The 57225-nt window shown below is 50.6% G+C and carries 57 protein-coding genes, 1 tRNA gene and 1 pseudogene (2 of these 59 only partly in view); 36 read left to right on the forward strand and 23 right to left on the reverse strand.

Annotated features, from left to right (window positions below; all coding sequences use genetic code 11):
* The 6 genes from ACR0DT_RS09780 to ACR0DT_RS09805 all read left to right on the forward strand — a co-directional run.
* Positions 1-209, forward strand: the 3' end of a protein-coding gene (locus ACR0DT_RS09780) for a TRAP transporter substrate-binding protein (RefSeq protein WP_480710545.1). The gene continues 811 nt to the left of window position 1, outside the view; only the last 209 of its 1020 coding nucleotides appear in the window; its start codon lies beyond the left edge, outside the window; the stop codon is at positions 207-209.
* A gap of 73 nt (positions 210-282) precedes the next feature.
* Positions 283-843 (forward strand): TRAP transporter small permease subunit, encoded by a 561-nt coding sequence (locus ACR0DT_RS09785; protein WP_480710546.1) that lies wholly within the window; start codon positions 283-285, stop codon positions 841-843.
* Between the two features lie 3 nt (positions 844-846).
* A complete protein-coding gene (locus ACR0DT_RS09790; RefSeq protein ID WP_480710547.1) occupies positions 847-2175 on the forward strand; it encodes a TRAP transporter large permease in 1329 nt (442 codons plus the stop codon).
* An 8-nt stretch (positions 2176-2183) separates the two neighbouring features.
* Positions 2184-3971, forward strand: a complete 1788-nt coding sequence (locus ACR0DT_RS09795) for an IlvD/Edd family dehydratase (RefSeq protein ID WP_480710548.1) — start codon at positions 2184-2186, stop codon at positions 3969-3971.
* Between the two features lie 8 nt (positions 3972-3979).
* Positions 3980-4909: a sugar kinase gene (locus ACR0DT_RS09800; RefSeq protein WP_480710549.1), complete on the forward strand. Its 930-nt coding sequence runs from the start codon at positions 3980-3982 to the stop codon at positions 4907-4909.
* Positions 4906-5169, forward strand: a complete 264-nt coding sequence (locus tag ACR0DT_RS09805) for a hypothetical protein (protein WP_480710550.1) — start codon at positions 4906-4908, stop codon at positions 5167-5169. Before ACR0DT_RS09800 ends, ACR0DT_RS09805 begins: the two co-directional genes overlap by 4 nt.
* 594 nt (positions 5170-5763) lie before the next feature.
* Here ACR0DT_RS09805 and ACR0DT_RS09810 read toward each other — a convergent pair.
* Positions 5764-8736 (reverse strand): AfsR/SARP family transcriptional regulator, encoded by a 2973-nt coding sequence (locus ACR0DT_RS09810; RefSeq protein WP_480710551.1) that lies wholly within the window; start codon positions 8734-8736, stop codon positions 5764-5766.
* A gap of 514 nt (positions 8737-9250) precedes the next feature.
* Here ACR0DT_RS09810 and ACR0DT_RS09815 point away from each other — a divergent pair.
* The 5 genes from ACR0DT_RS09815 (at position 9251) to ACR0DT_RS09835 (ending at position 16394) form a co-directional block, all read left to right on the forward strand.
* Entirely contained in the window at positions 9251-10492 is a 1242-nt protein-coding gene (locus tag ACR0DT_RS09815) for a hypothetical protein (RefSeq protein ID WP_480710552.1), read from the forward strand.
* A 389-nt stretch (positions 10493-10881) separates the two neighbouring features.
* Complete coding sequence (locus ACR0DT_RS09820) at positions 10882-11928, forward strand: hypothetical protein (RefSeq protein ID WP_480710553.1); 1047 nt, start codon at positions 10882-10884, stop codon at positions 11926-11928.
* 382 nt (positions 11929-12310) lie between these two features.
* Entirely contained in the window at positions 12311-13312 is a 1002-nt protein-coding gene (locus ACR0DT_RS09825; protein WP_480710554.1) for an endonuclease/exonuclease/phosphatase family protein, read from the forward strand.
* Between the two features lie 114 nt (positions 13313-13426).
* Positions 13427-15940: an endonuclease gene (locus tag ACR0DT_RS09830; protein WP_480710555.1), complete on the forward strand. Its 2514-nt coding sequence runs from the start codon at positions 13427-13429 to the stop codon at positions 15938-15940.
* Between the two features lie 100 nt (positions 15941-16040).
* Positions 16041-16394 carry an ankyrin repeat domain-containing protein gene (locus ACR0DT_RS09835; RefSeq protein ID WP_480710556.1) on the forward strand — a complete coding sequence of 118 codons (354 nt, stop codon included), beginning with the start codon at positions 16041-16043 and terminating at the stop codon, positions 16392-16394.
* A gap of 209 nt (positions 16395-16603) precedes the next feature.
* Here the strand turns inward: ACR0DT_RS09835 and ACR0DT_RS09840 are convergent, their stop codons facing one another.
* The 8 genes from ACR0DT_RS09840 to ACR0DT_RS09875 form a co-directional block, all read right to left on the reverse strand.
* Positions 16604-16780, reverse strand: a complete 177-nt coding sequence (locus ACR0DT_RS09840) for a hypothetical protein (RefSeq protein ID WP_480710557.1) — start codon at positions 16778-16780, stop codon at positions 16604-16606.
* A 194-nt stretch (positions 16781-16974) separates the two neighbouring features.
* A complete protein-coding gene (locus tag ACR0DT_RS09845) occupies positions 16975-17268 on the reverse strand; it encodes a hypothetical protein (RefSeq protein ID WP_480710558.1) in 294 nt (97 codons plus the stop codon).
* Positions 17269-17321: 53 nt separating this feature from the next.
* Positions 17322-18611, reverse strand: coding sequence for an AAA family ATPase (locus tag ACR0DT_RS09850; protein ID WP_480710559.1), 1290 nt, complete (start codon positions 18609-18611; stop codon positions 17322-17324).
* Positions 18612-18615: 4 nt separating this feature from the next.
* The gene (locus ACR0DT_RS09855) at positions 18616-19113 is read right to left on the reverse strand and encodes a hypothetical protein (protein ID WP_480710560.1); all 498 of its coding nucleotides are present in this window, start codon (positions 19111-19113) and stop codon (positions 18616-18618) included.
* Positions 19106-19528 carry a hypothetical protein gene (locus ACR0DT_RS09860; protein ID WP_480710561.1) on the reverse strand — a complete coding sequence of 141 codons (423 nt, stop codon included), beginning with the start codon at positions 19526-19528 and terminating at the stop codon, positions 19106-19108. The genes ACR0DT_RS09855 and ACR0DT_RS09860 overlap by 8 nt, the downstream gene beginning before the upstream one ends.
* Positions 19529-19545: 17 nt before the next feature.
* Positions 19546-19640, reverse strand: a tRNA-OTHER gene (locus tag ACR0DT_RS09865).
* A 391-nt stretch (positions 19641-20031) separates the two neighbouring features.
* Positions 20032-20547, reverse strand: a complete 516-nt coding sequence (locus tag ACR0DT_RS09870) for a hypothetical protein (protein ID WP_480710562.1) — start codon at positions 20545-20547, stop codon at positions 20032-20034.
* Between the two features lie 212 nt (positions 20548-20759).
* Positions 20760-20990 (reverse strand): DUF1192 family protein, encoded by a 231-nt coding sequence (locus ACR0DT_RS09875; protein WP_480710563.1) that lies wholly within the window; start codon positions 20988-20990, stop codon positions 20760-20762.
* Positions 20991-21071: 81 nt separating this feature from the next.
* On the opposite strand from ACR0DT_RS09875, the pseudogene ACR0DT_RS09880 reads away from it, so the two are divergent.
* Positions 21072-21598 (forward strand): annotated as a pseudogene (locus tag ACR0DT_RS09880) (transposase); the annotation flags it as partial.
* A gap of 25 nt (positions 21599-21623) precedes the next feature.
* On the opposite strand, the gene ACR0DT_RS09885 reads toward ACR0DT_RS09880, so the two are convergent.
* A complete protein-coding gene (locus tag ACR0DT_RS09885; RefSeq protein WP_480710564.1) occupies positions 21624-21947 on the reverse strand; it encodes a DUF5983 family protein in 324 nt (107 codons plus the stop codon).
* Between the two features lie 921 nt (positions 21948-22868).
* On the opposite strand from ACR0DT_RS09885, the gene ACR0DT_RS09890 reads away from it, so the two are divergent.
* Complete coding sequence (locus ACR0DT_RS09890; protein ID WP_480710565.1) at positions 22869-23609, forward strand: hypothetical protein; 741 nt, start codon at positions 22869-22871, stop codon at positions 23607-23609.
* Positions 23610-23716: 107 nt separating this feature from the next.
* The gene (locus tag ACR0DT_RS09895; protein ID WP_480710566.1) at positions 23717-24721 is read left to right on the forward strand and encodes a catalase; all 1005 of its coding nucleotides are present in this window, start codon (positions 23717-23719) and stop codon (positions 24719-24721) included.
* A 139-nt stretch (positions 24722-24860) separates the two neighbouring features.
* On the opposite strand, the gene ACR0DT_RS09900 is transcribed toward ACR0DT_RS09895, so the two are convergent.
* From ACR0DT_RS09900 to ACR0DT_RS09915, 4 genes are all read right to left on the reverse strand, one after another.
* Entirely contained in the window at positions 24861-25799 is a 939-nt protein-coding gene (locus ACR0DT_RS09900) for a PDR/VanB family oxidoreductase (protein WP_480710567.1), read from the reverse strand.
* A gap of 4 nt (positions 25800-25803) precedes the next feature.
* On the reverse strand, positions 25804-26214 hold the full coding sequence (locus ACR0DT_RS09905) for an MOSC domain-containing protein (RefSeq protein ID WP_480710568.1): 411 nt from the start codon (positions 26212-26214) through the stop codon (positions 25804-25806).
* Between the two features lie 141 nt (positions 26215-26355).
* Entirely contained in the window at positions 26356-26913 is a 558-nt protein-coding gene (locus ACR0DT_RS09910; protein WP_480710569.1) for a helix-turn-helix domain-containing protein, read from the reverse strand.
* 400 nt (positions 26914-27313) lie between these two features.
* Positions 27314-27760: an ester cyclase gene (locus ACR0DT_RS09915; RefSeq protein WP_480710570.1), complete on the reverse strand. Its 447-nt coding sequence runs from the start codon at positions 27758-27760 to the stop codon at positions 27314-27316.
* Positions 27761-28363: 603 nt separating this feature from the next.
* Here ACR0DT_RS09915 and ACR0DT_RS09920 point away from each other — a divergent pair.
* Both ACR0DT_RS09920 and ACR0DT_RS09925 read left to right on the forward strand, forming a co-directional pair.
* Positions 28364-28882, forward strand: coding sequence for a methylated-DNA--[protein]-cysteine S-methyltransferase (locus tag ACR0DT_RS09920; RefSeq protein WP_480710571.1), 519 nt, complete (start codon positions 28364-28366; stop codon positions 28880-28882).
* Positions 28872-29567 (forward strand): 2OG-Fe(II) oxygenase, encoded by a 696-nt coding sequence (locus ACR0DT_RS09925; protein WP_480710572.1) that lies wholly within the window; start codon positions 28872-28874, stop codon positions 29565-29567. The genes ACR0DT_RS09920 and ACR0DT_RS09925 overlap by 11 nt, the downstream gene beginning before the upstream one ends.
* 295 nt (positions 29568-29862) lie before the next feature.
* Here ACR0DT_RS09925 and ACR0DT_RS09930 read toward each other — a convergent pair whose 3' ends face one another.
* A complete protein-coding gene (locus ACR0DT_RS09930; RefSeq protein WP_480710573.1) occupies positions 29863-30561 on the reverse strand; it encodes an MOSC domain-containing protein in 699 nt (232 codons plus the stop codon).
* On the reverse strand, positions 30551-31102 hold the full coding sequence (locus tag ACR0DT_RS09935) for a MarR family winged helix-turn-helix transcriptional regulator (protein ID WP_480710574.1): 552 nt from the start codon (positions 31100-31102) through the stop codon (positions 30551-30553). The genes ACR0DT_RS09930 and ACR0DT_RS09935 overlap by 11 nt, the downstream gene beginning before the upstream one ends.
* A gap of 88 nt (positions 31103-31190) precedes the next feature.
* Here ACR0DT_RS09935 and ACR0DT_RS09940 point away from each other — a divergent pair, with 88 nt between their 5' ends.
* The 7 genes from ACR0DT_RS09940 (at position 31191) to ACR0DT_RS09970 (ending at position 40311) form a co-directional block, all read left to right on the forward strand.
* A complete protein-coding gene (locus ACR0DT_RS09940; protein WP_480710575.1) occupies positions 31191-31952 on the forward strand; it encodes a hypothetical protein in 762 nt (253 codons plus the stop codon).
* Between the two features lie 73 nt (positions 31953-32025).
* On the forward strand, positions 32026-32541 hold the full coding sequence (locus ACR0DT_RS09945; protein WP_480710576.1) for a peroxiredoxin family protein: 516 nt from the start codon (positions 32026-32028) through the stop codon (positions 32539-32541).
* A 490-nt stretch (positions 32542-33031) separates the two neighbouring features.
* Positions 33032-33262 carry a hexameric tyrosine-coordinated heme protein gene (locus ACR0DT_RS09950; protein WP_480710577.1) on the forward strand — a complete coding sequence of 77 codons (231 nt, stop codon included), beginning with the start codon at positions 33032-33034 and terminating at the stop codon, positions 33260-33262.
* 1027 nt (positions 33263-34289) lie between these two features.
* Positions 34290-35618, forward strand: a complete 1329-nt coding sequence (locus ACR0DT_RS09955; RefSeq protein WP_480710578.1) for a hypothetical protein — start codon at positions 34290-34292, stop codon at positions 35616-35618.
* A gap of 1 nt (position 35619) precedes the next feature.
* Positions 35620-37815, forward strand: a complete 2196-nt coding sequence (locus tag ACR0DT_RS09960) for a hypothetical protein (protein WP_480710579.1) — start codon at positions 35620-35622, stop codon at positions 37813-37815.
* Complete coding sequence (locus ACR0DT_RS09965; protein ID WP_480710580.1) at positions 37815-39815, forward strand: site-specific integrase; 2001 nt, start codon at positions 37815-37817, stop codon at positions 39813-39815. Before ACR0DT_RS09960 ends, ACR0DT_RS09965 begins: the two co-directional genes overlap by 1 nt.
* A 19-nt stretch (positions 39816-39834) precedes the next feature.
* Positions 39835-40311: a hypothetical protein gene (locus tag ACR0DT_RS09970; RefSeq protein ID WP_480710581.1), complete on the forward strand. Its 477-nt coding sequence runs from the start codon at positions 39835-39837 to the stop codon at positions 40309-40311.
* A 310-nt stretch (positions 40312-40621) separates the two neighbouring features.
* Here ACR0DT_RS09970 and ACR0DT_RS09975 read toward each other — a convergent pair whose 3' ends face one another.
* The 6 genes from ACR0DT_RS09975 to ACR0DT_RS10000 all read right to left on the reverse strand — a co-directional run bounded on the left by ACR0DT_RS09975 (position 40622) and on the right by ACR0DT_RS10000 (position 46213).
* Entirely contained in the window at positions 40622-41533 is a 912-nt protein-coding gene (locus ACR0DT_RS09975) for a pirin family protein (RefSeq protein ID WP_480710582.1), read from the reverse strand.
* Positions 41534-41761: 228 nt separating this feature from the next.
* Complete coding sequence (locus ACR0DT_RS09980) at positions 41762-42190, reverse strand: hypothetical protein (protein ID WP_480710583.1); 429 nt, start codon at positions 42188-42190, stop codon at positions 41762-41764.
* Positions 42191-42289: 99 nt separating this feature from the next.
* Positions 42290-42886: a LysE family translocator gene (locus ACR0DT_RS09985; RefSeq protein WP_480710584.1), complete on the reverse strand. Its 597-nt coding sequence runs from the start codon at positions 42884-42886 to the stop codon at positions 42290-42292.
* A 195-nt stretch (positions 42887-43081) separates the two neighbouring features.
* Positions 43082-43708, reverse strand: coding sequence for an NAD(P)H:quinone oxidoreductase (gene wrbA / locus ACR0DT_RS09990; protein ID WP_480710585.1), 627 nt, complete (start codon positions 43706-43708; stop codon positions 43082-43084).
* Positions 43709-44160: 452 nt separating this feature from the next.
* The gene (locus tag ACR0DT_RS09995; protein WP_480710586.1) at positions 44161-45063 is read right to left on the reverse strand and encodes a LysR family transcriptional regulator; all 903 of its coding nucleotides are present in this window, start codon (positions 45061-45063) and stop codon (positions 44161-44163) included.
* A gap of 274 nt (positions 45064-45337) precedes the next feature.
* A complete protein-coding gene (locus ACR0DT_RS10000; RefSeq protein ID WP_480710587.1) occupies positions 45338-46213 on the reverse strand; it encodes a LysR substrate-binding domain-containing protein in 876 nt (291 codons plus the stop codon).
* A 103-nt stretch (positions 46214-46316) separates the two neighbouring features.
* Here ACR0DT_RS10000 and ACR0DT_RS10005 point away from each other — a divergent pair, with 103 nt between their 5' ends.
* The 4 genes from ACR0DT_RS10005 to ACR0DT_RS10020 are packed head-to-tail and all read left to right on the forward strand — an operon-like array spanning position 46317 to position 49166.
* Entirely contained in the window at positions 46317-47243 is a 927-nt protein-coding gene (locus ACR0DT_RS10005; RefSeq protein ID WP_480710588.1) for an NAD(P)-dependent oxidoreductase, read from the forward strand.
* Positions 47237-48004, forward strand: coding sequence for an SDR family NAD(P)-dependent oxidoreductase (locus ACR0DT_RS10010; protein ID WP_480710589.1), 768 nt, complete (start codon positions 47237-47239; stop codon positions 48002-48004). Before ACR0DT_RS10005 ends, ACR0DT_RS10010 begins: the two co-directional genes overlap by 7 nt.
* A gap of 17 nt (positions 48005-48021) precedes the next feature.
* Positions 48022-48408, forward strand: coding sequence for a tautomerase family protein (locus ACR0DT_RS10015; protein ID WP_480710590.1), 387 nt, complete (start codon positions 48022-48024; stop codon positions 48406-48408).
* Positions 48409-48410: 2 nt separating this feature from the next.
* Positions 48411-49166, forward strand: coding sequence for an SDR family NAD(P)-dependent oxidoreductase (locus ACR0DT_RS10020; protein ID WP_480710591.1), 756 nt, complete (start codon positions 48411-48413; stop codon positions 49164-49166).
* A gap of 308 nt (positions 49167-49474) precedes the next feature.
* Here the strand turns inward: ACR0DT_RS10020 and ACR0DT_RS10025 are convergent, their stop codons facing one another.
* The gene (locus ACR0DT_RS10025) at positions 49475-50467 is read right to left on the reverse strand and encodes a helix-turn-helix transcriptional regulator (RefSeq protein WP_480710592.1); all 993 of its coding nucleotides are present in this window, start codon (positions 50465-50467) and stop codon (positions 49475-49477) included.
* A 388-nt stretch (positions 50468-50855) separates the two neighbouring features.
* Between ACR0DT_RS10025 and ACR0DT_RS10030 the strand changes: the two genes are divergently transcribed.
* The 9 genes from ACR0DT_RS10030 to ccoN form a co-directional block, all read left to right on the forward strand.
* Positions 50856-51569, forward strand: a complete 714-nt coding sequence (locus ACR0DT_RS10030; RefSeq protein ID WP_480710593.1) for a hypothetical protein — start codon at positions 50856-50858, stop codon at positions 51567-51569.
* A complete protein-coding gene (locus tag ACR0DT_RS10035; protein ID WP_480710594.1) occupies positions 51566-52420 on the forward strand; it encodes a hexameric tyrosine-coordinated heme protein in 855 nt (284 codons plus the stop codon). Before ACR0DT_RS10030 ends, ACR0DT_RS10035 begins: the two co-directional genes overlap by 4 nt.
* A gap of 14 nt (positions 52421-52434) precedes the next feature.
* Positions 52435-52734 carry a DUF1330 domain-containing protein gene (locus tag ACR0DT_RS10040; RefSeq protein WP_480645652.1) on the forward strand — a complete coding sequence of 100 codons (300 nt, stop codon included), beginning with the start codon at positions 52435-52437 and terminating at the stop codon, positions 52732-52734.
* A 93-nt stretch (positions 52735-52827) separates the two neighbouring features.
* On the forward strand, positions 52828-53307 hold the full coding sequence (locus tag ACR0DT_RS10045; protein ID WP_480710595.1) for a Dps family protein: 480 nt from the start codon (positions 52828-52830) through the stop codon (positions 53305-53307).
* Positions 53308-53591: 284 nt separating this feature from the next.
* Entirely contained in the window at positions 53592-53948 is a 357-nt protein-coding gene (locus ACR0DT_RS10050; protein WP_480645650.1) for a DUF3088 family protein, read from the forward strand.
* A 103-nt stretch (positions 53949-54051) separates the two neighbouring features.
* Positions 54052-54549, forward strand: a complete 498-nt coding sequence (locus ACR0DT_RS10055; protein WP_480710596.1) for a hypothetical protein — start codon at positions 54052-54054, stop codon at positions 54547-54549.
* Positions 54546-54953: a group III truncated hemoglobin gene (locus tag ACR0DT_RS10060; protein WP_480645648.1), complete on the forward strand. Its 408-nt coding sequence runs from the start codon at positions 54546-54548 to the stop codon at positions 54951-54953. The genes ACR0DT_RS10055 and ACR0DT_RS10060 overlap by 4 nt, the downstream gene beginning before the upstream one ends.
* Before the next feature lies 1 nt (position 54954).
* Entirely contained in the window at positions 54955-55731 is a 777-nt protein-coding gene (locus ACR0DT_RS10065) for a DUF2189 domain-containing protein (protein WP_480710597.1), read from the forward strand.
* A 105-nt stretch (positions 55732-55836) separates the two neighbouring features.
* On the forward strand, positions 55837-57225 hold the 5' portion of the coding sequence (ccoN, locus tag ACR0DT_RS10070; protein ID WP_480710598.1) for a cytochrome-c oxidase, cbb3-type subunit I. Its footprint extends 228 nt past the window's final position; 1389 of the gene's 1617 nt are visible here — the first part of the coding sequence; its start codon is at positions 55837-55839; its stop codon lies off the right edge, out of view.

A 57225-nucleotide genomic window follows, 5' to 3' on the forward strand; every position in this document is an offset into this window, starting at 1 on the left:
TCAGCACTCTGGCTGAGCGTGATGCAGTTGCAGTCGCTGAAGCCGCAGAGTCAGGTGTGACCGTTCACGACTGGTCGGCCGAGGAACGCGCACGCTTCCGGGCAATCGCAAAGGGCGAGTGGGAGGCGGCGGCTGGTTCTTCGGAAGCTTCTGCCCAGGTCTACGAAGCCCTGACCACCTACCTCAACGAGAACGGTTTGCTGAACTAAAAACCAAAATCGAGCATAACGTCCCCGATGGGTTTTGTCGGGGGCGTTTTTCCGTCTTGGGGGAGGGGTAGAGATGGCAAGTCAAAGTGATGAACACATGCCCAAAAGGGCAGGTTCAACCGGCGCGATTCCGGAAGCGGGGTTCCTCGGAAAAGCAGTAAACACGCTGGGAATTGTGTTTGGAGTCGCAATTCTGTCGTCCGCAGCAATTCTCTTTCTCGAAGTACTTCTTCGCTACGTCTTCAATAGCCCAACGATTTGGGCGCATGAGACGGTGATTTTCCTTACGGCAAGCTCCTTTATTTTTGGTGGTCTCTATGTAGCTGCGCGCAACGCGCACATTCGGGTTGTGCTGATCTATGACCTGATCAGCCCCAAGAAACGCAGGGTTTTCGACGTAGTAATTTCACTCGTTTGCAGTTTTGCGTGTGCATTCTTTGCATGGGCGTCGTGGCGGAGCGTGGTCCGGGCGGTCTGGACCCCCGCGGGCGATTTCCGACTCGAAACAACCGGCAGCGCCTGGGATCCGCCCACCGCCGGATTGGTGAAAGTATTTCTGTTCGTCGTTCTCATACTGCTTGCTGTCCAATTTGCGGTTCTCGCCTTCAACTACATCAGAAACCGGGACGGTTAAGCCATGGAAGTTTTGTCACTGTTCACAGACTTCAAGGCCATGGGCATTGAATGGGCGACGCTGGTTATGTTCGTCATGTTGCTGGGGCTGTTGCTGACGGGCATGCCGCTGGCGTTCGTGACCCTGCTCGTCGCCCTGATCTTCGCCCTTGGGTGGTTCGGCCCAATGGCAGTTCCCCTTATCACCTCGCGAATATTCAGCTTCGTAAACAGTTTTGTTTTCGTCTCGGTGCCAATGTTTGTGCTTATGGCGTCGATCCTGGATCGTTCAGGCATCGCAAAGGACCTCTTCGATGCGATGCGCGTCGTCGGTGGAAGGCTGCGAGGTGGTGTTGCCATCCAAACCTTACTAGTGGCTGTGGTTCTTGCTGCGATGTCTGGCATCATCGGTGGTGAAGTCGTCCTGCTGGGCCTTCTGGCGCTGCCGCAAATGCTGCGTTTGGGCTATGATCGAAGACTCGCTATCGGTGTGTGCTGCGCCGGTGGTGCGCTTGGCACGATGATCCCGCCGTCCATCGTGTTGATCATCTACGGTTTGACAGCGAGCGTCTCGATTGGCGACCTGTTTACGGCATCGTTTCTGCCGGGCCTCATGCTGGCATCCTTCTACATCACCTATGTATTGGTTCGGGCATATCTCAACCCCGAGGTCGCGCCCGTACCGGAACCGGATGAAATCTCGACCAAAGACAAGCTGCGCCTACTCAAGGGTCTGATACTCCCGATTATCGTGGTCATTGTGGTGCTTGGATCCATTTATGGAGGGATTGCATCAGTTACTGAAGCCTCGGCAATGGGCGTTTTCGGTGTTGCTCTGTCCACAGTGATCCGTGGAGAATTTTCGTGGGAATTGCTAAAGGGCGCTGCACTGCAAACCTTATCGACGGTTGGTATGATCGTCTGGATCGGTATTGGCGCGTCCGCCCTGGTTGGCGTGTTCAATCTGATGGGTGGCATCAACTTTGTTTCGGGACTTATCGTCGGCGTCTCGGAAAACCCGACAGTCATCGTGCTGCTGATGATGCTGATCCTCTTTGTGCTGGGCATGTTCCTCGACTGGGTTGGTATTGCATTGCTGACAATGCCGATCTTCGTCCCAATCGTGCGTGACCTCGGCCTGGACCCGGTTTGGTTCGGCGTGGTCTTTGCGATGAATATGCAGGTTAGCTTTTTGTCACCGCCGTTTGGCCCAGCCGCATTCTATCTGAAATCAGTCGCGCCCGAGGGAATATCGCTCGGAGAGATCTTCCGCTCCCTATTGCCATTCATTGCAATGCAGGTGCTGGCGCTTGCGATACTGATTGCGTTCCCCGGTGTAACCGGTCGCTGGTGAGGTTTAAAATGAGAAAAACAAAGCTGCGGTCCCAGGACTGGTTCAACAATCTCGATGATCCTGAGATGACGGCTCTCTATCTGGAGCGCTATCTGAACTACGGTTTAACAATCGAAGAACTAACATCTGATCGTCCCATCATCGCCATTGCGCAAACGGGCAGTGACCTGTCTCCCTGCAACCGACACCATTTGGAGTTGGCGAACCGAACGCGCGAAGCGATCCGTACTGCAGGCGGGATCGCGCTGGAGGTTCCGGTCCACCCGATTCAGGAAACGGGCAAGCGTCCGACGGCGATGCTGGACCGCAACCTTGCGTACTTGAGCTTAGTTGAGACGCTGTACGGCTATCCAATAGACGGCGTTGTGCTCACCATCGGTTGTGACAAAACAACTCCGGCTCTGCTGATGGCGGCGGCAACAGTCAACATCCCGGCTATCGCGCTTTCGGTGGGACCGATGCTGAATGGCTGGCATGAAGGCGAGCGCGCTGGATCGGGCACCGTCATCTGGAAGGCACGGCAGAAGTTCGCAGCAGGTGAAATCGACGCAAAAGGGTTCTTGCAACTCGCGGCAGCATCGGCCCCGTCCGTAGGGTATTGCAACACGATGGGTACGGCATCCACGATGAATTCTCTTGCCGAAGTGTTGGGGATGCAATTGCCTGGATCCGCAGCCATTCCAGCGCCCTATCGAGAACGTGGGCAGATGGCTTACGCCACTGGCTTGCGTATCGTCGAAATGGTCCATGAAGATATCCGTCCCAGTGATATCATGACACGTGAGGCCCTTGAAAACGCAATCGTGGTCGGGTCTGCGTTAGGTGGATCGACCAACGCCCCGATTCATCTGAACGCCATCGCGCGCCACTTGGGAATTGAGTTGAGCAACGATGATTGGGAGCAGTTCGGATTCGAAGTCCCATTGCTCGTCAACATGCAACCCGCCGGTGAATACCTGGGTGAGGACTTCTTTCGCGCTGGCGGGGTTCCTGCGGTCGTTTCAGAGTTGCTGGAAGCCGGATTACTGCCGCACCCAGATACTAAAGGCGCGAACGGAAAATCGATGGCCCAAAACTATACTGGGCAGACTGCCACCAACCGCGACGTCATCCGACCCGCAGATGACCCTCTGCTTTCCAATGCAGGCTTTCTGAACTTCAAAGGCAATCTGTTTGACAGTGCGCTGATGAAAACATCCGTTATCGACGCAGAGTTCCGCCAGCGATACCTATCAGATCCTGCAAACCCTGATGCTTTTGAAGGACGCGCAATCGTTTTTGACGGGCCTGAAGACTTTCACGCAAAGATCGACGACCCCGCTCTGAATATAGATGCAAACTGCATTCTGGTCATGCGGGGGGCCGGACCCAAAGGATATCCTGGCGGTGCCGAAGTGGTTAACATGCGGCCGCCGAGCTATCTGATAAAGCAGGGTATTCGCGCATTGCCTTGCATCGGAGATGGTCGGCAATCGGGCACTTCGGGATCAGCCTCAATCCTGAATGCGTCGCCGGAAGCCGCAGATGGCGGTGGCCTTGCATTTCTAAGAACCGGTGACCGAATTCGTGTGAACCTGCGCGAAAGAACGGTCAATGCGCTTCTTACCGCTCAGGAATTTGCCCAACGACGCGAGCAGCTTGATGCCGACGGCGGCTACCCTGTCCCGGAGAGCCAGTCACCTTGGCAGGATATTTTCCGATACACTGTTTCGCAGTTTTCGGAAGGCATGGTGATGAAAGGTGCTCCCGAGTACCAAGACATCGCGCGCAGGTACTCTTTGCGCAACAACCATTGAGCACTGGAATGGCTGAAATAGATCTCATTTGTGTCGGAGAACCCCTGTTCGAGCTGAGCAACGTCGGGCCGGGTCAATGGCAGTCTGGTTTTGGAGGTGACATCTCCAACGTGGCAGTTGCGGCCGCGCGGCAGGGTGTGCGTTCAGCAATCGTGTCTTTTCTTGGTGATGATCCATTCGGTACTGAGATTCGGAATTTCTGGAGCATGGAAAGCGTCAATGATGACTACGTTGAAACGCTGCCTGATGGCCAAACCGGTCTCTATCTCATCACTCACGACGAAGGCGAGCACCATTTTGAGTACCGCCGCGCCGGTTCGGCGGCATCACAGCTTGGGCCAGAGCACCTTCGCGACGCTATCTTTAAAAATGTGCCGATTGTCCATCTTTCGGGCATAACGCAGGCGATCAGCAAGACCGCCCGTGCGGCTACGGAAAAAGCCATTGAGAAAACAAAACTCAGCGGCGGACGCGTGTCTTATGATCCAAATCTACGATTAAAGCTCTGGCCGCTTCAGCAAGCACGTCGAGTCATTATGGAAACCATTACGAAGGTGGACATCCTGCTGCCGGGCCTCGATGACTCACGCGTTCTGACGGGTTTGGAACAGCCGGACGACATTATCCGATATTTTAGGGATCGTGGACCATCGATTATTGCGCTGACCATGGGCGAGCAGGGTGTTCTGGTGTCCTTTCAGGATGAGGTGCGGCATATTCCAGCGCCGAAGGTTGAAGCCGTCGATGCAAGCGGTGCCGGAGACTGTTTCGATGGCACATTTCTTTCGCAACTGATCGAGGGTCGTACAGTTTTCGAAGCAGCATTCTATGCTGCCTCAGCAGCTGCCTTGTCCGTTCAAGGCCATGGGGCCGCTAAGTCGATCCCAAAACGTGAGGCGGTGCTTGCATTGCTTCAGCAGTCCGGACTCAAGATATGAGCTATCCTTCCAGGATGAAAAGCGAGCAAGTGCTGGAAATCGGCGGTCTATGTCCAGTCATGCCTGTTTTGGAAGTTGAGCGCGCGGAAGATGCAGTCTCACTCGCGCAAGCCCCCTTGGCCGGTGGGCACAGAGTGCTTGAGGTAACTTTACGCACCGCTGACGCGCTAAAGGCGATCTCTGAGACGGCTTCAATCAAGGGCGCTGTGGTTGGTGCGGGAACGCTGCGAACGCCGGAGGATGTTCGAGCGGCAAAGTAAGACGGTGCGGTATTCGGAGTATCGCCGAGAGCGACAGACTCCCTGCTGGCCGCTTGCGAAACCGAGGATTTGCCGATCTTACCGGGTGCCACCACCTTAAGCGAGGTGATGGCGTTGTTGGAAAAGGCCTACACGGCACTTGATCGAGTTAGGTAGTCTTACACTTTAAGATGATTTTGGAACGCAAGTCGCCGAGCAGGAAAAACAAATTTTCGACGCGATCTATGTCGCGCCGTAGCAGACCGCCAAGATTGGTACATTGCATCGGTCGCAAGGTTCCGCCTCTGCGCTTGAAAGCCCTACCAAGCAGGCTAAAGCAGAGCGTTCGATATTGGTGCCGACCTTCGCAACCGGTTCGGCATCAAGCTCGCTTGCGGGCTTTTGTTTTGCTTCGGTGAGCTGCTTTGGCTTGGAACGCAGCCAATCAGGGAGTGAAAACAATGAACAAGACTTGGTTTTAGGACGCTTAGTCTAATAGTGATACTGCGGGCATCGTCCTTCAAGACATCACCGGAGGAAACATGCGTTTTTCTGCAACTGTCATACGCCTGAACTGGTCTAGGGTCGAGAGATTCGCTCGACATCTTCAACCGTTTACACGCGCTCGGTTTTTCCCTTCGACTGCTTAAAACTGCCGATCATTCCGATGCGATGATAACCCCGCTCCGCCTCCGATAGCATCTCTTGGCCAAGTTCATTGCTTCCACGATCTAAATAATAGTTTCCCTTCAATCTGATTAAATGAAGCCAGTCAGGGGTCATCTCTAGACGGCTTGCCATTGCTGTCGCTTCTTCCAGATACGGAAGGCTTTTTTCGTCCCAATTTGCTCGAAAAATATTGCGCCTAGCCCAAACTTCTACAGATTCTAAATTATAAATCATTGCAGTTTGGAGCGATTTTTCGGCCATGGATGACGCTTCCCCAATTTTCCCACAACCTAACAGCGCACTTGTTAATGCAGTCTCTGCATAACCCGCCAAAACACCAGTTTCACCAAGTGGAAGTGTCTCTTGCAACGCTTTCAATGTTCGTAGCCCAGACTCAGGATAGCCCAAAAGAACCAGAACAAAACCAAGATGTATCTGCAAAAGCGAGTGTACGAACTCCCCACTTCGGCCATGAAGCGAAAGTAGAGATCTTCTTAAGTTCGAAATGGCACCGGAGAACTCGCCCTGGTGTGTAAGAACGTACTGTCTGAAAAACTCCGCCAGATGCCGGTCTTCTTCACCACGGTCCTCTGTGACTAAGCTCAACATCTCACTAACTTCTTCGCGAGCATCTTTAAACCGCCCCAATTGAGCCAGCGCCATTGCTCGATATCCATGGATTTCAAGGCTGCTTTGAGATTCTGTCGAAATCAGAACTTTCTTAAACTTTCCGCGATAGAAAAAAGATGTGTACTCACTTTCGATACCAAACTTTGGAGTTGCACCAATGTAAGCACATGCCTGTGCGTATGGTTTCTTTAGTGAAGGCTCATGTTGATTGGGGTTCGGCGTATACTCTCGTGCAAATGATACATACCGCTGGGTGTTGTAAAGGCAACGCAAGTACAGATTCTCGCTTGCGGAGAAATAGGATGAGTTTCCTCTTGTTTCTTCAACCAACATGATAATTTCATGCCACATTTCGAATTCTGATAGTCGTGAAATGAGGTCTAGAAAGTCCGTATCGCTCATAGGTTCCAACCCAAAGTCCACCATGTAACGCACAATTGCGGACATCTCGTTTCTGTTCAAAGTGGGGATAGATTTGTAAAAATGATCGTTGAATACTGTATGCGGGCTGGGAATGGATTTTGATCTTTCCCCGATTAATTCATGAGAAATCGACAGGATATTGCGTGAAAGGATAAGATCTTTGTTAATCAACCGAAAGTCTAATAGAGAACTTTCTGCTGCTATCGGTGACCTGCCAAATACCTCCACAAAGCGGTCAAGTTTGATTTTTCCACCAAATGAAGAAATTCGCTTTAAAGAAGTTTTATCACCTGGCGGTAATGCCATGAGGACTTGATCAATAAAAACCGAGCTGGTCGGTTGAGCACGCAAACCGTTTGACTTTTCTTCGGTCAAAGCACGGTGCCGCTCATCTCCCAAAATTCTGGCGTGATCCAGTGCTCGTTGAATAAGCACCGGAAGGCCCAGCGACATAGCGACAATGCTCGAGACATATTCCGAACTCTGCGGACCATTGTGTTTAGAAGAAAGAAATTCGCGGACTTGGCTTCTGTTTAAAGCCGCGAGACGAAAACTAAGATGCTCTTCGTCTTTGAAGTAGCTGGGTTCGCTCTTGGTGGCGATGAAGATTAAACAATTCGATCTTTGGCAGACAGCAAGAATTTTCTCCATTGTGCGTACTTGATCGTTGGACATTAAGTGGGCGTCATCGAAAAAGAGAACTATGAACGGGCCCTCGACAGAATGCAAAATCAACTCATCCAGGCGGATGGAACCGGTGATAGAATCATGGTCACTCGAAGCTTCGGCGTGGCTCCAAATAAAGGCATTAGGAGAATGCTGTCTTTGAAGTTTTGAATTTGAAGTTTGGTCTAGCTCCTGAGCGAACTCGTTCGAAAGCCTATTTTCAATTCCCGACAGTAGCGCTGTAGTGGAACCTCCTACATAGTCCGGACCACCAAGTGAAACAATCTTCTGTTGACTGGTGGAGTGTCTTCTGAGGAATTTTTCGACGGTGTATGTTTTCCCTACCCCAGACGGGCCGGTAACAAAAACTACTTGACCCTGTAATGGTTCAACTCGCTTCATCACATCCCGAAAGTCTCTAATAATGTCTTCTCTGCACCATTCTGCGTCTTCAGAAATGAATTGCGGTTTCATAGCTTTGACTTTTTCGGCACTCGCAGATGCAATGAAATCTGAAATGTCAAATGTTGGTGCCACTTGGAGATCGTCTTCCAGCAGCTTTTTGTGTTTCAAAAATCTTTGAGCAGCATGCGCCGTGTTGCCCCGGTTAACTTCGTGTATGATGGATTTTGTTGCCGCCAAATCGCTGTATGGGTCCAACCTTCTAAGTAGTTCACATTGTACCAGTTGAGGTTTTCCAAGTACTTTATTTTTGTAGCTTCGCAATGCCTCCTCTAGAAGGCCTACGGTTTCGCTTCTTAGTTCCTGCCTAGTTTGATACAGCCACTCATCGAACTCTGGATCGAGGCCATCTAGGCCAAGTAAGAACTCTGGAGCTGCGGAGATCTTGGAGCGCAAAAACTCTGGGTCGTTTGAAACTTGAATGGCTTGTAAGTCGGAGCAAACTGCGTTTTTCGAAATAGTCAAAGAGTGCTTGCCTATGTTTTGAACATAGTCATTTGTTCCAAGAGCCCTCCTTAGTTCAGCCAAAGATTGTCGAAGACTGTTTCGGCGCTGGGATTCGTGTGACTTACTCCACAGTAATTCCGAAAGAGCCTGGCGTTCTGCATGACCATCACGTAGCAGCACGAGAAAAACCGCTAACGACTTACGGTTGTTTAATTTTATGAGCGAACCGCTGTTATCCCAAAGTGCAAATTGACCTAGGAAACTAACTCTAATGTTAGGTTGAGTACCCATGTACGATTATTATGCATTGCTGACTTATGTGGAAATCATGCACGCCACAGTTGCTAGAGTCACGGAAAAATAACGGAAAACATATACCGTGATTATGGGCTGGAAAGATGAATGCTGTGGACGAACTGGATCTGATGCCGATTCCCATGGAGCAACTGAGCTGGTGATGATGCAAGTGCGACTAAGGCTGGAGACATGTGTTAGGTTGCAAAATACCCTAGCGCCCAGAACACGACCTGCTGGATAAGAACCTCCTGGAGGACGCGTTCTGAGTTGCGGAATTGAACGTAGTTGGTTCTGGTAAATTCGATTGTGTCGGGGTGAGGGACTAAAACACCAAGCTCACATGCAAGACCCCAAAAGCGGCTACTTACTGAAATGCATTTTTTGTTGGTTATGAGGAGATTCTAACGTGCAAAATAGTTTCCATTACCTTGGGTTTGGTCTCCTGACTTTGCTTACATGCCAGTTTTGCTCACCCGCAGCGGCATGCGAAAATTTCAAAAGAAGTACAATGGCTTCCAAGGACACGCGCGCAAACTGGAGGTTAGATTACCCTGTGACCGGTTCGTCCCCCATGATTACACCTTGGGAAAAATACAATTTCACCCAAGAGCCTCGTCTCTATATGGATGCAATACTATCGACCGTGTCTGAAGATTTCCAGCGTGTTGGATCCGTCCTTACCGCAACCGAAAACCACAATTGGTGGATAGTACCATGGATGGACTATACGAAATACGGTCGTGAGCCGTTAATGGGGCTTACAAAGGAAAGAACCACTATGCCAGGCGACTTGTCACCTACTAGTACAGGTGGCCATCAGGTTTGGGCAGTGGGCTTTTACAATGCCATCGGCGCAGAGACAATCGGTGAAATCTTCGAGGACACCTGCGACCCCCAGTACCCGTCTTCTGTTCAGTTCAAAGAAGGGACAGTGTCAGTAAAATTCCTATTCACAGATGCGCCGACTTCGCAAGTTGAATACCTTGAGGGGGCTCCAGAATTCAGGGCCAAAATCGATTTGAGTGAAGGGAGTGGAAAAGTAACTGAGCGTGAAGAAAGGTCCGTTCGCCTTTTGCAAGTTGATATCGCTGTGAAAGATAAACGCGCACAACCGGTAGGTTGGGTGTTTGGTACTTTCGCTTGGGTTGGCCTTGCCCGTGGCGACCAGTTATTTGATAACTTGGAGCCCGTTTCATTGCAGTGGGGCGATGATCCGGAAAAATACGAACCTGAAGAAGTGAGTGAAACCTGGATCAATCCTTTGCTAAATGGCATTTTATTCGGATGGTCGGAAAGACCAACGTTGGGTTTTCATGGCCGCGCGAACGGGCCAGCTGATGACATAAAGTCTTCCTGTTTGTCGTGCCATGCAAGCGCCAAGTTGCCAAACACCGAGATGATACCTTGGAGAGCCGAATTCAACATGATCGTAGACTTGCCAGACTATGCGAAGGTACAGAAGTACGTTGATGAGTGGTTCATAAACCTTCCATCTGGTGATGTATTTAATCCTAACGAGCCGGCTGTTTCCGCGCTTGACTATTCACTGCAACTCTCTGAGGCGGCAAAAAGAATGTGCTCAGCTTGTGAGGACGGGGCACTGAATAGTCGAACACCTTCCATATGCATCCAAGCAGGATTGTTTACTGAAATGCACTGTTCCGCGTCTGCGCAGGTTGGTGTTATGGCAGCTGAGCCGGATCGCATCATTCGCAATTCCACGGATCCCAAAGTACCTCCCAGACAATAGTCGCGATCACGAGACTATCGAAAATTGCCTTATGTCGGGCATCTAGGGCCAACTCGTCAAATTGTACTTATGGCGCTCATCAAATTGGAGCGGCCGTGAGAGTGCGTAGTAAGCTTCCCATGACCCCAATTCCCAGATTAAACGCGAACTGAGAAGTCGTCGGGCAATACTAGAACTAGATATCGCCTCGGCTGAACGCTTCACCAGCGAAGCAGGTCTAACAGGCTATATTCAAACAATTTTTTAAGGAGAACATCATACGATAACAGGCTCTTAAAGGCCCAAATCGTGGATTTTAACGCTCGGATAACGCTCGACTTGCGGTGGGTTTATGGCCGGTTGGTTCAATCGCTTCGTCTGATTCTTAATTGAACTTGGAGGAACGAATTATGTTCAATCGTCGTGGTTTTATGGTGCCTAGCAACGCGGGCCGTTTAGCGAGTTTAGCAGTAGCGAGCTCTCTAGCAGCAAACTCTGTCGCTTATGCTGGAAGTCAATGCGCTGTGCACGAGGATGCACTAAATGAAATTGTCACAAAATACGAGCAGGAATTTAAACAAGTCGAAAATCAAGCCGGGCAACTATCAAACAAAGCTGACAAGTTGTCTAAAGACTCAGCAGAAAACGTTATTGATATCGACTTTGATTTCACAATGCGAGAGAAACGGATTGTATTTGACCTACCAACGGTCACGATGAAGGAGCGAAGGATAGTTTTTGGCCTACCCAAAACAACCTTCAAGCTACGGTCAATCAAATTTGACATTCCGAAAACTAGATTTGTTAATAAGAAAACAGGGCAATACCCTGAGACATTCTGCACGGATACATGGATAAAGTTGCCGTTCGGGGGCAAGACTAAAGGCGTCCCAAAGTGCACCGTAAGGTGGAGCGACATAATTACCAAAGTACCGGAAGTGTATGTTGAAACAACCGAGATCAAAACAAAGATCCCAGAGTTTACTTGGGGCAATACAGAGATAATCTTGGATATCCCAGAATTTTATATGGACCGGCAAGAGTGGTTCTTAAAGATTCCTGAGGTTACAAGTGTGCAGCCAAGTGTTCAACGCAGAGAAATTGAGAGTGAAGCCAATTCATTGACCGAACGTTCGTCGCGGTTGCAGCAGTCACAGAGTAGAGAAGTAGCTACGGCCACTTCGAACCTGTACTCCTGTTTTGAAGCTTCCTTAGAGAAAGAAAAAGAGCAGGCAGTCACTTCGATTGAGAACGCTGAAGCAGAGATCGAATCCGCGATCTTGGAAATGGAGCAACTTGGAATTGATCCTTCCAGAGTGCGCTCACAAGACGGTGAAGTAAATCTTCTTGCAGTTCGAGAAGACCTGAGAAAGCGAAAGGCAGAAGCAATTAATCAATTTAACGAGGCGCTTTCTCAGATCCTTCAAGAGAGAGCATCTGCATTGGAATTGATCTAAAGCAGTCTTGGTCACGCCTTTCGTCAATTCGGCGTGACCAAAGCCAATAGTGTGTTGGGTACGCTGCGCTCCACGGACGCTGTTAGATCTTCGTCGAAAGTGAGGCTGCTAACGACCACTGATTTCTCTTTTTCAATGCAGCCAGCGTCGATAGTCTTCAAAGTGAAACATTAATTTTACTAATAATCAGCCCCTTAGGTATGTTACTTTTAAACAGAAACAAAATCTATACCGAGGCTAACAGGAGGGGTTGATTGGCCGGAGGACCCGAAACGGATATTGTTGCCAACTATGATAGTTAAATCGCAATTCTGCAATCAATGTGGCTGCGGCCCCAATCGGATCATACTAGTTGAGGTGCAAAGCTACGGCGCAGATTTAGATGACCATTGATTTAGAAGGACCAGTTTCTATGAAAAAGACCTTAGGACGCTTAGCTACCTGTGCAGGCATTTCGATGATGGTTTCCACCCCAGCTTTGGCCGACACTCTGCGGATCGGCGCTTGGAACATTCAAAACTTGCATCACGAAGAGGGAGTGAAACTGTTTGATTGGGGTACTAGTCGAACTACCGAGGACTATGACCTCTTAACGAAATACCGGTCTAAATTTGGATCGGGTGAAGGCACAGACGCTGACGTAATTGGTTTGCAAGAGATAGGGACCAAAGCTGCGGCGGAACGGATCTTTCCCCCTTCGGAATACGATCTAGTGATGTCTTCTCGCCATCCAGGCGACAATGCGCCGGGTGCCAAGAACGACATCTACACGGCAATCGCGATCAGAAAAGACAGCGGTGTCACCTTTGTTGAGCAAGAAGACTTAACCGATCTTGTTGTCGTTGATGATGATGGCAATCCTACGCGAGCGGGCACTGCTGCACGCTTGTCGTTTGATGGCACCGATTTCTGGGTGATGTCAGTACACCTGAAATCAAGTTGCTCAGATGATGATAACCCATCCACCGACCCGTCCGAAGACTGCAAGTTGTTTTGGAAGCAAATGCAGCCCTTGGCGGATTGGATCCAAAGCAGAGCTGCATCAGAAGTACCGTTCTTCATCGTTGGTGATTTCAACCGTCGCTTTCGACAGTTCAAATTCGAAGGTGAAGCATGGCGAGCTTTGAACAACGGTGACCTGAACGAGCCGTTTTTGACAGCCCATCCTGCATCTGTGACTCGAAAGTGCCCTACGCGTGTGGGGCGCAGTGTTGAGCCAATCGATTGGATACTTATGGATATCCGGATTGCAGATTGGTTTGTGGATGGCTCGTTTTGGGAACGGAGGTTCACCAGAGCAGATGTTGAAAAATCCAAGGAAGCGGATAACCGCAACGGCTTAAGCGATCATTGCCCGATCAGTATTGATGTCACGATAGATTAAGCTCTTGGCTTCAATCTTCACAGAACACCCTCGGACTGAATGCCGATGGTCCTTCGGTCGCGAATAGTGCGCTCTCTTTCGAGTTTGAGATTCAACTAGTTTGGTGAGGAAACCATGAATAGGCAGAAAATTGGTGTTGTTGGTTCCATAGCATTAACGCTGACAACCGCTGCTGCAACGGCCCAAGAGATTACTGTCTTGCAAGGGGAGCAACACCGCTCAGCTTACGCGGACCAAACAGTGGAAACTGAAGGTCTCGTAACCGCAGTCGTTGGCAACGGTTTTTTTGTTCAAGGTGATCCAGATGGAAACTCGCTCACCAGCGATGGGTTGTTTGTTTTCACCAAGGATGCGCCGTCCGTAAAGGTTGGAAGCATGCTTAGAGTGAATGGTCAATTGGTTGAGTTCGCTCGACCCAATCAGTTGCCACTAACTCAGATAAAAAGCCCCTCGATAGAAGTGCTGTCGACCAACAATCCTTTGCCTGAGCCGGTTGAAATCAGTCAGACAAAAAACCACCCACCTACTGAAGTGATTGATAATGACAACTTCGACCAGTTTGATCCTGACGACGACGGCATCGACTTTTTCGAGCAATTCGAGGGCATGCGAGTAACGATTAAAGATGCCATCGTGCTCTCACCCATGAACCACCACGAAGAAATTTGGATACTCCCTTCGGCCGGATCGGCATCGACGTCATTTGTTGACGGGTACGCGCTTACCTTGTCGGAAGACGATGCTAATCCGGAGCGAATGTTGGTGGATTTTGAGCTAATTGGCGAGCTCTCAGAGATTGAGGCCGGGACCCGACTGGGAGATATCACCGGGATCCTTTCCTACGACTTTGGAAACTACCGCGTTTTCGCGACTGAGATCGCAGGGGATATAACGCCGGCGCTATCAGGTATTAACCCAGCACTTGAAGTGCCGAATGAGACAGTCGTCACGGTGGCATCCTATAATGTCCAAAACCTCGATCCTCATATCGAAGTCCTTCCAAGGGAGAGGGACATAGATGACGATATTGGCTCAGGTAAGTTCGACGCCATTGCGGTACAAATCGTCGGTCTTTTGGGCTCGCCTGCAATCGTCGCTTTGCAGGAAGTTCAGGACAACGACGGCGCAGAAAACACACCTATCACGAGCGCCAGTGAAACACTTCAAACCCTTTCCAAAGCCATTTTGGCCCAAGGCGGGCCGCACTACGACTTTGTCGATTTTCCACCAGACGATGATCAAGACGGCGGACAACCTGGCGGCAACATCCGAAGTGCATTCCTTTACGACCCTAATCGCGCCCGATTGGTCGCCGATAGCGCCTACCGTATTCTTGATGGAGATGGTGCGTTCGCGGGTAGCCGTAAGCCAGTAACGGCCACATTCGAGACCTCCGCTGGGGCTCTAAGTATAGTCAATGTGCACTTTTCATCACGGCGCGGAAGCGACCCGAGTTTTGGTTCCAACCAACCACCCGCGGTTGCCAAGGCCGCAGTAAGACGGAAACAGGCTCAGGTCGTGGGTTCGACAGTATCGGATCTCCTAAGAGACGATGCCAACGCGCTGGTCATGGTGCTTGGTGACTTTAACGCGCACTATTTTGAACGCGAATTGGGCCTACTTGAGAATGACTTTGGCCTCTCTAACCTTTGGTATTCCCTTCCTGTAGAAGCACGCCGCTCTTATGTTTTTGAGGGTCAAGCACAAGCATACGATCACGTTCTCGTCTCACCCGCGCTACAGGATCGAACCTCGCTTCTTCCGGCATACGTCAATGCAGGAAAACTCGCTCAGGCCAGTGATCATGATCCGCTGTTGGCCGTGGTTTCGAGAATCGAACCATTGGTTCCGCTCGCTGACGGGAATGCGCTGCTTTCTACTAACGCTATCCGAAATAAAGCGGGGGCGATGGACGCACCCGTGATGCCGCCGGACCATCTCAATGGTACTGAACTTCGCGAATGGCTCCGCGACAACTGGTATGACGGCCATCATGTTCCGCAAGGTTACGACAACGCGCGACGGGCGATGTACTCATTTGTTGATGTCGCTGATGACGGGCGCGTCTATGGGGTCTATACTGGTTTCAATCAAGAAGCGCGGGACGTGACATTCCTAGATCCAATTAACCCTGAGCACTCGGTTCCTCAGAGTTGGTTCAGAAAAGCTGAGCCCATGCGCAGCGACATTCTGCACCTGTTCCCAACCCACAAAGACGTAAACTCGGCCCGTGGATCAGACCCATTCGCTGAAATCCCCGATGCGGTCACGACGCGTTGGTACGGACTTACCGATGATAATCGGTTCACGATAAAAACACAGTCTCCAACAGAAGACATCGACTTGTACTCCGAAGACACACGTACCGAATTTGAGCCGGCGGAATCCCACAAAGGGGATCTCGCCCGTGCAGTCTTCTACTTCTATACGATGTATCCTGGCCGAGCAGGTGAAATTGACGAACTCGCTGTCGATGGCATCGGGCAGTTTGGTGAGTGGCATCGAAACGACCCAGTTGACGATTGGGAGCGCGTGCGAAATGGCCGCGTGGAGCAGGTTCAAGGCAACCGCAATCCGTTCATTGACTACCCGGAGTTGGTCTGCCGCGCCTGGCCCGGTGCCTGTTGAGTGATGCCAAACGGCGATCACAGATTGAAACATCCGCAGAAAGCAAAAGGGGCTTAGTTGGATACCTGAGAAACAAAAGAAGCGAGAGACGCTAGAAGAAATGTTAGCTTCTTGCTCAGATACGCTTTTTCCAGCCGAGTTGGGAGCAGTGCCAATAACTCTTGAGAGCCGCGACGCTGATGGAGACACTCCGTTGCACGTCATGCTGTGGCGTAACAATACATATGCCGTGTTGCAATTCATCGAGGCTGGAGCGGATGTAAATGCGGTGGGCGATATGTCTGAGACGCCTCTTCATATTGCAGTGAAACAACAAAACTTTGCTGCGATTGAGGCGCTGCTAAAGGCAGGTGCCGATGTTTCCAGTATTTCTGAATTCGGCCAGACGCCGGGAGACCTTGCGCAAGAACTTGGAGGCGATGTTCGGCGGATTCTACGCATCGAATACCGCTGAATTCTGCTGGGTTGCCAATGGTGGTATTGTTGACTTATCGGATTTTCTAAGCTCGCCCATGAAGCTCGCTTCGAGCGCCCGGTAGCTTGTCGCGCACTTGTACGAGAACGGCAACAGTAAGTCCGTGCCCTCAATTCTGGGCAACATTTTTATTTTATAATACTTTTCCTTAAGAAAAGCTAAGCACGTTTCTGAAATGAGATGACTCTCTAGACCAGTGTCGGTGCGAGCTCTCCCCACTCATCCGCAGTCATACCCACTTTTTCTGCCCCATCCTCTGAGGCGAATTGAGCTGCTTTGAGTAGGAGAAAGGCCACCGTGATGGCGTCTACCTCGCAGCGTTTCTCGAATTCTTCGATAGTTTCATTGGGCCCTTTTTCTGACATCCCCATTCCCCTTTGTATCTGACGCTTTCGGGCAATTGGCTGACTTTGCATAATACTTCATCGCCCTCGGAAAGCCAGTTCTCGGGCGTGCGAGCGCTTCTTCCGGATAGGCTCTAATTCTGCAAACAAGCTCGTCTTCCAGCGCAAGTGATTTGCAACGGTGATGAAGGGTGGGAGATCGGCTCTGATACTCCTCATTGTTCGTTTTGCTGGGTGTCATCTGATGACCCATCCTGCTCATCGTCAGACGTTGCTTCAATCTCCCGAACGGCCAACTCGGCGATCTTTCGAACCAGATACCAAACGCTACTTCGGCGTGTGTGCCCCTTGATCCAGCCGGTGACATCCTTGGCCGGGATATCGAGATGCGGTGCTTCGTCTTCGAATACTCTGACCTTGTAGTCGGAGATATCCGCAAGCTCGCTCATGTTTCCAGCCCGGGCTTCCGCGATTGGGGTATGGTTTACATAAACAACAACTCTTAGCATTTTCGTCCTTCCTATTCTGGTGTGTCTGAACACTCGACCCTCGTGGGCCCGCCTTAGTTCCACGAGTGGTTCTTGGTCTTTTGATGCAGAAGACCCCGCACCAGCCGTCTCAGAACCCGCACTGATCTGTGCTGCTCATAGGTGCCTACCAGCGCTTCAACATCGCCGAGATCCAGCCGAAAGAACTCGGGCCTCAACCCAAACTCATTGGCGAATTCGCTCACCAGGCTTTGAATGATCGCAGGCAGTTGCTCCGGTATTGGACGCGGGATTTCATAGATTGTGCAGCGGTTGAGAAGAGGCGCAGGAACCCCGCTCAGATCATTTGCCGTCAAAATCCAGCTCACATGTGAGGCATCCACATCAGCCGCTAGATATTTCTCTCGATATCTCCTGGCCTCAGAGGGCTCGAGCAACGCAAGAAGTTCGCCAGTGATGTCTCCGTTTCGACTCGCGTGCGTCTTGTCGATTTCGTCCAAAACAACAACGGGATTAAGGACGCGTGCCGTTGCCACAGCCTCCGTCACGATCCCTGCATGCGCAGAACTCCATCCGATGGAAAGACCAAACAAATGGTTCTCCGACTTGCCGCCGACATTTGCGCTTTGCACATAAAGCCCGAGAGCTTTACATGCGGCTTTTGCAAAAGCTGTTTTGCCGACGCCGGGCTCGCCAACCAGTAGGGTGGGTTGGATATGAAGAATGTCAGATCCGATGCTCCATCGGCACTCGATGTCATGGGCCATCCCTTCGATGACGAAATTGCAATGAGGGAACCTTTGTGAAACTGCACGAAGCTCGTTCAACTCATTAAGTGAGGCCAGCCGGGCGAATTGATTGCTCCAGGTTGTGAGTTGCTTGATATGTTCTGGCATCTCGTTTCGGAGCGTGCGCGGCAGGTACTCAAAGTCCACCTTTTCCAGCAGATACAGTGCAGCAGCGGCTTTCTCACTCTCTGCGCGAGAGGCTTCCAAAGACATATCGGCAGCATGACGTTCGGAGATGAGGCCCATGACCTCTTTCCAGCGTTTTAGGCTCGTCATCTGTTCCACCGTGTCCTGGGCGAAGACGGCGAGAGCAGGATCGATTTCCCTCAAACGGTTCATTTCCGTCTGCCGCCAGTTGTCAGGCTCATCGCTAAATCTTGCGGTTTCTTCAGAACGTTTGTTGATCACCTTGAGAAGGTCTTCAGCGCTGGCTCTTTCCAAAATCCTTTGCTTAACGATTTTCCAGGACGCATGGGAGTTGGCTGCGCTCAAAACAGGGCGGAGGATGTCTGCCTCGTTATGGCGGAAGCCAGCCAGCGCAAAAATCTCATCTTCTTCCCAGGTTGTTCCACTCATGGGGTTACCAACCTTTCGCCACACAAGCGGGGCATCGGTGACCCGATGCGCCCCAGGAAATTTGGCCGATATAGCCGCAGCTTCGGCATTGAAGCACATCTCGCTTAGCGCGAGTATTCAAACGCACTGTGGGAAAGGTCTCCATCCGCTCAGTGGCTGCCTCATGCGCGTGCCAGCAGCATAGGTTGACATGCCAGGCAGCGATGACCTGAGCTGTGGATGCGTTACCGCACCGCTCACAGGACATCTCTGCTTCCTGCATAGCTTGCTGCAACCGCAGTTGAATGAAAGTGTCTTCCTGCGCCCCATCCATATAGATCCGAAGCGAGCCGAATTTCTGCTTGATCTGGCCGACCGAGGGATAGCTTTCTTCACGCCGGTCGCAGTGCTTCTTGATCGCTTCAAAGCACTCGCTGACAATCCGAACCCAGCCTAGATTGTCTTTTCCGAGGTGCTTCTCAACGGAGCCGCGGATGTCATGGTAATCGAAGATATCACTCATCCGCCGGATCCCCCGCTCTAGGGGACTGGGATTCTTGCACTGAAGCGATTTCCTCCAGCACAGTAATAAGACGATGCAGGCCTTTTTCTGTCTCTGCCGCCACCGTCGATTTGAGAGCAGAGAAGTGTTCGTCTGGTAAGTCGAACAGGCATTCAGTGACGTTTTGATGACTGATACTGTCAGGATCGAATTCGTGAAAAGGGAATACCAACCGTAGAACTGCGTCTGGAGGAAGGTAGCGCCTGTCTTCCCTACCGAGGTCTGAGTACACGCGACCTGTAGCACCATGGAACAGAAGCGTTTCTTTCAATACACCAGTCTCGATGCGCGTTTTGACTTCCGAGAGAAGATCGTCGTTGGCGTAGAGCTTCAGGCGTCTTTTCAGGTCTTCATTTGTTTTGTGGTCTTTTGACATGGAATGCCTCCAAAGGATGGTAGGAGGCGTCGGAATCGAACCGACTCGTGCACTCTTATCTGGAGCTATCACAGGGGTATAAGCCCCGCCCGCATCACCAATGCTGCCTCCCACGTGTTTCGCGTGGGGTAACGATTCAAGTCGATATTCGTTGGCAGTGGATGCGTGTCTTGGACATGGGGCGAAGCTGAACCAGCGCGAGGCATCGTGTCAACATGAAGAATGCAAAACGTCGTGATTCACCACGTAGTTCCGGGAACTTTCTATCATGGGTTGTGCGAAGCGCTGCCTCCCGACCGTATCAGGTACGTGTACTTCCCCACTTAAGGTGAGAATCGGGAGGTGATTCTGGTTTCACAAAGAGCGTCAGAACGTCCGGAGTCGTAGTCGGCGCGAACTGGTTTGCAGTTTCCGTGTCTTTTCCGAAGCCGCAGATAATCAGCTCGTACGTCACTCCACACAAGGCGATCAGTATCGTGGTCTAAGTGGAACCTGCCTTGATCTCACCAGCCTTTTTTCACGCAGCAGGGGCATCTCCGCCTGTCATCGGAACGGTCCATATGTCCAACATAACCGCAAACCGAGCAGACGAGGTGCCCGGGTGCGTCCGTTTTGCGGAAATAGCGGCGTTTGTGCTCATTGAACCGCGTGGCCGCTTCTTCATGCGCACACCAACAGCATAACGTAATGATCCAGCTTCCTAAATTCTGCGGGCGTGCCGCGTTCCCGCATCTCTCGCAACTCTGGTTTGCTCGGCTGATAGCCGCTGCGACCCAGCCCCGTATGCGTTCGTCCTCGGATGCCTTGCTGAAGTAGATCCGGAGCTCCCCGAATTTTTCTTTGATTTGGAGTACCTGTGGATACTCTATCCCAATCTCGTCACTGCGCGCTTTGATGTGTTCAAACAACTCAGTCACGATCCCTGACCAGCCCAGTGGGGTCTCACCCAGTTCGAGCTCAACGCTTGTTTTAATATCGTCGTAGTCGACCACATTGATGGTGGCTTCGGTTGCAGACACCACGCGCCCTCCTGGAATTCCGCCGGTAGGGGGACAGTTCTGATTGGGTTCCGGCAGTACTTTGATAGGACAAGGGTCTTTACTTAGGGCGTCAACTGCAAGTTGTAGTATCTATTACTACAGGAAAGTCGCGTTTCTTTGTGCCGGATTTGCAACTGCTTCTCGTTACCGATGACCACAGGAACTATCGGCCCGGCGGTCAGGTATTTGTCCTAAAGCGCATGCTTCCCCTGCCTTTGCTGTTCCAACCGTTCGATCTCGGCTTTCAATAGAGCGATCCTCTGCGATGTCTGATGTTCCGCAATCAGATCGAGAAACATCTTGGTCTTGCCGCCATGTTTCATGCCATAACGCTCATAGACCATCGCGTTAAACTCATCCAGTTTCGCCTTAGGGATCCGGAACTGGATGTGCTCATAGCTTTCAATCTCTGTTTTTGTCATTTCATCCACCTTTGTCGGCCGACGATACCAGAAAGACCCCCTTGGTGTCGCTATCGCATCGGGAAGAAGCCCCAGCACACAGTTCGGTTAGCCGCCGAGCACGACAATGAGTACGCCGTCATGATCGGCGCGACCTATCTAAAGGTTCATCGCACGACGTCCAGTTTGGAAGTTAAAGAGGGTAGGTGTGGCCGTCTGACCAACAGAAACAAAGACAGCACGAATACTAGATTGCATGCCATCGGTGATGGCAAGGGGCGGCTCTTGAACCACTTTATCACCTCTGGGCAGTTAGCGACTGCGTCGGTGTTCAGGCTTTGCTCAATGGCTTGCCAAAAGTGGATTGGCTCTTCGGGGATCGTGGCTATTGCGCCGGCTAGTTCCTGGTCACGTCGAAAGACCAAAGGTTGCGTGCCTGCATCTCCGACCGGAAGCAGCGCAAGATGACGGTCAAACACGGCGAGTGCAGAGGCAAGCGGCGAAACCGATTTGAGATCATGTTCAGTAAATTCAAAGACTGGAGGCGAGTGGCAACCTGTAATGACCGTTGCCCCAAGGTCTTCTTCTCAACCATCGCCCTCGTGGCAACTGTCATTTACTGGTTATGAATCCTGAGCCTATCTCGGCAGCATACTACCAATCATAAATTGGCAACTCAGGGATTTCGTACTGAACCTCTGCGTCTCCGTCATACATGATGAACTTCAGATTCCAGCTCCATGCAAGTTTGAGCGCCGCTCGGAACCCGGGGCAGGGGCATTTGGCAAGCTCGTCTTGTATATCTTCCCCTTGATCCCGCGATGAGATGTGAAAGATAAAGTTGTATTTGCTCTTTAAATACACATCCCGGTAGAACTCGCCGCGGTGAATTTGCTCAATGGTTTGTAGAGGTAAATGATGTGTGGATAGATCCAGCATAAAGTAGGCTCTGATAGGGCCTAGCTCAAGAATGGCCATAGCGGCTTCTTTCCTTCTGTTGCGTCGATTTTGTGACGCTGGTGAGTGTATTTGGCTGTTCCAGACCGTGCGATCCAGTACCGCTCCTACACCTCATAATCGGACAGGATTCTTTCGATCAAGGCGAAAATGTTTATATAACAATGGGTTAAAGTTGTGCTCTTTCCAGGTTGGGGAGCCAGGTCAAAAACGCCTCGAGGTGTCTTGAGAATCCGCTGAGGTACGCCAAACACTGAAAGCCGGTCAAAACCACCGTGAAGACTGTCGACCGCTGTTCCCGTCCATCTGAGGCCTTTCTTAGGCAAATAATTCCAGGTAAAGTTTTGGCAATTTACTGCCACACTAAGGCGTATTGAGATACATACTACATCCAGCGTCCTCCTATTTTAGCTTATCGTCTCACTGGAAAGGGCTGAAAAACCGTTTGCATTGGAGGGCAGTATCTGGACCAACGCAATTGGTTCGCTGCGTTGTGTTTTCGAATGTGGATGGTCTATGCATTTAGCAACGCAACGCCTTTTATGCCGCCCTAACTGGTATTCTGGGCATGGGCCGTCGTCTTCTAACTCTTTCGTACAAGATGAAGTTGATACAGGGCGTCTACGCGAGCCACATTAGTTTCCGAAATTTCTGAAGGGCTAATGTTCGATGCAAGTTTCCTCGCTTCGTTCTTTAACTGCGCGTACTTTGTCAAAATAAAAGCAATCAGTTGATCATCTACGCAGAGCTGATGTGCGGTAGTTAACACCGTCAAATCACAAACATCAGAAAACCCGTCTTTTTTTCACAACTTATGACGCGAGAAACCTAGAGGCTAGGATCGTATGGGTCTCATTTTGTTTCGACTCGAAATTTAATCTTGCAAACTCATCCTGCCTCAAATAAGTAGCGACTCGCTACTAACTGAAATGAGGAAGTCTCATGAAAAATCTCGCTCTTGCCCTTAGTGTTTCCGTCTCAATCGCAAGTGTTGCGTTTGCCGGCGGTGATCACGGGATCAAATCCGACGTCGACTCCACTAAAGTTGCCGACTTCGACATCGTCGCAGCGGAAGTTGAACTGAATGGACGTTATGCAACATTCACGATGTCCACAGCAGGACACGCAGGTGAAACCACCCCGGAAGCGACCGGAAACGGCGCCCCTGGGTCAGCGATCTGGGCATATGTTTGGCCAACTTCGCTTGATCCGTCAGCAGTAGGGTTCGGAGAAGGAACTGGAATTCTCGCTCTTGCAGCAACCAATCACCCGGACTTCGACGACACTCCTCTTTTCGACGAAAACGTTGACGGCGACACTGGCAACGACGGTGGTCATTGGCACAGCCACTGGGTGGTTTTGACCCCCAACGAGGAGTGTGGTCCTGGCGCTCTTTCCGTTCGGGATGTTGCGGAGGGTGAAAGCCCTGTAATGCCAGCAACTTGGCCGGGTGTTCCGTTCTATCTCGATAGCCCAGGCTTCACTCCTGTGTTCGATGGTCCAACCATCACGATCAACGCAGTGCTCGCAAACTCTGACGCCGGTGCACTTAAGGGAGTGCAATACGACGGTGTAACCACAGCCCTGCGCGTGGACGCCGATTTCCACGCTCCTCATGTGTGCGTTGAAAATGTGTTTGACATTGCATCAGGTGATCTGAGCTTGCCTGGTCGCGTCGACTAAACAGATGCGAGGCGGCGCAGCCGCCGCCTCGTCACTCCGCAGTACGTTTTCAGATTTAGCTCTGACGCCTCATGCCAAACGTACCGCGCAAAGCGGAAACGAGACAGGTGGCACCATCAACCTTTGTAAATTTTGCTGAAAGGTCAAAGACTATGGCACGAATTTTACCCACACTAGCAGTTGTCGCCATGGCCCTGCCAAATGTGCTTGTGGCCGCGGATCCATATGAAACAGCAGAGCGCGCAATACCAGTGTTCGAAAACCTGTTCGGCATCACAGAAGGCAAACGCAGAAACCACACCAAGGGATTTTGTTTCACAGGAGAGTTTTCAGTCTCAGGTCAGCAGATACTGAACTATTCTTCCAGCCCAATCTTCCGAGAAACTTCGACTGTGATAGGCCGCGTGTCTCACAAAGGTGGAAACAACGACGCTGCAGATAACAAACCTGGGCACTACGGTCTGGCCTTTGAGCTCACAACGAACTCTGGTGATGTTCACATAATGAATATGAACACAGAAGACTTCTTTCCAGTTCCTACGGCTGAAGAGTTTCTGGACCTGTTGAGGGCTCTGACTGAAGGCAATGAAGCAGTTGCACACTTCGCCTCAAACAGCCCGGAGTTCAGAGCCTACAAGGCTCACCACAAGAACCGAGGTCAGGAACTTACTTCGTACGAGGGTGCCACTTACAACAGCGTGAATAGTTTTTATCTGGTAGGCGATGATGGGAACCGGACTGCCATACGTTGGTCATTTACCCCGTCAGGTGCACACTCGGTACTTCTTGCGCCCAAGAAAGACTTTTTCTTCGAAAACATGCAGCAGAACTTGTCGATTGGATCCGTATCCTGGGACATGATTGTCACGATTGCCAATGCTGATGACAACATTTCTGATCCATCAAAACCTTGGACGGGACCACATCAGCAGATCAATGCTGCCAGGCTCACCGTGAAAGAGGTCATGAGTGAAGCAGATGGCGAATGCGATGATCTGAACTTTGATCCCCTCATACTGTCGGATGGGTTCGCGCCCAGCGAAGACCCGATGCTTCAAGTTCGCTCGGCGATATATGCAATTGGTGCGTCTAAACGGCTCTCGGAAAAGTAGTGCCAATGTAAGTCGTGTTCGTCGGGGATCGCTCCATTTCCCAGCGACCGGATCAAAACAGAAGCTGTTGGTGCAAAGTGCGCATAGTGAGCCCCCGAGAGGTCAATGGCCACTCTTTGGGGGCTTTTCTAACGCCGGTTCACAGATCAAGGGTAATAGATCGCCCCGTACACCCTGAGACACAAGGTGTCAGGAACCGCGATTTCTGGTCCTTTGGAAGCATAATGTCACGGTGGATTGGCTCGCCGTCAGTATATCTTGTCACGCACTCCAAACAGATGCCCGCTTCGCAGGACGATGGCACCACGACGTTGGCAAGGCGCAAGGCTTCCAACATTGTTTGGCCTTCAACGACATGTACAGTTTTCTGTGACCGGAGAAGATTCACATCGTAGGCAACTTCGGCAGAATTAGGGTTTGCGCCAAACACTTCGACGTGAGTGCGATCCCTAAGAGATGACGTATGATCGAGGACTTCTTCAATCATGCTTACCGGACCACAGCAGTACAAATGATCTTCACTTTTCAGACCGTCGACAACGCTGGAAACGTCCAGTTTGTCTTTCTGTTCACTGAAATAATATTGTACGCTGCTCCCGTAAGCCCCCGCGATCTCCCTTTCAAATGCGGCACGTTCTCTGCTCTTTGCTGCGTAGTGTAGCTTGAATGTGCGACCTGCACGGAACAACTCAATCATCATCGGTACGAACGGTGTTATTCCAATTCCGCCGGCAACAAAAACTACGTGAGAAGAGTCGACCAATGGCATCATGTTGCGGGGTAGGGACAACAATAGTTCGGCGCCGACATTGAGCTTGTGCATTTCCTCAGAGCCGCCGCGTCCGTTCGTGTCGAGATGAACTGCAATAGAGTAACTTGTTCGGTCGTCAGGATCACCACACAGAGAATACTGCCGGATCAATCCGCTGGGCATGTGTACATCCACATGAGCTCCGGCAGAGAAGGGCGGCAGTTCCCAGCCGTCGGGGTCAGCTAGTTCGAACAACGCAACAGATTGAGCCAACTGTTTTTTCTGACGGATCACTGTAGAAACTCGATGGATCGGTTTAACAATCATTGACCTACGCCGCCTCAATCTTGTCGGATGTTCTGATAGTGCCACCCCTTAAAATACGAGCATGCAATCCTGCCCGGTGCAGCATTGGTTCAAAAACACTTTTTCCAGTGATTTGTTCGATATGCCGACACGGAGTGGAAAGCCTGGTGGCTTCCAATAGCGTATCCCCAATGCAAAATTTCTTCCCAACCAAATGGTTCAATGGAACGCCTCGAGTGGTCACATTGCGTCTATGCTCATTTGGCTGCAACGAAATCGAGTAGTCTCTTTCGATTGCCTCCAACGCTTCAATTTCTATGAGCGTAATTTGGCGCCCTTCTTCCGGCCGATCTGAGTAAAATCCGCTTTCTGTTGAGTACCTGTCTCCTTCTACGCCGATGCCGGAGATCAAGTTGAGGCTCGATACATCGCGCATTGGCAAGAAGGACCTGGGAGCAAAATGCAACCCAACTACTAAACCTGACCATGACATGCGATTCCCCCCTAATTGGTGACGAGGTCATGCATTGCAGATTTAATATTTGTTGTCTACAGGACAACTTTTGAGTGTTTGCGTCTAGTTGAAAATCACGAGCAGCACTTCGCTATCGACTTGGGAACCTCGCAGGAAATGAGATTGACTAGCCTCAAACTCGACATAGTCCCCTAAGCCCAAATGGATTGGCTGATTACCAATTGTCAGTGTTAATTCGCCCTTTGTCACGAATAAGCCTTCTCTACCGCTGTGGTGTGCAGGATCGGCGGTCTCGTAATGTGCCGGGACAGTTAGCAGAAGTGTCTGAGACGAACCGTCATCAGGTCGGCTGCTAAGGATCGCGAATTTGGGACCATCGGAAGACTCTGTAATTGAATGGTATTCAAGATCCTTGGAGAGCCGGACGATAGTATCGTTGCGCGTCGGTTCATCTCCGAGAATTGTCCCGATACTCACCTCCAGAGCATCACACAGACGCAACAACGCAGCTACAGACAGGGTTTTCTGGCCCCTTTCGAACCTCGAAAGATGACCTTTGCTAAGTCCGGTAGTCTTGGCCAGAGCTTCCAGAGTCAGCCCAGCTCTTATTCTTGCCGACTTGGCGGACTCACCTACGCGAGTTTCATCATTTCTAGCCACTACAATCTCGAATACATGGTAAAACGCTAGCTGGAGTATTGCGTTCGAATAAGCACAAATTCAATGCTCCGTCTTTACAGCGAGAAAGTCAGCACCAGCCTTTGTATTTGCCTCCAAGTTGGTGCATTTGGATTCGACTCATATGCCAAGCTGCAGCCAACGTTATAACTTGTGCTACTGAGCGCCCGGTGACTTGTTCGGATTGAAACACAACACTCCTTCAGGCCGTATCGAAGAAACTTGGCCAGATTGCATGTGCTTCTTCAAACACTGGATTTGCTTCCCCTGATTTAGTGCTGGGTGCAGGGGAAAACGCCATTTGGCCGGCGTCCATTCTATCCCGTGTTCGAATATACTAGGGCACCCAGACAGTTTCGCGCGGGTGCCCAGTATTATTGCTTTAGGCGACCTGAACAACCGACAACTGAAGACCAGCCTTCAAAGCATCTTCTTCGCCAATCTCCTCGATGATCTTCCCGTTCTTTAGTTTAAAGAAGGTCATACCGCTGAAAGAGATCTCGCGGCCCGAGTTCGCCGGCAATTTTCCTGCGGGAAGATCCGCAAACTCTGGGCCTGTGTGCTTTCCACCTCCTGCCCAACGCCCACAGACGAAATCCCCTTCCGCTATGATGTCACCGACGACCCAGAACTTTAGGTTCGGAAATGCCTCCCGTAGGCGATCTAACATCCCTTTGATTTCTGACTTTCCTACCCGTCGGCCGTGAATGGGATATTCCATGACCATTGTATCGTCTGCCAGTTCTTCTATGACTGATGGGTCGTAGTTTTCACCCCAAATTGCTTCGAACCAGCGTCCGACTATTTGCTTGTTTTCTGTGACAGACATCGTGATCTCCTTCGTTGTTCACAGCGCTGAAGCAACACATCCGCGACAAGATCTCGACCCGTTTCTTGCCGAATAAAGCTTGGGGGCTGAGGAAACGAATTGTCAGTTTGCTATTCGGTTCTGTTAGCTGCAAGACGTGGTGTTATCCGAGACTAAGTAATCTTCAACACGCGGTTCACGAATCCAACTGTTTCATATGAAATGTTTGGATTTCACCACGCGCTACTCCCAGCAAAACGATCTCTGAAATTCGCGCCTACATGGCTGACGTCTTATTCTGTTGCGCTGTTCTTTCACGTTCAATGTGGGGAGAGCCCGGCAGCCTTCTCGGCAGGGTATTTTTCTACAGCGCGCAATTGGGGGTTTTGTCGGCACGATGGCTATACCATTGGTCGCCTAGATATCCGTGTTTGGTTGAAACTCAGCCCAGACAAGGATGACGAAGGCCCCCGATAACCTTCAAAAATTTATCGTTGTTCTTCAATCGAACCCAGCCAAAACGAGCTAATGCGCAAGAAACGGGCTGACCCAAGGCCGTTAACGCTCCAAAATTCTGGAAATAGGAAGTCTTGATCAACCAATTCACAGGAGTTGAAAGGAAAAATGTCAGAGGTTCGCGATAAGCTGTGTTTCTACCGCTTTGAGATAGATTTGGGCAAAGCGGTTGTAGCCTGGGACAACAAAGGACTCCGGGCGCTATGCTTGGGTGACACTTACGACAGCGCCATCGATGATCTGAAGCAGAGATTCGAACAATCTACTTTAAGCGAGAGCGCAGAATACTGCGGCGATTTAGAGAACCTAAAGTCTGCCATTGCTGGCACGACAGAGTTTTCTGGGCGATTGGCCCCAGTGGGAACCCAATTTCAGACTGCGGTTTGGTCAGCTTTGCAAAACATAAGCCGCGGTCGGAAAATCACCTACTCGCAACTAGCCCACAGCCTTAGCTGCCCAAACTCCGCGCGTGCCGTTGCGAACGCCTGTGGCGCAAATCCAATTGCGGTGTTGATCCCATGTCACAGGGTCGTTCGATCAGATGGCGCGCATGGAGGTTATCGATGGGGTATGGAGATGAAGAAAGAACTTCTTTCAAGGGAAGAAGGACAGCCGGATGCCGCTTAAGCTGAACATTGACTGGGCTGATGTTTCGAACAGGTTGAATGCCGAAGGACATGCGGATCTCGGCCGCGTTCTTTCACCAGAGGAAACACAAAACGTTGCAGACGGCTACGACAATGACCAGAATTTCAGGTCTCATATTAAGATGCGCCGGCATGGCTTCGGCGAAGGTGAGTACAAGTACTACTGCTATCCGTTGCCCAGTGAAATCCAGACACTTCGAGATGAGATTTTTCCCGGTTTAGCCTCAATTGCCAATGACTGGAACGCGAAGCTTGGTATTGAAAATCGTTTTCCAGCGACGCATCAGGAATTCATCGACGTATGTCATCGCCAAGGTCAGACACGTCCAACACCGTTGTTACTGAGATACAGAACGGGAGACTACAATTGCCTACACCAAGACTTATACGGGGACATATGGTTCCCTTTCCAAGTCGTAATATTGTTGTCAAACCCTGAGCACTATACAGGCGGGGAATTTATCATTACTGAACAGCGGCCGAGGATGCAGTCAAAGGCTGAAGTTGTTCCACTTCTACAAGGTCATGCAATTGCTTTTGCCGTCAACGAGCGCCCCAAGCAAGGTTCTCGCGGTTACTATCGCGTCAAACAGCGCCATGGCGTTAGTGCCGTCCGATCAGGTAGCCGGTCCACGCTTGGGATAATCTTCCACGACGCAAAGTAGTCGTTTCCAACCGAGCTTGGAACTCGTCGGCCTCGTAGAACAAGTTCTCATTTCGTGTCGGTTGGCTTTGATCCAACGAAGTAACTATTTTTATCGACGTCATCCTTGTGGCAGTTTCTACAACGGACTACGTCCGTTGCTATTGATGAGTTCCAGTCGACGCCCCCAAGAAGGCTCGCAAAAAGCTAGCTTCTCTTAAAATACCGATCCCAGTTGTCCGTGGTGGCACCTAGGGGCACTGGGATCACAACGTAACAATCAGGAAGTAGCCGGAATCAGGGATGCGCGAGAGTAACTATTGGTTCGATCCGCTTAGGCGGCTACTCGTATCTTCATCTCTGTCGCCAGTTGCCATTCGCTCGAACGCTTTCCTCCAACCCTCAGCTAGTTCCGGCATCGTTGCCAACACCCGTGCGTCTTCAGGCGATGCGTTTCGGCGTAATCGGGCATTGGTGACACGCGCGACTGTCCAATCTGGTTGAGAGCGCTCGATGAGAAAAATACCATCACCAACAGCGGCCCACCCTGGCTCCAAGACTCTATAGTACCATCCTGTTCTCGAAGTCTTTTGGAACAGGTACGCCATCTTTTTATTTTCGGTGTATTCGCTGACTTTCCAACAGGGCTGGCGGCCTTGACTGATTTGTAAGACCGCTGTTCCAAACCGCAGTTTGTCACCAATGCACATATCCAATTCGGTCATACCCAATGTAGACACATTCTCTCCGAATGCGGCGGGTACTGTGCCGGGAGGTATATGCCCTTCCTGAATCCAGCTAATGTAATGGTCCAATGCGTAGTGATGGATCGCCTTGTCTTTCCCCCCATGGTTTTCAAGATCGGCTTGCTCATCAGTCAGAAATCCTACTTCATCAATTTCAAGCGGACCTTCCCTTGGTTCTTTATGAATTGCCGACGGTGGGCGACCCTCCCAGCGGTTTGACACTTTTCCGACGAAGAGTTGTTCAATGTGACTAAGCGCTTCAGTGGGCATTGCGTGCATCCTGTTCATGGCAGATTTGGTTCGTCTCTTCCGGGGATAGGACCTCTGACAAAAGTGCACAGTAGCCAGCCGATCCTTTAACCGAGAAATGCTGACACGACTTGCATACTCCGAAAGGCCGCCCTCCGTTGATCTTAAGGAGACCCTTAAAAAGACTGTCTAAGACTGCTTGCAGGTCACTTTGAGCATTGTCGTCCAACTCAGCCACTGCCGCTGCTACAGAATTGGGCAGCCTCGCGATCCGACGTCCTTTGGTGGTTAGATCGAAGCTGATAGCCCGCTTGTCTTTTTCGGACTTTCGTTCCGAAACATATCCTTTTTGTAGAAGTGACTTTAGTGTTTGGGACACGGTGCCTCGGGTTGTGCCAAGGTAGTCAGAGACATGCGATGGGCTCCGCGAAAAGCGGTTCGCACGGTATAAATAATCCAATACGGCGCTTTGCGTAGGATTTAGGTCGCCCTCCCAACCCTGCAACGCATCAATCCTCGCAAGGCGATTGATCAGCTCTCGAATTTTCAATCCTTGTTCCATGAAATTTTCATATCGAGTCGAAATAAAACTTGCAATAGTTTCGACTCGAAATTATTTGTGACTCGTCACTAATCGAAGGATCGTCACAATGAAAAAGAGTTTTTTTATTGCCGCAGCAGTTTCTACCCTGTTGGCTGGGCAAGTACTGGCAGATGCCAATCATGATCACGCGAGCCATGCGATCAATCAGGAAGGAGCTGTTAAGTCGGCGTCGGACAGCAGCAAAGTTGCTTCATTCGACATTTTGGCAGCGCACGTACACCGCAAAGGGAATACTGTAACCTTCCACATGACAACCAACGGTGTTGCTGGCGCGGACAAACCTGAAGCAACCGGCAATGTGGGTGGATCACATGTTTGGTCTTACGTTTGGCCGACGTCACTTGATCCATCGGTCGTAGGGTTTGACGAAGAAGCGGGTATTCTCGCGATGGTTGCTACAAGCCATCCAGACTTCGACGATACGCCACTGTACGACGAGGATCTGAATGGGAATCCAGGTGATGACGGTGGAATTTGGCACAGCCACTGGGTTGTTCTTGCTCCGACTGAAGCGTGCGGACCTGGAGCTCTTGCTGTAAAGGACATTCCGGAGGGTGCAACACCGAACCTGCCGGCGACTTGGCCGGGATTTCCTATCCTCCTGGATAGCCCTGGATTTACGCCTGTATTCGACGGACCAGAAATCGTCATCAATGCGGCAGTTGCCGGAGGTGCCGAGGGAGCATCCTACGATGGAGTCACTTCTGCACTTCGCGTGAACGAGAGTGTGCATGCACCACTGCTGTGCGTGACAGATGTCTTTGATGTCGCTTCTGGTGATCTAAGTCTGCCCGGAAAAATCAACTAATCGAGCTACCACTCGCAAGGGGTCGCTAGGTTGTAGATCTAGCGACCCCACAACAATTGAAGGATTCAATCAAATGCTGGCTCCAGAGCTTGAAGTTTCACAGTGGTTCAATACCGCCGGCCCAATAACACTCGCTGGTCTTCGCGGTAAGGTGGTCGTAATTGAAGCATTCCAAATGCTGTGCCCAGGTTGCGTCATCCACGGCCTACCATTGGCGCAAAAAATCCAACAAGCTTTCCCCAAAGACAGTGTGGAGGTGTTAGGGCTTCACACCGTATTCGAACATCACGACGCGATGACACCAGTATCGCTTGAAGCGTTCTTGCATGAGTACCGTATCAATTTTCCTGTTGGTGTGGACATGCCGGGGAGGGGAGCGATGCCCAAAACAATGGAAGCTTATCAAATGCGGGGAACGCCTAGTCTTATTCTGATTGACAAGAATGGCGTCCTGCGAGCCAACCACCTTGGCGATGTTTCAGAGCTACGTCTGGGCGCAGAGATTGCGACCTTATTGGGCGAAGAAACTCAACTACCTTCGGCTGAAGCAGTTGCCGGGAAAGTCTGTACAGTAGACGGCTGCTCATGAGTATTGCGATTGGGGCGAGTAACGTTTGTCCCAATCAGCGTCATCCCAATACCCAAGCACAACAGATTATGGTGCTCAGCTCTGAAATGGCAATCGTCATTCATTTGCGGCGGGGAGTTCTTCCAGAGCTTTGCGTGGGCATCGTTCCACAGAAGCTTGCATCAAACAAAGTTTGGTTAGAGTGACAGGTAGGTATTCAAGTGCTCCTAGAAAGTTTTGACTCAAAACTAACTTGCTTTGACTTGGAGCAAATCTTAAAAGGAGGCTGAGATTCAACTTGGAGAGATTCGATGAAACCCGCAGGGCTCGCAGTCATTTTGTCCTCGAGATTGCGTTGGTCTAACCAATCCACTGGATACGCGGCTTGGCGAAGCTGGCTGGGACTAAGAACATTCTGCCAAGTCTTCGAAACTAGAAAATATCGGATCTCAATTCCTGAAATGCACATCAAGTCAGATGACAATGATCCCAGAAAACTAGGATAGGCAGTATGAGCGCTTCTTGGCTACCCACCCTTCAGACTGAAAACCCTCAACAAGGGTATGAACTCGCAATAAAACTGTCCCGTATGGCCGTTAAACTAACCCAGCCTGATGAGAAAATACGCGGAGAACTGAGAACTGTTTACGAAAGAGACGCAGCAGCCTTGGTAGAGGTATCCGGTGTTGTTGCTGTAAACTTCCAAACAATTGCGGCCGCTAATGCGTATTGGCGGGATTGATTTAGGCGGTCAGAAAATCTACGGCACAATAGCCTGTGCAATACTCCTTGAATTGAATGGGGTCTGCAAGGGGGGGCTTGGGAAGGTAGGGGAGCGCAGCTTTGCGGTTCTCAATAAGTTCTGAGCCGTGCGTTGGCAAAAGAGACCACTGAAAGAAAGCCGATAACTCACATAAAAGCAGAAAGATCTCCTGAATAGACCGATGCCACCACTCACTCAAATCGGTCTGCCCCCTCATTCAGAGTGTCTGCTTCCCGGATCTGGTGTGAATTCCGCAGATCCGTTTAACAGGAGCCCAGACGAAACTCCGCAATTGTTCTGGGCTCCTGGATCTCCTCTCATTTAACTCATCTGTCCGAGTTTGTGTAAAAATTTATATTATTTACAAGAATTTACGTTCGTCGTCGCGGTGGAGTGAGAGAACCGTGAGTATTCGAAATGCGCTACCCGACCAATTTGGCGTCGAACTGCTACCAACTTGGACATGTCGATCTCGGTTTCGCAGCTCTGATTGAAGAAGTTTTTCTTCGACAGTGAAACTTTATCCCTACTTTTACGTGGCGATTGATGCCCTTCTGCAACATTTCCTAATAGGTGGAAGAATGAAAAGCACCTTTGAATGAGTGGCAATAACCTATAGATTTCTTCGCCTTATTCTTCCTGTTTTGAAGGATTGATATTTTTAATTCTTGTCTAATCCTTTTGAGCGCACTTCTACGCAAGGATAAAGTACCGGAAAGAAAAACCTATTTATTCTTTGGTGCTACTCGGCTGGATTTGTGACTGGTCTCCAATTGCGAAAGAAAATTTTTTTGGCATCTAGAGTTCTTTGAATCCTCTTCCACAATAAAGCGGAACTTGTGAGAGGTAGTACGGATGCGAAGTCGAAATTACTGTCACCGAAAAAAGACTTTATCAGACGGGGCGGTACGGTTTGTGGACAGCCCGTTGGACTGGCTAGAAAGCAAGGTTTCGAACGCGTCACTCTTTTTTAGATTTCGTTTTTTGAGATCATAGTGAGGTATGGATGACTTTCATAAAATTGCCGGATCGTCAGCGTTCTGAAGATCTAGGGACAATTGAAATCTGCCACATTCCTGTGATCTGGACCGCTGACTGGAAGCTGATGCGGGAGGCTACCGAGTATCTAATTGCTCGCGGACTAGGTCGTTGGACCCCTAGACATGAGGGTAAGTCTCTTTACGCTCTATCGTCCAAACCGTCTGCCAATAGTATGTACTTGTACGGACGCAATCTTGATCATTTTCTCACGTACTGCGAACGGCATAATTTGAACTGGCGAAGAGTGAGCTATGAACAGCTGCTTCGCACTTACCAAACTGACATGCTGTCCGGTCGGGCTTCAAATTCTGGAAATCCGCTTGCGGCAGGAACAATCAACAATCGTGTGACCACTGCCAGCGATTTTTTGAGCTATGCGGCGTCGCAAGGTCATCGTGAAACCTTCCAAATCAGCATGGAGCCTACACAGAAACTGCGAAATGGAGACAACTTCCGTAGATATGAACGTCGAGTTGGTTCAGTACGGATGGATCCCAAAGACCTGCACCTCCCGTCAAGAATTGAAATCAAGCGTTGGTTGGATGGCTTGTTAAGTGGATATCCAGGACTCCTGGGCACTACAGCATATTGCATGTGCAGAACCACTGTTGAGACGGCAATGCGGGCCGAGGAAACAATTCTCTTCCGAGCCGATCAGTTGCCGGATCCAGAGAGCATTCGCCCGGGTACACAGGCAATCAGCGTTTCGATCAAATACGGAACGAAGGGAGGGCGAGATCCTGCGGACCCGGAAAAAAGGGGCAAAACCCGCTCAATACGGATCTCGCGGGATTGGTTGGTCAGGTTACACGACTACAAACGCACTACCCGTAAGTTGGCGCTCCGCAGGTACAACAGTCTTCATCCAGGCGAACCGGAGCCAAAAGAACTGTTTTTGTCACCCAGTACCGGTCGCGGTTACAGCTATAGTCGCTTTCGCGAACTTTGGGGGCAAAAAGGTATCAAAAATCGCTCGGTGCCGTTCGACGGTTGGACCCCGCATGCTGGACGACATGCTTGGGCTTGTTATCAGCTTCTGGACAGGATTGATGCTGAACTTGAAAAGCTAAAGTCTCAAATGGAGATTGGAGACAGATCAGGATACTCCCCGGCAATCGAATGGGCGTCAAGCCTCGGGGAAACACTAATTAAGCTGCATATTCAACCGTTTCTTGGGCATGTTAGCCCTCAAACAACGGAACTGTACCTTCGCTGGTTAGTCGGGCAAGTCCAAGCAGATCGCTATTTGGGCGAATGGTCTGATTGGTTAGATGCCGACCAGGGAGGAGCCTGAGTTGAGCAAGTTCAAGAAGCACTCAACTGATACGATTTTCACCGATGCATTGGTCGAGACGCCTTCGACACATGAGGCTAGCTCGGGCGTAAGAGGACTAGAGATCAATGCACTTGAATGGACAGTTTACAATCAAATCGACGGCGAGTTTGATGTAAGTTTGCTGAAATTCAGGGACGGGTCAGAAAAACTCGGTTTTGTTGGCCGACCACGTTTAATTGCCGAGCTAGCTCCAGAAATACGAATTTGGAGCCAAAGCAAGGCCAAGGCGACGGTAAAAAAGCGAGTTGGCTTTTTGGTGCCGTTCTTTCGCTTCCTTTCTTCATTCGAAGCGCAATGGGGTAGGGCGATCAGTCACTGTATGGAATTAGACGCGGCACACGGCGAGGCGTTTAAAAGATACCTTCTGCAACAACCCACTGGGGTTCACAGGAAGCAGGAAACCATGAGAGCTGTTGAAGCTGTACTAAATGCTTCTCGAATCCGATTGTTGCATGATGCCGAGGAGGCCCGAGCGCTAATATTTTGGCCAACGATTGAGAGCACTAACGCACCGGTTATGCACCAAGATGTAAACCCGAAGGCGCTAAAAGTCTTTTACTCCGCAATGAAGAGAGCTCACGATGAGGCAAGAAATGTGCACCTGAAAGGAGCAGCTTCTTTAAAGCGCGGAAGCGATCCAAGATTGGCGGAAAGGAACTACGGTTCAACTTCCGATCATTGGGGCAAAACTGAGAATCTCTCAGTTCTTGCGCGTATCCGTATTGCGAACCGCGTTCTCCTCTTTAGCGATATTTCGAAAGATGACGCCGCCCGAATGAACCGGTTTGCAAATGAATTGCCGAATGCACAACCTTTCGCACTCTATCGGCAACACGCGCCGTTGGTCATTGATGCCCTCGTAGGATACATGCTCGTGTCATTCCACACCGGTTGGACTGATACAGTTGGCTCAATCTCTGTTGTCGATGATAACTTCGAAGATTGCGACGACTGGTACATCGAGCGATCATCTCCTTCCGACATAGATCGGTCTGACATTCAAAATGATCGCAACCAAGCGGTGACGATTTTGGCCAATACTGGGCAGTCGTCTAACTTTGATCGGGTCGTAGATATAAAGGCTGTCCGACCGAAAACTGGCAGGCTTCACGCTGCTCAGTCGGTCAAGAACTCCCGATATCGACCCTTTGCGGTTTTGAAAAATCAAATTGAAGCAACAAGTTACCTGCGCGATCTTTTGAGAAAACTCCGCCAGAAGTATTTGGCTAGCATGACGACAGGAAAGAAACGGAGTAGAGATCTATTTGAGATCGAACGCAAACTCAGGTCGCCATGGATCTACTTCAATAAAAATGGGAAGGGGCACAAAGCTGTCGGCCTGATAGGCGTGACAGAGCCTGTAGCTGGGAGTTTCAGGAGGTATCTGACACCCGCCGCACTAGAGTTGGCGCAACGCAGGGGGAAATGCCAACTGTTTGATGACATTGAGCGCATCACATCGAGTGACATTCGAGATGGGTTTGCCAACTATGTCTTCGAGGCCTCCGGAGGGAATCCTTTTGTTACTCAGCACTTGATGCAGCATCAGAGCATAAGAACGACAGCTCATTATCTGCGACAAGGACAGCACGTTCAAAGACGACTTCGTGCTTTCCGTGAAATGTGCAGGCTACTTTTTGAAGCAATCGAAAAGGGGCGCGAAGTAGATCCGACTGCATTGAACATGGCGATGAGCCCGACAGGTTTTACCGATCAGGACTATAATTCGTTGCAGGAATTCCGGTCTCGGTTTGGTATGGTTTGTGTAAATCCCACAAACCCGCCGCCAGACATAGCGCCAAACCACGTGTCGGGCACATTGTGTGCTTCACAACGATGCGTGTTGTGTTGTCATGGGCGGTTAACTGCTGAGGCGGTTCCCTATTTGGCGCGTCGGTTAGCTGAGTTGCTGGAATTAGCGCGAGTAATACCCACGCAACGTTTCCTCGAATCTTCGTTGGATATTGAACGCCAAGCTATCCAGATTGTCCGTGAGGAGACCTACCCAGAACTCGCAGATGTCTTTGATAAAACATTGGCGGAACACCGTCTGGCCCTGAAGGCAGGCCACTGTAAAATCTTTGATGAAATGCCGCTTAGTCATGTCTCTGCTGAGTTCGAAAACGAAGCGCTTGAAGATTGGGGCGAGGTTTAATGTCAGCTGTACGGCAATTGGACTTACACCGTGAAAAGCTTCACCAGACGCCAACGCTACTTGCCGAAGCTTGGATACTCCCTTGGAATGAAATTCGAGACTTACCAGTAATCCCTGGTTTTGAACTTTCAGCAGACGTCGTTCGTGTTCCTGTTGATATGTTGCCGCCGGCGAAAAGCAATCTGAGTAAAAGGCAAATTGATTTTGGTAAGGCTCTGCCAGAAGGTTGGAAACGGTCAGATGAACGTTCAGAGTTGGTGCTTAGACGGCTCAAGCGAATAGCACTGTTGGATTTGACGCTAACAGTCAAGGCGAACAGGAAGATGAATCCTCCACGGGCGGACACTTGGGTCGCAAGAACAAAACACTTGGTCCGCGCTGCTAAGATGGCGCTCGAACTCGAAACATCTCAACCGAAGGTCACATCGACGTGCCCAGACGGTGCTTCCATATTTGGGCATCTGTCACCAACGGCATTTCAGAAACTTAGAACTGCTAACCCAAACTTTTTCCAAATGAACATACCAAGGCTGAATGGGTTATACGCAGCTGGTTACTTTGACGATTGGCCAGCGCATGACGTAGCTCCGCACCGCAGAGAAGCGGCGCCTATTCAACCTTTTTGCGACGAAGCGTTTTCTGAGATTCTGAAGGCCAGTTTTTTTCTGTCAAAGATTCAACGTGATCTCGAAGCTTGTTATTCAGATGTTTCTCGGATCAACGAAGATGCGGAAGGGCGCATGGGGGTAGACCTCGTCAGGCGCGTCAGGAACGAAGCGATTCAGACTTGGTGTGGGGAAACCCTCCAACCGGGCTACTCGTTTCCGTTCGGGTTTAAAATCCCTGGAAAAAAGCGTCACAACAAAGTTTTTTCAAGCTGGCCAGTCGAAACGCTGGACAGTGTAAAATCCCTCCTGTTGCTTTGCCAATGCGCAAATGCGCAGGTTTTGCTTGTCGCCACCGCAGCGCGCGTTTCGGAGATAAAGGTTCTACCCCGTGATCCGATTAAGCGAATAGGCGAAGATACTTTACTTGAAGGGTACACATTTAAAGAAACAGACGCGACGTCGGGGGAACGACGCCACTGGCCTCTACCTGATCATGCGGTAGCTGCAATAACGCGGCAGCAGAGCCTATTAGAAACGTTGGATGAAACAGGTCCTTTCCTATGGTGGAGTAAAAAAAGCAGCAAAACAGACCTAACTGGTATGGAAATGGCAATTACCCATTTTGGATCCAGAGTTCTAACGCTGAAGGGTGTTGAGCTTGAAGATCTGGACGGGAAGCTAACAAGTCATCGTTTCCGAAAGTCAATGTCGCGTCTGGTAGGGTTGGCCTTGGAGGGTGCACCCAACGTCTTGTTTGATGTCTTGGGGCACACAAACATGGACGTGACCCTGGGCTACATAATGTCAGATCCTGATTTCCAAGCAGATGCGGAAAAGGTTAGGCAGGAGTATCAGCATGTACTTCGTAAAAGATTGGTTTCTGAGATAGATGAGTGTGGTGGGCCCGGCGCTCCTGCAATTCGCATTTCGCTTGAAGAACTTAGAGCGCGCGGGATTAGAGAAGACCTCGGGGACGACGATCCTGAACTACTGCTGGCCATTCTCCCCAACATCCAACAAGTTGGCCCATATAGATATTGCACTGCGGACAATAGGCAGAATGGGCTGTGCTCAAAGGTGCCTGGGCAACGTGACGTAGGTGCTTGTAACTCAGCATGTATGTTTCGGTTGGAAGCTGCGGCGGCGCGTCAAAACAACGAAGAAGCAATTGATAGCGCTCTAGATATGATGTCGAGCGACATCGGCATGGGCCCTCGTGTATTTTTTCAGGCGCAAATCGTTTCAAATTTGGCAACGTTCGAAACAACAATTAACAAGTTTTCCGATGATCCTCGCTTCCGAGCAGCGCTAGCAGATTGCGAAGAACAACTCTTCGCGGCGTTGCCTAAACCGATACGACAAAAACTCTTAAAGGCATTGCAAAGAGTGTGACCCAATAGGAAATCTTCAGATGCCCGGTACTAACAACCTCTCACAATACCAAAGCAATCGCAGACTGGAGGCTCGGGCTCGGGTTTTGTCTGTTTTGAGTCAGATAGAATCTGAGCTAGCCCAACACGGATATTACTGCGATCCGAGCGATCCAGACAAACATATGCGCCTTACGATTGCGGAGGTACTGCGTCGAGCAGGGCTCAGCGAAGGCTATCTACGAAACAAACGACACAAGGAACTTGAGAACAGAGTAAAAGACTGGCTGAAAGATCAGAAGCGGGCATCAGCGAGAACCAAAAGTGAAGCAAGAAAGGTCAAGCGAGACACTATTTCTTATTTGGAACTGGCCCTCAGTAAGGCTACTTCCGAGGTTCAAGCTTTACTAGTAGAGAATAATGAATTGCGAAAAGAAATCGATGGCTTGAAGTCTGACATTCGCGCGGTACGAGGTGACGGCAACGTCGTCGGCATAACGTCTAGGAACGTTGAATGATCAAAAACAATTATCACTGGCAGTTGAGTGAGAGACTGCTTGTTTCTTTTTAGTATTCCTGACGCCTACCATGACAGCATTGAGTTCATACGTTTTGTCATAAGAATTGCGATCTTGATAAACCTCGAACGGTCGGTTGGATCTTATTGCCGGTGCCAAATAACCAGGTCGATTTGGATGAAATCTGCAACTACTCTGAAACACAGGTCTGCCTTCAGAGTAGTTGCCCCAATGCGTCACCAATGAGGCATTGGTGATCATGGACTATTTAGTGCAGAAGTTCATGCTTGCACACTTGAACGCTGTAGTTTCAGTGAGAGGGCTTAACAAAAGTCCCGTTGTTTAGCTCGGAGAACGCCTGTTCTAGTTCGGCGCGGGTGTTCATGACAATGGGGCCATGCCAAGCAACGGGTTCTTGAATTGGCGCTCCCGAAACCAACAAGAACCGAACGCCATCTGGGCCTGCCTGAACTGTTACTTCGTCTCCTGTTCCAAAGCGGATCAACGTTCGGTCGCCAGACATATCGCGAATGTTCAACTCTTGACCGGCGACCTCTTTCTCCAACAGAATACCCTGTGGTTTCGAGGCGTCCACAAATGCTCCGGCACCTTCAAAGATATAAGCAAAAGCACGGCGGTACGTGTCGATTTTGAAGGTCTTTTTGACACCAGCAGGAACATAAACATCAAGGTATTGCGGATCAGCCGCGATGCCATCTACTGGACCTGTTTTACCCCAGAATTCACCTACGACGACCTTTACCCGCGTGCCGTCATCATCAATAACTTCCGGGATTTCGGTTCCCCGGACATCCTGGTATCGGGGGGCAGTCATTTTTAGTGAGCTGGGTAGATTACCCCAAAGCTGAAATCCATGCATTTGGCCTCTAGCGTTGCCGGTTGGCATTTCCTGATGAATAATTCCCGAGCCGGCCGTCATCCATTGGACGTCACCGGCCCCCAGTTTGCCTTTGTTGCCTAGGCTGTCCCCATGATCGACATTGCCCGATAGCACATAGGTGATTGTCTCAATGCCACGGTGAGGATGCCAGGGGAAACCCGCAAGGTATTCCTCCGGAATATCGTTTCGAAAATCGTCAAGCAAAAGGAACGGGTCCAGCTCGCTCGGGTCTTGGAAGCCGAAAGCACGGTGTATTTTGACACCAGCTCCTTCCATCGTCGGTTGTGCTTGACGAGTCTCTAGGATGGGGCGAAATGACATGACATTCTCTCTTGTCGTTACTACTTGCTGGCTGACACATAGTCAGATCGTGGGCGCGCAAAATCCTTCAAAGGCGAACGTCTGCTGTGCAAGGGTGCGCGGTTATAGATTCAACGCAGAATGATCTGGGCTTCCCAGAACGATCTGTTTTCGTGTGGTTTTCTTGGTTAGTGCTCAAGCTCCATAGCTGTGGAGCAATCAACAAATACGAGCGTGTTTAGAGCTCGCTTAGACTGTTGATTGCCCCTGGGCGTCTGGCTTGTCGTTTAAATGGTCGATCAGACTGAGGCAGGTCTCGGCACACTGGATCGCTTCTAAGAGCAATGCCCGCCGAGCGGGCTGTTCGCCGATACTCTCAATTTCTTCGTTCGCATAAGCTCTCGCCATTTTGAGCTCCGTTTGGGCCAACAGTAAGCAATCTTGCACTTGTTCGGAGAACTCGAACTTTGGCATATCGGTATGTTCGTCTAGCTCGCAAAAAACATCGCCCAGCCCATGCTTTTGATACACCTCTCGCAGCACGTGGCTGAAGTCCACCGCGGGTGCTCTGCTCAAAGCATTCTCGGCGAGCAAATCTCTTATCTCAACGCCCGCGCTGGCCATAGCTAAGAATTGGCGTAGTGAGTGTCCAAGTGACTTAAGATCTAGAGTTTTCATGTCGGCTCCTTACTCAGCAGATTTTGGTGTTGTGGAGTGGAGAAGGTCCTTTTGGAGGTTTGGTAGGATGGCCTCGGTGCCGTTGCCGAACCCAGCATCTCAGAGCCATAGGGTCAGTATGGAAACCACCAGCAGAACGGCCATCAGAACATTGAACATGCGCCATTGCAGATCGGTCTTTAGCAGTTTCCCTAGCAAGCTGCCGAGTTGTGCCCAGAGCGTCAGCGAAAGAGCCGCGCAAACAAAGAACACACTCCCGAACAACAAAACGACTACGACGCCATTGTCGGATATCGAGGAGAACGAGGCTGCGACGCCTACTGCCATTGCCCATGCTTTTGGGTTGATGATGAGGAGCAACGCCCCTGCAACGAAGCCAAAAGGGACATCCCGCTTGCCGCCATTTCCTTCAGGTTTACCTGCTCTGGCAATCATAAACGCCAACGCGACCAGATAGGCGGAACCGAGAAGCTTCAGGATCAACTCCAAGGAAGGGAATGCGTACATAAGTGCAGACAGACCACCTCCGGAAAATGAAACCAGCGCGGCCAATGCAGTGGCAATGCCGAAAATCAGTGGCAAACTGCGCCGATAGCCAAACCTGGCGCCTGAGGCAGTTGCCAATGAGGTTGCTCCCCCCGGTGAACCGGTTGCCACCAGGGCGAAACTTATCAATGCGATGAGTTGGTTTTCCATTGAGAGCCATCCTTCCTCTGCTCGGTCCCGGAGCAACGAGTTTCCTCGCGCCGCTTGTGCCCAAGCAAAAAACTAAAGTTCTCTAGTCACAGGCGATCCCAAACTGATTGAGTGAAATGCGCCCATTAAGTGAGAGAGCTGGGCAGACCAGACAATTGCGTGTTGGACTGCCCATAATGCCCAGAGTAGGGCCGGTTACTGAGTTCCCGAATTCAGCTGCCGGCCAGCAACGATGTCCGAAGTAACACTCGCGACGTGGCGTCCCTGAAAGCGCGCCAGTTCCAGTTCCTTTGCACTTGGCTGCCGACTTCCGTCAGGACCGGCCAGTGTTCCGGCACCCAACGGTGAACCTCCCCGTACTTCTGACAAGTCGGTAAGACCAGCAGCGCTGTACGGCAGGCCCACAACAATCATACCGTGATGGAAGAGAGTTGTGTGAAACGAAGTAATCGTAGTCTCGCTTCCTCCGCCTGTACCGGTCGATACAAAAACGCTGGCAACTTTTCCGATCAATCCGCCGTTCATCCAAATGCCGCCAGTTTGGTCAAGAAAATTGCGCATTTGGGCAGCCATATTGCCGAAGCGCGTGGGAGTGCCGAAGATGACAGCATCATAGTCAGCCAACTCCTCGGGACTCGCTATTTCAGTGTCGGTGTCAACTACGGCGCCGGCACTTTTGGCGACTTCGGCAGACATTAGTTCCGGCACGCGTTTGATAGTGACTTCAGTGTTGTTTACTTCTTGCGCACCTTCAGCGATGGCCTTGGCCAACTGCCCAATATGCCCGTACATTGAATAGTGTAAGACAAGCACTTTCGACATTTTTGAAACTCCTGTTCAAGGTTTTGTTGCATGCAGAAAGCGAACGCTATCGATCTCCAAAATACATTGAAAATCAAACAGATATCGACTACTGCGATGGATGTCACAACAATAATTATTCCGACCCAAGGAGGGTAGGCGCCTAATTTCGAAATGATTGTTCGGAATTGTGGAACGACCTTGGATAGGCATGACTTGAGTACATTTGAGCGGCCGTGCTTGATGCCGCCTTATGGAAACTGCATAGCCATTCTCACTACACCAGCACCGACTCCGTCACGGTCAACTTGATCTAAGCGCTCGAAAACAAACACGCCGTGTATGACAGGATCATTTTGGCGTCCAATGTTGATTTTGCTCGGTTGGTTGTTTCCTTAGTCCTTCGATCTGTGTTCACACAGGCAAGTGATACAATCACGCGGTGGAGTCTCTGGGCCAAGGCGTTTTGCGCCTTACTGATCCCAGTACGGTGGATCGCCGAATGCCGAAACTAAATGGTCGATCAAGGCCCTGACCTTGGTCGTTAGATGCAGATTTGGTGGGTAAACCGCATAGACTGTGTCTTCGACCGGTTCGGCTTCAAGTTGCGCTTCGATAAGGCGCCCTTCCTTGACTGCTTCACTCGAAATGAAAGTCGGTAAAATGGCTATTCCAAGACCTGTCGCGACCGCCTCGCGCTGCACGTCCCCATTGTTCGCCTGCAAGGTGTTTTTGACACGTACAGTTTTAGCCTGACCGTCCACATCAAACAGCCATTCGTCATAAATGCGCCTATTGGTGTATGTAATCGCCTTGTGCTTTTCTAAGTCAGACAAGGTTTTTGGTGCTCCATGCTCTTCCGCGTACTCTGGGCTCATCACTACAGAACGCCTGCTTCTGCACAACTTTCGTGAAATTAAGCTTGAGTCTGCCAACCGGCCAATGCGTATTGCCATGTCAAACCCCTCACCAACGATGTCGATCATTCTGTCGTTCAGATCGAGTGAAAGATTGACGCGTGGATAGCGCTTGAGAAACGGAAAGATTGCTGGGCCTAAATGCATTGCACCGAAGCTCATCGGTGCAGCAACTCTAAGTGGACCAACAAGGTCTCCGACACGTTCAGCAATTGCCTCAGTTGCTTCAGATAACTCATGCGATATTCTTGCGGCCGTTTCAAAAAATGCCGCACCTTCGTCAGTGAGGGTGAGTTTGCGGGTCGAACGAAGGAGAAGGCGAGCGCCGAGATGCGCTTCTAGATCTGCTAGACGGCCACTTACTACGGACTTGGACAGAGAAAGGCGCCTCGCTGCTTCACTGATGGAGCCCGCTTGAACGATTGCGACGAATGTTTCCATACCTTCTAGTTTCAACATCGTCCGAATACTCCGAACAATCTTTGCAAAAAACTAGCATTTAAGCGGGTAGGGTAGAACACTAGACTCCAGATATGAAACGTTGCACATGCGTTAAATTTGCCGCCTCTTTGAGGTAGAACTTTAATCCGAACACGAAATCCATGGTCCGCCGTGGTTTGGCAAACGTGTCCTCGCCAAAAGCTCACAATCTGAGTTAGCCGCCGCCTTAACATATTGAAGCAACTCCTTTCGCTTGAGCTAATTGATCAACATTTCGCTTTCCGTGCCACCATCAGGGCTGCATCGGACGTAACCGACTCCCAATTGCGTCCAACAAAATGTCCTTCAGCCGCGAGGTCGCCGCAGTCAATTCGCCGTCTCGCTTGTGTAGTTTGACGTAAACACTGGGTAGGCTTGGCAATCCCTCCCTCTCGCTCAAGATCCGGAGGTTCTTTGGAACATACATTGATGTTCTGACGGCGATGCCAAGACCTGCTTCAATACCAGTCCATAGTCCGCTGAGGCTGGTGCTCGACATTGAAACATAGTGGTCAATTCCTGACTTGGTCAGGTTTTCTGCGGCAATTTCCCTGAACATACAAGGCTGCCCGAAGGCAACCAACTGGATGGGATTTGACGCAGGCAGTTGATATCCATTTGGACCAATCCAGACAGATTGGAGTTCGGCGATTGTGTCTTCAGAGCCGTCGCTCTTTGTTTCAAATGTCAATGCCAAGTCCACATGTCCCCGTGGTACGGCTTCACGCAGTTCTACGTTGCGTTCGACAAACGCAGACAATCGTACAGATGGATGGGATCTGGTGAACGATCCGAGAATATCCGGAAGGAACGTTTCGGCGAAATCTTGAGGCATCCCTATCCTCACTTCGCCGTCTACTCCATAACCGTCCATCACCCTTAGAGCTCGGTCCTTTGCTTCTAGGATCGACTTGGCATGCGGCAAAAATCGTTGGCCAGCTTCTGTTAGTGAAACACCATGCCTTCCTCTCATCAAAAGCGTCCGGCCAAGCATTTGCTCTAGCTTTTGCATTTGCATACTGGCAGCGCCTTGAGATCGTCCTACGATGCGTGCGGCCTGGGCCAATTCCCCGGATTCAGCTGCAGCTACGAAAGTTCGCAGTACGAGAGTGTCGAGATCTCTTTCCATCAGTTTTCCTAAATTAAAAATTTATAAGATTTAGTTTTTCAGAACTTAGAGGTCGCGTTACGGTATGTCAACGACACAAGTAATGCAGCGAGGAGAAGTCGCCGTGGAACAGAAAGTCGCACAAATTGGCTTGGGTGCCATTGGACAAATTTACCTGAAACACCTGGCCGAGCAGTTCGATCAAATAACTGTCTTTGATGCAGATAAGGCCAAGGAGAGATTGGCAACTGAAGCGGGCGCCACCTTTGGCCAATCACTTGATCAAACGGTTTCGGACGCGGACTACGTTTTGGTTGCGCTGCCGGACCCACTTGCCAGCGCTGCGATTTTCCGTGGCGAAGAAAATATAACAACTGCGATGAAGCGCGGCGCAGTTGTTGTGGATGTCAGCACAATTGACCCAGAAACCGCGCGGCAGAACTATGCAGATTGTTCGGCCGTTGGCATACACTACGTTGAAGCGCCTGTAAGCGGCGGCGAACCGATGAGTGCAGGGGTGGACGGAGCCGAAAATGCAAACGTAACCTTCATGTCGGGTTCAGATGAGGCTTCATTCAATAAAGCCTTACCGATTATGAGAGTTCTTGGTGAACACTCGTTACTACTTGGGCCAGCAGGTACGGGAAGCATCGTCAAGCTTATAAGCAACTATATCTCTGGATTGCAAAATCTGGTGTGTTCTGAAGCATTTGCATTGGGTCGAGCCGCGGGCATTGACCCAGAGACGCTTTTCACAACTTTTCTTCATACGGATGCTAATAGCTACTGGCTACACAACTACTTTGCACCTCGCATTCGCGCGAAGAGCTTTGTTCCAGGCTTTTCCGTAAACTTGCAGCACAAGGATTTGAGACTCTGCGAAGATCTGGCTCGAGAGTTGAAGGTTTCGATGCCGTTAAACAATCTGGGACTTTCAATCTACCGCATGCTGCAAGCCCAAGGACGCGGCGGTAACGATTTAGTCGATACAGCAAACTTGATGTGTGAACTATCAGGTCAGACTCCCTTCACTGAGGTGGAGGCATGTTGAGGTTCGCTTCGCAAACAGTAGTGGTCGTTGGTGCCGCCAACGGCGTGGGACGCTCAGCTGCAATTAAGTTTGCCGAGGAAGGTGCGAACGTAGTTTTGCTAGATCTAAACATCGAGAGCGGGCAGCAGTTAGAATCTGAACTGCAAAGAAATGGTTGCGTCGCGAAGTTTTGGAAGTGTGATTGGACCAGTGCAGCAGATCTGCGGCGGGTTTCTATCGAGATTCTTAAGGAATTCCGACGTGTGGACTGTCTTTACAATCACGCGGGCACCGTCACGGTTAAGCCGTTTCTTGAGTGTTCTGATGAAGATTGGCAGTGGATGTTTGATGTCAATCTGTTCGGAATGGTCAGGTCGATACGTACCTTCCTTCCGGCCATGTTGAAAAACGGTGGTGGTACTGTCGTAAACATGGCCTCCATTTCTGGTTTGACCGCGTCTCCCCTGGAGGCCGCCTATTGCGCGTCAAAGGGCGCGTGTATTCAGCTGACCCGCGCGATTGCCGTTGAATACAGAGATCGTGGTCTGCGCTGCAATGCGGTTTGCCCGGGCTTTATCCGAACCGACCATGGGATGGCGGAGCTTCGTTCGATGCAGGCTCATGGCGCGATGGATGGCGAGGCTGAGATTTCAACCTTGCAAGGTCGTATGGCTGATCCAGAGGAAGTCGCTGACGTTGTACTCTTTCTGGCCAGTAACCAGTCGAGATTTGTCAATGGAGAGATGCTTGTAGTCGACAACGCAGCTCTCGCTTCAACTTAAATCGAGAGGACGTAAAGATGCCGTTTGTAAGGATTGCTGTCCCCGCCAATGGGGATTCAAAATTCAAATGCGCTGTGGGCGACGCCATACATGACGCGATGTTCGAGACGATCAATATTCCCGAAGATGATCGCTTTCAGGTTTTGTCAGAACATGGTGCAGATGAGCTAATGTATGACAATGGCTACCTTGGAGTAGATCGTTCGGACAAATGCATCTTTGTTCAGATCACGATGAAAGGCGGCCGAACAGCCAGCCAAAAGAAAGCGCTTTATGCAGCCATCGCAGAAAACCTCAACTCGCGGGTCGGCTGGCGAAAGCAAGATGTAATGGTCATCCTAAATGAAAATGACCTTATAGACTGGTCATTCGGAAACGGATTGGCCCAAATCGCAGGAGAGTAACAATGGCTGTTCTTGTTACTGGTGCATCAAGCGGGATTGGCGCGGCGATTTGCTCCGAACTAATATTATCCGGGGAGACCGTGATAGCGGTCGCCCGTCGTCAATCGAGGTTGATTGAGCTTCAAGGGCAACTTGGATCTGGCCTTCATCCCTACGTTCAGGACGTCACTGATCGAGTTGGAGTTGCCCAAATGCGCGAGGAGTTGTGCGGCAACTCTATGGAGGTTTCGGCAGTCGTGAACGCAGCCGGACTCGCCCTCGGTACAGAGCCCGCTCATCAGTCGAACCTGGATGAATGGCACAGTATGGTTCAGACGAATATCGCCGCCGTTCTAAATGTGGTTCGCACGTTTCTTCCGGATATGGTTGACGCAGGAGCTGGTGATGTTGTGAACATCGGCTCTATTGCCGGCTCGTATTCCTACCCAGGGGGCAACGTTTACGGAGCGACAAAGTCCTTTGTGCGACACTTTACGCTTAACCTTCGCGCTGACCTGGCCGGCACGGGTGTCCGTGCGACAGATATCCAGCCAGGTCTGGTCGAAGGAACGGAGTTCTTTTCTGTCAGGTTTAGGGGGGACAAAGAAAAAGCCAGATCAGCTTCCTCAGGATTTCGAGGATTGAAACCCGTGGATGTCGCAAAAACAGTTGTCTGGGTTTTGTCCCAGCCGCGCCATGTCAACATCAACCAGGTCGAGATTATGCCATCAGATCAGGGGTTTTCCGCTCTTACGTTGCATCGCGATACTCAAGTTTAGTGTCCGCACGATTTCTGCCATCCCCAAAGATTCTACAGAAGTCGTTCACGTCTCTGGGGCACTTTGAAAATCAGGAGGGCTCCTGAAACCAACAGCTCGCAATCTTGGCAACGTTCTCACCTAGGCATTCTGAGCATTCTGATTGAACGGTGTTGTTGAGTATTGAGGCGCAGCGACGTTGGTTGCCGAGTTAAATATAATTGCTGACAGGATAGATAAAGCAAAGCCCGTTCGGGGGCGTTGGTATCGTTCAACTTACCCAATGACTCTGGTTTTCACCATGACAATCCTCTCGGCCATGGCTTCTATTACTTGAACCAGTTTGGTGCAGAGTGAAGTGCGACAACCAAATCCACCTGGCTGCTGGTGCTCGTCTTTCCAAATACGGTCTTCAATTGCGTTCTGACAGTGTGAATACTACGTCGCCGGGCATCTGAAATTTCTTTAAGGTTATGGCCATTCGCGAGATCACAAGCGACTTCTGCCTCTGCTCGCGTCAGGTTGTACAACGAGCACAGCATCTCAACGGGCGGCGTCACCGGGTCCGGCGCCTTTAGCAATACCAGAACACACGCATCCTCTGGGAAACTGAGTTGGCTATCACATCGAGTTTGCAATGGCGAAACAAAGACCTGCAAGGGTAACGCTCCCTCGCAATCGAGGCGTAGGCAGACACCAGCAGTCAAAATGTCTTTTCCACGGCCAGTTTGCGCTGCCTCTAATATGAAACGTCTCAACCGTTGCGTGTCACGTTCGCGAGGGCAAACAATACCATTTCTCGTCAAGTTATATGATGGGCGGACTCTCAACAGGTCCTCGGCTACCGGGTTGGCATAGAGGACGTGGCCCAGTTCGTTGCACAACACGGCACCCATCCTGATTCGTTCCAGCGTTTCATGCCAGGATTGTGCCTGAGCTCGCAGCGATGCAAGTTGACGGCCAAGAATTTGCGCCCGCCGAATGTGAGGGATTAACTCGTCGATTTTGCGCAAATCACTACTGGTAAACGGACCCTGTGCCGCAGAACGTTGGATGGTGAATGCTGATCCGTATGGATTACCAGCATCTAGTAGTACGGCTGCGCAATGCTTTATGTCTTGGGGGCTGAGCCAATCATTAACAATTTCTCTTCCGACTCTGCTCTCAAAGTCCTTTTGACTTGAAAAACCGGAAGTGTCTGAAACCATTTTGTCACTTCCGATTTCGAGAAGTGTTTGAATGGTTCTGTCAACGTTTGAGAAATGTGTCACATGCTGCTCTAACCAGTGAGGTTCGATGCCGTGGATTTCCATATAGCTCAACGGATCGTTCCGGTCTGGCTGATATGCGAGTGCCGTTGAGCGAGCATTGGTTGAACGTACAAGCTCGTCAAGGAAAGCTGGCCACTTCGAAGGATCAACTCCCGCCTCGTAAGCCAGCCCTACCAATCTGATCTGCGACCCGCGGTTCACCGTGTGATTGCCCCCCAGTTCGGCGTTGTGTCGCTGGAAGAATATTACACTAAAGCCAGATTCCGCGCAATTTTAGGTCGAGAGTTGTGCTCGAGACAGGGCGGCCAATCGGTTCCAAAATGCCGGCTGGAGAAGCGAAACAAAAAAAATACACCAAATGAGTGATGACGCATCCAAGCGGATCAATACTCTAGTTTCAGTTGTGCCCAGAACTGTCAATTTCACTAAGGAGTACACCATGAGGCGTCCAACCATCTTTTCGCTACTCTTGCTCACCGCTAGTCCGGTTTTTGGTCATGAAATCGTAAGCTCGGTCGATCCAAGTAAAACCCCTGCTTTTGACATTACCATGGGCGCGGCAACGACGGACGGACGGCTCACGACGTTCATTATGGAAGTGGCCGGTGTCGCGGGCAGTCAAAAGCCTTCAGCCATCGGTCAGGTGGCCGGCTCCAAAGTAGAGGCTTATGTGTGGCCCACCAGTCTCGACCCCGCCGTTGTTGGATTTGACCCTCAGTCTGGGATACTCGCACTTGCCATCACCGCCCACCCCGATTTCGACGACACGCCTCTCTTTGACGAAAACGCCGATGGAGATCCAAACAACGATGGTGCCGACTGGCACTCACATTGGGTTGTTCTTGTAGAGGAGGAAGGGTGCGGTGCGGGACTGAAGGTGCGCGATGTCTCTCCCGGCGTTGACCTGCTTCCTGCAACTGCTCCATTATTCCCGATTGCTCTCGATAGCCCTGGTATGAGTCCAATTCTTGACGGCAAAATGGCTATCGTGACGGTTCCAGTCGGTGACACCAGTAGTATCTCGTTCGATGCCGTAACAGCTGAACTACAGGTCAACGAAAGTGAGGAAGTACCACTACTTTGCGTGACTGGTGTTCATGACGTCGCATCCGGTGACTTGTCGCTTCCAGGGCGTGTAAGGGCCGAGAAATGATGGGTGTCAATCAATCGTTAGCTAGCCTTTTGTTGCTAAGTTCAATCGCGTTTGGCAGCCCGGCTTTTTCAGGTGAAATGAGCACCAATAGTACCCAAAGTCGAGCCAAGCCGTTCACTGACCATTTCAAGGGTGAGTTGATCAACTCAAACTGTGTTGTGATTGGTGAAGTGAGGGCAAAAGCCGGTCCCAAGGGCATGCTTTTGCAGGTTCGCGCGACATCTTTGCCGGTTGGGTTTCATGCTGTTCACATACATGCTGTTGGCGATTGCACAGATCACGACACCTTTGAGTTGGCAGGTGGCCACGTTGCTCATGACGATGACTCATTAAGTCACTCGCATGCCACAAACCTCCCCCGTGGCGACCTGCCAAACCTGTACGCCCACAAAGACGGGACGGCGAACGCCGACTATTTCGCAGGACAGCTCCAATCGGACGATTTTCGTGACGCAGATGGTGCGGCTTTGATCATACACGCGCGGCCCGACAACCATTGGTCGGAGCAAAGCGGGAGTGCAGGACCGCGTATTGCTTGTGCCACGTTCAAACCTTGCGAAGCAGAAGAACAATGTCAGTGGAGAACTACCATGAATGAGACCCCCTCGGTTTTCCCCGAAAGCCTCGTAACTGAAACGCCGCATGATGGTTTCGAGCTTGCAATCAAGTTATCCCGCCTTGCCGTCAAGGCAGCTCAATCAGACGTCGAGGTGCTGCAAAAACTTCGACCGGTGTACTCCACAGACGCGGGTAATCTGATTGCCAGCAGTCATGTCGTTGCGGTTCACTTTCAGACAATAGCAGCAGCGAATGACCACTGGCGAGATCGACAACTCGGACAACATCACTGACAGAGGAAATGCCAATGAGCGCGTTCTTTCTTTTTGACAATGTGGGAATCCATAACCCTCAAACCTTGGTGAAGTATGTCGAAAAGCTTGCCCCGGTTGTTGCTCAACATGGTGGTAAGTACCGGATAGTTGGTGGCAAAGTCATAGTCTTGGAAGGACAATGGCAGCCAACCTATCCAGTGTTGATCGAGTTCAATACCTTCCAGGAAGCCAAAGCCTGGTATCACTCGGAAGACTACGCGCCTTTGAGACGTTTCCGCCATTCCACGGAGGAGAACAACGCTGTGCTCATCGAGGGCTTAGCGAACGCATAGTGCTGCGAAAACTCACGGACATTGGTGTCGAGGAAGAAAACTAATCGGTCATCAATTCTCTGCGCCAAGCAACCGAACGACCAGGAGATCATCATGCAAGCGAGAGAACGAACAGTTGAGAAGCTCAGCGTCTTGCTAGCAAGTAGCTATTCGCTCGCATTGAAGACGCAGCACTATCACTGGAACGTGGCGGACCCAAGTTTCATCAATCTGCACAGTCTCTTTGAAGCACAATATGCAGCGCTCACAGGCGCAGTGGATGAATTGGCTGAGCGCATCCGAGCACTGGGCGCACGTACTCCCAAGAGTTACTCAGAGTGTGCGCAGTTGACTCTGGTAGAAGAGGACAGAACAGGTCCAGCAGCGCCAGTTATGCTTGAAGTTCTTGCGGGTGACCACGCAACACTTGCTCTGACAGCGCAGGAACTATTGCGAGCGGCTTCGGTATATTGCGACGATGCGACTGCTGATCTTGCAACACGTCGACTAAGCGAACATGAGAAGGACGTGTGGTATCTTCGAAGTCACCTAAAGTCGCCAATGTCTCTCATGTCTGCATCGACAAGCCACTAGGTTCTGTCATTTGGAGAACACCCTAGAAATCAATGAGGACTTGAAAATCGGAAAGGAATGAGAGTGCAAAGCAGTTCACATGCGGGCGTCTTCTTTGCCAACCAAATAGCAGAAGTGGTTTTGGTAGACCCAGCGGGACGGAGCGGCGGCTAAATCGCGAATAGCACCAACCTTCAATCAGCAGGTGCGATCAAATCTGGCAGCATAAATGTCCTTTTTGTCAGCGACAAAGACAGGGGCTGCCGTGGAAACGACACAACAACTAAAAATGGACGATCATCAATATGACTAGAGCTACTCTCTATCTTTTAAGGACAGGTTTTACCGACTCTGTTGCCGGCGACGGAGAATTCTTTTGCCCCCATTGCATAGAGGTTGAGGGAATGATGGCTGCTTTCCCAGTCATTCGTCAAAATCTCGATGTGAATTACGTTGGCTTTCAAAAACCCCGTGGATCTCTGGCACAGTATGTCGGCGACGCGAGTCAGTCTTGTCCTCAGTTGATCTTACTAGATGGGGATGACGAATTTTCTCACGGCTTGTCCCATCAAGGTATTGGAAATTCGAAAAAAATCGAGGGCGCTACGGAGATACAGGAATATCTGATCCAGAGGTTCGATCTCCCGCGACGTCACCCTTAGCACACTGGTCAAACGCGGGTGGGCGCAATCGTCGCACTGTCAAATCTATAATTAGCATTCTATATGCTAATTATAGAAACGCTCGTCAGGCTGGGTGAAGAAAATGATTGGAACTGAAGCGAACAGAATCGTAGGACGAAAAGCCGACACCTACCGGGCAAGAAATTGGTCGAAGGTAGAGCCACTTGTCGCAACTTGCCTATTGATTTGGGCGGGTGTGGCAATTGGCGGAGATATGATCGCAGCTCCGGCCAAATTTCAGGTTCAATCGCTCGAGCTTGGGGAATTGTTGAAAGTAGGTCGTGCCCAGTTTGCGTGGCTTGCGGTGGCAGAGTGGCTTCTTCTTTCTGCGTCAGCTGCTCTGTTAGCGGTCACCAGGCGGGTGCTTCCGATTTCCTTTGTTTTGATCGCGGTCATTTTTCTGGCACAGCAACTTTGGTTGCAGCCTTTGCTTGAGGATCGCAGTGACTTGATCATTGCCGGAAAGGAACCAACGTCCGCTAATCTCCATCTGACTTTCATAGCGTTGGAAACCTTGAAGATCTGTCTCCTGATTTTTGTGGGATTTCGCTCAATGCCCGCGAAAGGGGCGAGAGCATGAAACACTCCAATCTGACAGCACACCAAATTGAAACACTTGTGGCAGCTTTTTACGAGAAAGTGCGGAGCCATGAGATCCTAGGTCCAATTTTCACATCTGTAATCGGGACTGAAGCTTCAGAGTGGCGGGTGCATGAGGCAAAAATCGCAGCATTTTGGAGAAACGCTGTCGGTATCGACAAGAGCTACTCCGGAAACCCAATGATCAAACACAGTACAAACCCAAAAATCCAAAAAGATCATTTTCCTGTTTGGTTGGCTCTGTTTAGGGAGACGGCAATGTCCAATCTTCCACCCAGTGCAGCCGCCGAAATCGCTGATCTAGCAGATCGCATAGGCCAAAGCCTTTCTTTCGGAATTGATCAGTTTCGGAGCCGTGTCAATCAACCACCGAAGTTAACCTAAAATGGGTGAGGGCGCGATGAACACCGAATACTTGAGGCAAAGAGCTAGAGTTTCTGATGAGGCTGCCGGCGTTGTTATCACACGTTGGTTGCGCTTGGCGTGTTCGGACTTTCGCTCTCACCTCTGGGTCTCTTTAACTTATGGGTTCGGGTTGGTTGTTGTTGGCTGGGTCATCATTCTATTTCTACTTCGGTTTGGGCTAGGTTGGATGATCCTTCCGTTAATTTCGGGCGCAATGTTGCTTGGCCCGGTCGTCACAGTGGGTCTGTACCGATTAAGCAGAAGATCCGAAGATCGCCTTGTTGAAGAAGTTTCGACCTCAGGGCAGGTCTTTCTCGTGGGCGTGGTCATGATGATCTTGGTTCTTGCCTGGATACGTGCAGCCACGCTTCTCTTTGCTGTGTTTTTTGGCCTCCACCCTTTCGCTGGTTTTCTACAGACCACATCAACACTGCTTTCAACGAATGAAGGCATAACCTTGGTGGTGTTGGGGTCTCTCGTCGGCGGGCTGTTTGCTTCATTCGGATACGCGATATCTGTGTTTGCTCTGCCGATGCTCGTTGATCGCGAGATCGATGGGTTTTCGGCTATGGGCCTTAGCTTCAACGCCACTATTCGGAACTTTAATTTGATGGTGGCGTGGGGGTTTTGTTTGACCGTCCTGTTCGCAATAGGCGTCGCGACCGGATTTTTGGCGTTGATCGTCCTGTTTCCAATCCTGGGCTTTGCCACGTGGCATGCCTATGAGGATTTATTCGAGATGCCTGCCAATGATTAAGAAGAAAATCGCTCTCCCAGAACAAATGCCAACGCGCTTTGCGGACGAATACTGCAAGCGATTGGCGCCTTGGGTGACAACGAACTTCAAAGTGAGAGCTTCCCAATGAAACCCATCGTAGAGCACCTGACCCTCTTGATCGCGCTGTTGGCTATGATGGTGCTGGGCATCTGTATCCTCGGCTTTGGGCGAGATGCGGGATATGTTCTCCATGGTTGGCTGATTGCCATTTGTGCTGCAATCGGAGCTTTTCATCTCATCAACCGGATGACAGACCCCGAACCTGAGATACCGCTTGAATACAAGGACGACGTCATAAAATGGGGTGTTCTGGCTTGTTTTGCTTGGGGCGTAGTTGGCTTCACCATAGGTGACGTTTTGGCGTGGCAGCTTGCTATTCCGAGCCTGAACGGCGACCTTCCCTGGAGTAATTTTGGTAGAATCCGTCCCATCCACACAACGGCTGTAGTCTTTGGTTTTGGTGGAAATGCACTAATCGCAACCTCTTTCTACGTTGTTCAACGAACAACCAGAGCACGCCTGGCGAGTGAAACTATGCCGTGGATTGTTTTGGTCGGCTTCAACGTGTTCGTCATTCTTGCGGTCACGGGATACCCGTTGGGAATAACACAATCAAAAGAATACGCTGAGCCAGAGTGGTACGCGGATATCGTTTTGCTGGTCACGTGGGTCATATACTTCTGGCTCTACATGAAGACCCTGGCGCGCCGATCTGAGCCACACATCTATGTCGCAAATTGGTACTATCTGGCATTCATTGTGGTGATTGCAATGCTCCACACTGTAAACAATTTGGCTGTGCCAACATCTCTGACATACCCCAAAAGCTACTCCCTGTTTTCCGGTGTCCAAGACGCTATGACGCAATGGTGGTACGGCCACAACGCAGTGGGATTCCTGCTGACAGCAGGGTTCCTTGGAATGATGTACTACTTCCTGCCCAAAGCAGTGGAGCGGCCGATCTACAGCTACAGACTGTCCATTCTCGGCTTTTGGGGAATCACCTTCCTGTACCTTTGGGCTGGGTCACATCACTTGCATTACACCGCCCTTCCAGATTGGGTGCAGTACCTCGGCATGACCATGTCAATTATCCTCCTGGTGCCAAGCTGGGGAACGGTTTTCAATGGCGTCCTGACGCTGAATGGGGCTTGGGACAAGGTTAGAACTGATCCCGCAGTTCGGTTCATGTTGGTTGCCATCCTCTTTTATGGGCTCGCAACATTTGAAGGATCGTTCCTGGCAATCCGGCCAGTCAACACGCTCAGTCACTACACGGATTGGACGGTCGGTCATGTTCATGCCGGTGCATTGGGTTGGGTCGCGTTCATTACTTTCGGCGCGATGTACAAAATGGTGCCGTGGATATGGAGGCGTCAGGGAACCTACTCTCTTAAGCTTGAAAGCTGGCACTTCTGGCTCGCGCTAACTGGCACCCTCATCTACGTCGGCGCCATGTGGAACAGCGGGATC

Source organism: Ruegeria sp. BI11, assembly GCF_056538005.1.

Bases quoted from the DNA above. Each gene is read 5' to 3' on its own strand.
- ACR0DT_RS09785 (WP_480710546.1), top strand. From the start codon at position 283: ATGGCAAGTCAAAGTGATGAACACATGCCCAAAAGGGCAGGTTCAACC.
- ACR0DT_RS09790 (WP_480710547.1), top strand. From the start codon at position 847: ATGGAAGTTTTGTCACTGTTCACAGACTTCAAGGCCATGGGCATTGAA.
- ACR0DT_RS09795 (WP_480710548.1), top strand. From the start codon at position 2,184: ATGAGAAAAACAAAGCTGCGGTCCCAGGACTGGTTCAACAATCTCGAT.
- ACR0DT_RS09800 (WP_480710549.1), top strand. From the start codon at position 3,980: ATGGCTGAAATAGATCTCATTTGTGTCGGAGAACCCCTGTTCGAGCTG.
- ACR0DT_RS09805 (WP_480710550.1), top strand. From the start codon at position 4,906: ATGAGCTATCCTTCCAGGATGAAAAGCGAGCAAGTGCTGGAAATCGGC.
- ACR0DT_RS09810 (WP_480710551.1), bottom strand. From the start codon at position 8,736: ATGGGTACTCAACCTAACATTAGAGTTAGTTTCCTAGGTCAATTTGCA.
- ACR0DT_RS09815 (WP_480710552.1), top strand. From the start codon at position 9,251: ATGGCTTCCAAGGACACGCGCGCAAACTGGAGGTTAGATTACCCTGTG.
- ACR0DT_RS09820 (WP_480710553.1), top strand. From the start codon at position 10,882: ATGTTCAATCGTCGTGGTTTTATGGTGCCTAGCAACGCGGGCCGTTTA.
- ACR0DT_RS09825 (WP_480710554.1), top strand. From the start codon at position 12,311: ATGACCATTGATTTAGAAGGACCAGTTTCTATGAAAAAGACCTTAGGA.
- ACR0DT_RS09830 (WP_480710555.1), top strand. From the start codon at position 13,427: ATGAATAGGCAGAAAATTGGTGTTGTTGGTTCCATAGCATTAACGCTG.
- ACR0DT_RS09835 (WP_480710556.1), top strand. From the start codon at position 16,041: ATGTTAGCTTCTTGCTCAGATACGCTTTTTCCAGCCGAGTTGGGAGCA.
- ACR0DT_RS09840 (WP_480710557.1), bottom strand. From the start codon at position 16,780: ATGTCAGAAAAAGGGCCCAATGAAACTATCGAAGAATTCGAGAAACGC.
- ACR0DT_RS09845 (WP_480710558.1), bottom strand. From the start codon at position 17,268: ATGCTAAGAGTTGTTGTTTATGTAAACCATACCCCAATCGCGGAAGCC.
- ACR0DT_RS09850 (WP_480710559.1), bottom strand. From the start codon at position 18,611: ATGAGTGGAACAACCTGGGAAGAAGATGAGATTTTTGCGCTGGCTGGC.
- ACR0DT_RS09855 (WP_480710560.1), bottom strand. From the start codon at position 19,113: ATGAGTGATATCTTCGATTACCATGACATCCGCGGCTCCGTTGAGAAG.
- ACR0DT_RS09860 (WP_480710561.1), bottom strand. From the start codon at position 19,528: ATGTCAAAAGACCACAAAACAAATGAAGACCTGAAAAGACGCCTGAAG.
- ACR0DT_RS09875 (WP_480710563.1), bottom strand. From the start codon at position 20,990: ATGACAAAAACAGAGATTGAAAGCTATGAGCACATCCAGTTCCGGATC.
- ACR0DT_RS09885 (WP_480710564.1), bottom strand. From the start codon at position 21,947: ATGGCCATTCTTGAGCTAGGCCCTATCAGAGCCTACTTTATGCTGGAT.
- ACR0DT_RS09890 (WP_480710565.1), top strand. From the start codon at position 22,869: ATGAAAAATCTCGCTCTTGCCCTTAGTGTTTCCGTCTCAATCGCAAGT.
- ACR0DT_RS09900 (WP_480710567.1), bottom strand. From the start codon at position 25,799: ATGATTGTTAAACCGATCCATCGAGTTTCTACAGTGATCCGTCAGAAA.
- ACR0DT_RS09905 (WP_480710568.1), bottom strand. From the start codon at position 26,214: ATGCGCGATGTATCGAGCCTCAACTTGATCTCCGGCATCGGCGTAGAA.
- ACR0DT_RS09915 (WP_480710570.1), bottom strand. From the start codon at position 27,760: ATGTCTGTCACAGAAAACAAGCAAATAGTCGGACGCTGGTTCGAAGCA.
- ACR0DT_RS09920 (WP_480710571.1), top strand. From the start codon at position 28,364: ATGTCAGAGGTTCGCGATAAGCTGTGTTTCTACCGCTTTGAGATAGAT.
- ACR0DT_RS09925 (WP_480710572.1), top strand. From the start codon at position 28,872: ATGCCGCTTAAGCTGAACATTGACTGGGCTGATGTTTCGAACAGGTTG.
- ACR0DT_RS09930 (WP_480710573.1), bottom strand. From the start codon at position 30,561: ATGCCCACTGAAGCGCTTAGTCACATTGAACAACTCTTCGTCGGAAAA.
- ACR0DT_RS09935 (WP_480710574.1), bottom strand. From the start codon at position 31,102: ATGGAACAAGGATTGAAAATTCGAGAGCTGATCAATCGCCTTGCGAGG.
- ACR0DT_RS09940 (WP_480710575.1), top strand. From the start codon at position 31,191: ATGAAAAAGAGTTTTTTTATTGCCGCAGCAGTTTCTACCCTGTTGGCT.
- ACR0DT_RS09945 (WP_480710576.1), top strand. From the start codon at position 32,026: ATGCTGGCTCCAGAGCTTGAAGTTTCACAGTGGTTCAATACCGCCGGC.
- ACR0DT_RS09950 (WP_480710577.1), top strand. From the start codon at position 33,032: ATGAGCGCTTCTTGGCTACCCACCCTTCAGACTGAAAACCCTCAACAA.
- ACR0DT_RS09955 (WP_480710578.1), top strand. From the start codon at position 34,290: ATGACTTTCATAAAATTGCCGGATCGTCAGCGTTCTGAAGATCTAGGG.
- ACR0DT_RS09965 (WP_480710580.1), top strand. From the start codon at position 37,815: ATGTCAGCTGTACGGCAATTGGACTTACACCGTGAAAAGCTTCACCAG.
- ACR0DT_RS09970 (WP_480710581.1), top strand. From the start codon at position 39,835: ATGCCCGGTACTAACAACCTCTCACAATACCAAAGCAATCGCAGACTG.
- ACR0DT_RS09975 (WP_480710582.1), bottom strand. From the start codon at position 41,533: ATGTCATTTCGCCCCATCCTAGAGACTCGTCAAGCACAACCGACGATG.
- ACR0DT_RS09980 (WP_480710583.1), bottom strand. From the start codon at position 42,190: ATGAAAACTCTAGATCTTAAGTCACTTGGACACTCACTACGCCAATTC.
- ACR0DT_RS09985 (WP_480710584.1), bottom strand. From the start codon at position 42,886: ATGGAAAACCAACTCATCGCATTGATAAGTTTCGCCCTGGTGGCAACC.
- wrbA (WP_480710585.1), bottom strand. From the start codon at position 43,708: ATGTCGAAAGTGCTTGTCTTACACTATTCAATGTACGGGCATATTGGG.
- ACR0DT_RS09995 (WP_480710586.1), bottom strand. From the start codon at position 45,063: ATGTTGAAACTAGAAGGTATGGAAACATTCGTCGCAATCGTTCAAGCG.
- ACR0DT_RS10000 (WP_480710587.1), bottom strand. From the start codon at position 46,213: ATGGAAAGAGATCTCGACACTCTCGTACTGCGAACTTTCGTAGCTGCA.
- ACR0DT_RS10010 (WP_480710589.1), top strand. From the start codon at position 47,237: ATGTTGAGGTTCGCTTCGCAAACAGTAGTGGTCGTTGGTGCCGCCAAC.
- ACR0DT_RS10015 (WP_480710590.1), top strand. From the start codon at position 48,022: ATGCCGTTTGTAAGGATTGCTGTCCCCGCCAATGGGGATTCAAAATTC.
- ACR0DT_RS10020 (WP_480710591.1), top strand. From the start codon at position 48,411: ATGGCTGTTCTTGTTACTGGTGCATCAAGCGGGATTGGCGCGGCGATT.
- ACR0DT_RS10030 (WP_480710593.1), top strand. From the start codon at position 50,856: ATGAGGCGTCCAACCATCTTTTCGCTACTCTTGCTCACCGCTAGTCCG.
- ACR0DT_RS10035 (WP_480710594.1), top strand. From the start codon at position 51,566: ATGATGGGTGTCAATCAATCGTTAGCTAGCCTTTTGTTGCTAAGTTCA.
- ACR0DT_RS10040 (WP_480645652.1), top strand. From the start codon at position 52,435: ATGAGCGCGTTCTTTCTTTTTGACAATGTGGGAATCCATAACCCTCAA.
- ACR0DT_RS10045 (WP_480710595.1), top strand. From the start codon at position 52,828: ATGCAAGCGAGAGAACGAACAGTTGAGAAGCTCAGCGTCTTGCTAGCA.
- ACR0DT_RS10050 (WP_480645650.1), top strand. From the start codon at position 53,592: ATGACTAGAGCTACTCTCTATCTTTTAAGGACAGGTTTTACCGACTCT.
- ACR0DT_RS10055 (WP_480710596.1), top strand. From the start codon at position 54,052: ATGATTGGAACTGAAGCGAACAGAATCGTAGGACGAAAAGCCGACACC.
- ACR0DT_RS10060 (WP_480645648.1), top strand. From the start codon at position 54,546: ATGAAACACTCCAATCTGACAGCACACCAAATTGAAACACTTGTGGCA.
- ACR0DT_RS10065 (WP_480710597.1), top strand. From the start codon at position 54,955: ATGGGTGAGGGCGCGATGAACACCGAATACTTGAGGCAAAGAGCTAGA.